At 35.9% G+C, this 56,026-nt stretch carries 73 protein-coding genes and 1 pseudogene (1 of these 74 cut by a window edge); 15 read left to right on the forward strand and 59 right to left on the reverse strand.

Translation table 11 applies throughout. The features are described 5' to 3' along the window. Nucleotides 1–85: 85 nt before the first annotated feature. The 10 genes from LS65_RS05765 (at nucleotide 86) to LS65_RS05815 (ending at nucleotide 7,621) form a co-directional block, all read left to right on the forward strand. Nucleotides 86–1,279: a glycosyltransferase family 9 protein gene (locus tag LS65_RS05765; protein WP_052061097.1), complete on the forward strand. Its 1,194-nt coding sequence runs from the start codon at nucleotides 86–88 to the stop codon at nucleotides 1,277–1,279. Continuing rightward, nucleotides 1,272–2,003, forward strand: a complete 732-nt coding sequence (locus LS65_RS05770) for a class I SAM-dependent methyltransferase (protein WP_138129789.1) — start codon at nucleotides 1,272–1,274, stop codon at nucleotides 2,001–2,003. The genes LS65_RS05765 and LS65_RS05770 overlap by 8 nt, the downstream gene beginning before the upstream one ends. After that, nucleotides 2,004–2,942: a hypothetical protein gene (locus LS65_RS05775; protein WP_236096655.1), complete on the forward strand. Its 939-nt coding sequence runs from the start codon at nucleotides 2,004–2,006 to the stop codon at nucleotides 2,940–2,942. It begins immediately after the preceding gene. 34 nt (nucleotides 2,943–2,976) lie between these two features. Continuing rightward, nucleotides 2,977–3,951 (forward strand): FkbM family methyltransferase, encoded by a 975-nt coding sequence (locus LS65_RS05780; RefSeq protein ID WP_236096656.1) that lies wholly within the window; start codon nucleotides 2,977–2,979, stop codon nucleotides 3,949–3,951. Continuing rightward, nucleotides 3,952–4,218: a hypothetical protein gene (locus LS65_RS05785; protein WP_034360924.1), complete on the forward strand. Its 267-nt coding sequence runs from the start codon at nucleotides 3,952–3,954 to the stop codon at nucleotides 4,216–4,218. After that, entirely contained in the window at nucleotides 4,187–4,780 is a 594-nt protein-coding gene (locus LS65_RS05790) for a class I SAM-dependent methyltransferase (RefSeq protein WP_052061078.1), read from the forward strand. The genes LS65_RS05785 and LS65_RS05790 overlap by 32 nt, the downstream gene beginning before the upstream one ends. Before the next feature lie 34 nt (nucleotides 4,781–4,814). Continuing rightward, nucleotides 4,815–5,708, forward strand: a complete 894-nt coding sequence (locus LS65_RS10165) for a class I SAM-dependent methyltransferase (protein WP_236096657.1) — start codon at nucleotides 4,815–4,817, stop codon at nucleotides 5,706–5,708. Nucleotides 5,709–5,813: 105 nt separating this feature from the next. Next, on the forward strand, nucleotides 5,814–6,641 hold the full coding sequence (locus tag LS65_RS05805; protein ID WP_236096658.1) for a class I SAM-dependent methyltransferase: 828 nt from the start codon (nucleotides 5,814–5,816) through the stop codon (nucleotides 6,639–6,641). A gap of 30 nt (nucleotides 6,642–6,671) precedes the next feature. After that, nucleotides 6,672–7,277: a class I SAM-dependent methyltransferase gene (locus LS65_RS05810; protein WP_034360922.1), complete on the forward strand. Its 606-nt coding sequence runs from the start codon at nucleotides 6,672–6,674 to the stop codon at nucleotides 7,275–7,277. Further along, complete coding sequence (locus tag LS65_RS05815; protein WP_138129790.1) at nucleotides 7,220–7,621, forward strand: hypothetical protein; 402 nt, start codon at nucleotides 7,220–7,222, stop codon at nucleotides 7,619–7,621. Before LS65_RS05810 ends, LS65_RS05815 begins: the two co-directional genes overlap by 58 nt. Before the next feature lie 4 nt (nucleotides 7,622–7,625). Here the strand turns inward: LS65_RS05815 and LS65_RS05820 are convergent, their stop codons facing one another. Next, the gene (locus tag LS65_RS05820; protein WP_034360918.1) at nucleotides 7,626–8,450 is read right to left on the reverse strand and encodes a purine nucleoside phosphorylase YfiH/LACC1 family protein; all 825 of its coding nucleotides are present in this window, start codon (nucleotides 8,448–8,450) and stop codon (nucleotides 7,626–7,628) included. Between the two features lie 122 nt (nucleotides 8,451–8,572). Here LS65_RS05820 and nrfH point away from each other — a divergent pair, with 122 nt between their 5' ends. From nrfH to LS65_RS05840, 4 genes are all read left to right on the forward strand, one after another. Further along, entirely contained in the window at nucleotides 8,573–9,082 is a 510-nt protein-coding gene (nrfH, locus tag LS65_RS05825; RefSeq protein ID WP_034360916.1) for a cytochrome c nitrite reductase small subunit, read from the forward strand. Between the two features lie 26 nt (nucleotides 9,083–9,108). Further along, on the forward strand, nucleotides 9,109–10,959 hold the full coding sequence (locus tag LS65_RS05830) for an ammonia-forming cytochrome c nitrite reductase subunit c552 (protein WP_034360914.1): 1,851 nt from the start codon (nucleotides 9,109–9,111) through the stop codon (nucleotides 10,957–10,959). A gap of 173 nt (nucleotides 10,960–11,132) precedes the next feature. Beyond that, nucleotides 11,133–12,125 carry a hypothetical protein gene (locus LS65_RS05835; protein WP_034360912.1) on the forward strand — a complete coding sequence of 331 codons (993 nt, stop codon included), beginning with the start codon at nucleotides 11,133–11,135 and terminating at the stop codon, nucleotides 12,123–12,125. A gap of 9 nt (nucleotides 12,126–12,134) precedes the next feature. After that, nucleotides 12,135–12,536: a diacylglycerol kinase gene (locus LS65_RS05840; protein ID WP_034360910.1), complete on the forward strand. Its 402-nt coding sequence runs from the start codon at nucleotides 12,135–12,137 to the stop codon at nucleotides 12,534–12,536. Between the two features lie 6 nt (nucleotides 12,537–12,542). On the opposite strand, the gene LS65_RS05845 is transcribed toward LS65_RS05840, so the two are convergent. The 56 genes and pseudogenes from LS65_RS05845 to rpsJ form a co-directional block, all read right to left on the reverse strand. After that, nucleotides 12,543–13,313 carry a M15 family metallopeptidase gene (locus LS65_RS05845; protein WP_084707880.1) on the reverse strand — a complete coding sequence of 257 codons (771 nt, stop codon included), beginning with the start codon at nucleotides 13,311–13,313 and terminating at the stop codon, nucleotides 12,543–12,545. Nucleotides 13,314–13,357: 44 nt separating this feature from the next. After that, entirely contained in the window at nucleotides 13,358–16,432 is a 3,075-nt protein-coding gene (locus LS65_RS05850; protein ID WP_034360908.1) for an efflux RND transporter permease subunit, read from the reverse strand. Then, the gene (locus tag LS65_RS05855; RefSeq protein WP_034360906.1) at nucleotides 16,432–17,133 is read right to left on the reverse strand and encodes an efflux RND transporter periplasmic adaptor subunit; all 702 of its coding nucleotides are present in this window, start codon (nucleotides 17,131–17,133) and stop codon (nucleotides 16,432–16,434) included. Before LS65_RS05855 ends, LS65_RS05850 begins: the two co-directional genes overlap by 1 nt. A 19-nt stretch (nucleotides 17,134–17,152) precedes the next feature. Continuing rightward, nucleotides 17,153–18,511: a TolC family protein gene (locus LS65_RS05860; RefSeq protein ID WP_034360904.1), complete on the reverse strand. Its 1,359-nt coding sequence runs from the start codon at nucleotides 18,509–18,511 to the stop codon at nucleotides 17,153–17,155. A gap of 95 nt (nucleotides 18,512–18,606) precedes the next feature. Continuing rightward, on the reverse strand, nucleotides 18,607–19,386 hold the full coding sequence (gene fdhD, locus LS65_RS05865) for a formate dehydrogenase accessory sulfurtransferase FdhD (RefSeq protein ID WP_094777054.1): 780 nt from the start codon (nucleotides 19,384–19,386) through the stop codon (nucleotides 18,607–18,609). An 8-nt stretch (nucleotides 19,387–19,394) separates the two neighbouring features. Further along, nucleotides 19,395–20,372: a formate dehydrogenase subunit gamma gene (locus LS65_RS05870; RefSeq protein WP_034360902.1), complete on the reverse strand. Its 978-nt coding sequence runs from the start codon at nucleotides 20,370–20,372 to the stop codon at nucleotides 19,395–19,397. A gap of 9 nt (nucleotides 20,373–20,381) precedes the next feature. Then, entirely contained in the window at nucleotides 20,382–21,011 is a 630-nt protein-coding gene (gene fdh3B, locus LS65_RS05875) for a formate dehydrogenase FDH3 subunit beta (protein ID WP_034360900.1), read from the reverse strand. 11 nt (nucleotides 21,012–21,022) lie between these two features. Next, nucleotides 21,023–23,857, reverse strand: coding sequence for a molybdopterin-dependent oxidoreductase (locus LS65_RS05880; protein ID WP_138129791.1), 2,835 nt, complete (start codon nucleotides 23,855–23,857; stop codon nucleotides 21,023–21,025). A gap of 20 nt (nucleotides 23,858–23,877) precedes the next feature. Beyond that, nucleotides 23,878–24,093, reverse strand: a complete 216-nt coding sequence (locus LS65_RS05885) for a twin-arginine translocation signal domain-containing protein (RefSeq protein ID WP_034360894.1) — start codon at nucleotides 24,091–24,093, stop codon at nucleotides 23,878–23,880. Nucleotides 24,094–24,170: 77 nt separating this feature from the next. Then, a complete protein-coding gene (locus LS65_RS05890) occupies nucleotides 24,171–24,842 on the reverse strand; it encodes a TorD/DmsD family molecular chaperone (protein ID WP_034360892.1) in 672 nt (223 codons plus the stop codon). Next, nucleotides 24,839–26,371: a 4Fe-4S dicluster domain-containing protein gene (locus tag LS65_RS05895; protein WP_034360890.1), complete on the reverse strand. Its 1,533-nt coding sequence runs from the start codon at nucleotides 26,369–26,371 to the stop codon at nucleotides 24,839–24,841. The genes LS65_RS05890 and LS65_RS05895 overlap by 4 nt, the downstream gene beginning before the upstream one ends. A gap of 194 nt (nucleotides 26,372–26,565) precedes the next feature. Beyond that, nucleotides 26,566–26,718 carry a hypothetical protein gene (locus LS65_RS09935; RefSeq protein ID WP_162549574.1) on the reverse strand — a complete coding sequence of 51 codons (153 nt, stop codon included), beginning with the start codon at nucleotides 26,716–26,718 and terminating at the stop codon, nucleotides 26,566–26,568. A 4-nt stretch (nucleotides 26,719–26,722) separates the two neighbouring features. Further along, on the reverse strand, nucleotides 26,723–27,313 hold the full coding sequence (locus tag LS65_RS05900; protein WP_034363202.1) for a hypothetical protein: 591 nt from the start codon (nucleotides 27,311–27,313) through the stop codon (nucleotides 26,723–26,725). Between the two features lie 95 nt (nucleotides 27,314–27,408). After that, on the reverse strand, nucleotides 27,409–28,125 hold the full coding sequence (locus LS65_RS10170; RefSeq protein WP_236096659.1) for a hypothetical protein: 717 nt from the start codon (nucleotides 28,123–28,125) through the stop codon (nucleotides 27,409–27,411). Between the two features lie 154 nt (nucleotides 28,126–28,279). Continuing rightward, complete coding sequence (locus tag LS65_RS10370; protein WP_268903704.1) at nucleotides 28,280–28,411, reverse strand: hypothetical protein; 132 nt, start codon at nucleotides 28,409–28,411, stop codon at nucleotides 28,280–28,282. Continuing rightward, nucleotides 28,408–29,187 carry a hypothetical protein gene (locus tag LS65_RS05910; protein WP_034363208.1) on the reverse strand — a complete coding sequence of 260 codons (780 nt, stop codon included), beginning with the start codon at nucleotides 29,185–29,187 and terminating at the stop codon, nucleotides 28,408–28,410. The genes LS65_RS10370 and LS65_RS05910 overlap by 4 nt, the downstream gene beginning before the upstream one ends. After that, nucleotides 29,187–29,354 carry a hypothetical protein gene (locus LS65_RS09785; protein ID WP_161976257.1) on the reverse strand — a complete coding sequence of 56 codons (168 nt, stop codon included), beginning with the start codon at nucleotides 29,352–29,354 and terminating at the stop codon, nucleotides 29,187–29,189. The genes LS65_RS05910 and LS65_RS09785 overlap by 1 nt, the downstream gene beginning before the upstream one ends. After that, complete coding sequence (locus tag LS65_RS05915) at nucleotides 29,347–29,784, reverse strand: hypothetical protein (RefSeq protein ID WP_034363210.1); 438 nt, start codon at nucleotides 29,782–29,784, stop codon at nucleotides 29,347–29,349. Before LS65_RS05915 ends, LS65_RS09785 begins: the two co-directional genes overlap by 8 nt. Next, nucleotides 29,771–30,172, reverse strand: a complete 402-nt coding sequence (locus LS65_RS05920) for a hypothetical protein (RefSeq protein WP_236096660.1) — start codon at nucleotides 30,170–30,172, stop codon at nucleotides 29,771–29,773. Before LS65_RS05920 ends, LS65_RS05915 begins: the two co-directional genes overlap by 14 nt. Continuing rightward, nucleotides 30,172–30,360, reverse strand: coding sequence for a hypothetical protein (locus LS65_RS10175; protein WP_236096661.1), 189 nt, complete (start codon nucleotides 30,358–30,360; stop codon nucleotides 30,172–30,174). Before LS65_RS10175 ends, LS65_RS05920 begins: the two co-directional genes overlap by 1 nt. A gap of 12 nt (nucleotides 30,361–30,372) precedes the next feature. Further along, nucleotides 30,373–31,011: a hypothetical protein gene (locus LS65_RS05925; protein WP_052061003.1), complete on the reverse strand. Its 639-nt coding sequence runs from the start codon at nucleotides 31,009–31,011 to the stop codon at nucleotides 30,373–30,375. A gap of 96 nt (nucleotides 31,012–31,107) precedes the next feature. Continuing rightward, the gene (locus LS65_RS05930; protein WP_034360888.1) at nucleotides 31,108–31,698 is read right to left on the reverse strand and encodes an anthranilate synthase component II; all 591 of its coding nucleotides are present in this window, start codon (nucleotides 31,696–31,698) and stop codon (nucleotides 31,108–31,110) included. Next, complete coding sequence (locus LS65_RS05935; RefSeq protein ID WP_034360886.1) at nucleotides 31,695–33,554, reverse strand: bifunctional chorismate-binding protein/class IV aminotransferase; 1,860 nt, start codon at nucleotides 33,552–33,554, stop codon at nucleotides 31,695–31,697. The genes LS65_RS05930 and LS65_RS05935 overlap by 4 nt, the downstream gene beginning before the upstream one ends. A gap of 14 nt (nucleotides 33,555–33,568) precedes the next feature. After that, a complete protein-coding gene (locus LS65_RS09790) occupies nucleotides 33,569–33,712 on the reverse strand; it encodes a hypothetical protein (RefSeq protein ID WP_161976258.1) in 144 nt (47 codons plus the stop codon). Next, nucleotides 33,699–33,842 (reverse strand): hypothetical protein, encoded by a 144-nt coding sequence (locus LS65_RS09795; protein ID WP_161976259.1) that lies wholly within the window; start codon nucleotides 33,840–33,842, stop codon nucleotides 33,699–33,701. The genes LS65_RS09790 and LS65_RS09795 overlap by 14 nt, the downstream gene beginning before the upstream one ends. 12 nt (nucleotides 33,843–33,854) lie before the next feature. Next, nucleotides 33,855–35,126, reverse strand: coding sequence for a hypothetical protein (locus LS65_RS05940; RefSeq protein WP_052061002.1), 1,272 nt, complete (start codon nucleotides 35,124–35,126; stop codon nucleotides 33,855–33,857). A gap of 227 nt (nucleotides 35,127–35,353) precedes the next feature. Beyond that, nucleotides 35,354–35,470 (reverse strand): annotated as a pseudogene (locus LS65_RS10180) (molybdopterin adenylyltransferase); the annotation flags it as partial. Between the two features lie 44 nt (nucleotides 35,471–35,514). Next, nucleotides 35,515–35,865, reverse strand: coding sequence for a 50S ribosomal protein L17 (gene rplQ / locus LS65_RS05950; RefSeq protein ID WP_034361525.1), 351 nt, complete (start codon nucleotides 35,863–35,865; stop codon nucleotides 35,515–35,517). Nucleotides 35,866–35,877: 12 nt separating this feature from the next. Next, complete coding sequence (locus LS65_RS05955) at nucleotides 35,878–36,885, reverse strand: DNA-directed RNA polymerase subunit alpha (RefSeq protein ID WP_034361522.1); 1,008 nt, start codon at nucleotides 36,883–36,885, stop codon at nucleotides 35,878–35,880. Between the two features lie 19 nt (nucleotides 36,886–36,904). Continuing rightward, on the reverse strand, nucleotides 36,905–37,531 hold the full coding sequence (gene rpsD, locus LS65_RS05960; RefSeq protein WP_034361521.1) for a 30S ribosomal protein S4: 627 nt from the start codon (nucleotides 37,529–37,531) through the stop codon (nucleotides 36,905–36,907). 11 nt (nucleotides 37,532–37,542) lie between these two features. Then, nucleotides 37,543–37,932: a 30S ribosomal protein S11 gene (gene rpsK / locus LS65_RS05965; RefSeq protein ID WP_034361519.1), complete on the reverse strand. Its 390-nt coding sequence runs from the start codon at nucleotides 37,930–37,932 to the stop codon at nucleotides 37,543–37,545. An 11-nt stretch (nucleotides 37,933–37,943) separates the two neighbouring features. Then, on the reverse strand, nucleotides 37,944–38,306 hold the full coding sequence (gene rpsM, locus LS65_RS05970) for a 30S ribosomal protein S13 (protein ID WP_002956267.1): 363 nt from the start codon (nucleotides 38,304–38,306) through the stop codon (nucleotides 37,944–37,946). Nucleotides 38,307–38,309: 3 nt separating this feature from the next. Continuing rightward, nucleotides 38,310–38,423, reverse strand: a complete 114-nt coding sequence (gene rpmJ / locus LS65_RS05975) for a 50S ribosomal protein L36 (RefSeq protein ID WP_002956266.1) — start codon at nucleotides 38,421–38,423, stop codon at nucleotides 38,310–38,312. 89 nt (nucleotides 38,424–38,512) lie between these two features. Beyond that, complete coding sequence (gene infA, locus LS65_RS05980; protein ID WP_011116239.1) at nucleotides 38,513–38,731, reverse strand: translation initiation factor IF-1; 219 nt, start codon at nucleotides 38,729–38,731, stop codon at nucleotides 38,513–38,515. Then, nucleotides 38,732–39,493 carry a type I methionyl aminopeptidase gene (gene map, locus LS65_RS05985; protein ID WP_034361517.1) on the reverse strand — a complete coding sequence of 254 codons (762 nt, stop codon included), beginning with the start codon at nucleotides 39,491–39,493 and terminating at the stop codon, nucleotides 38,732–38,734. It abuts the gene before it with no gap. Between the two features lies 1 nt (nucleotide 39,494). Further along, nucleotides 39,495–40,745, reverse strand: coding sequence for a preprotein translocase subunit SecY (gene secY, locus LS65_RS05990; protein ID WP_034361515.1), 1,251 nt, complete (start codon nucleotides 40,743–40,745; stop codon nucleotides 39,495–39,497). Then, on the reverse strand, nucleotides 40,745–41,143 hold the full coding sequence (rplO, locus tag LS65_RS05995; RefSeq protein ID WP_034361513.1) for a 50S ribosomal protein L15: 399 nt from the start codon (nucleotides 41,141–41,143) through the stop codon (nucleotides 40,745–40,747). The genes secY and rplO overlap by 1 nt, the downstream gene beginning before the upstream one ends. A gap of 10 nt (nucleotides 41,144–41,153) precedes the next feature. Further along, a complete protein-coding gene (gene rpsE / locus LS65_RS06000) occupies nucleotides 41,154–41,594 on the reverse strand; it encodes a 30S ribosomal protein S5 (protein ID WP_034361511.1) in 441 nt (146 codons plus the stop codon). Nucleotides 41,595–41,607: 13 nt separating this feature from the next. Then, nucleotides 41,608–41,964 (reverse strand): 50S ribosomal protein L18, encoded by a 357-nt coding sequence (gene rplR / locus LS65_RS06005; protein WP_034361509.1) that lies wholly within the window; start codon nucleotides 41,962–41,964, stop codon nucleotides 41,608–41,610. Nucleotides 41,965–41,978: 14 nt separating this feature from the next. Next, on the reverse strand, nucleotides 41,979–42,515 hold the full coding sequence (rplF, locus tag LS65_RS06010) for a 50S ribosomal protein L6 (RefSeq protein ID WP_034361507.1): 537 nt from the start codon (nucleotides 42,513–42,515) through the stop codon (nucleotides 41,979–41,981). Nucleotides 42,516–42,524: 9 nt separating this feature from the next. Further along, nucleotides 42,525–42,920 (reverse strand): 30S ribosomal protein S8, encoded by a 396-nt coding sequence (rpsH, locus tag LS65_RS06015; protein ID WP_034361506.1) that lies wholly within the window; start codon nucleotides 42,918–42,920, stop codon nucleotides 42,525–42,527. Nucleotides 42,921–42,929: 9 nt separating this feature from the next. Next, the gene (locus tag LS65_RS06020) at nucleotides 42,930–43,115 is read right to left on the reverse strand and encodes a type Z 30S ribosomal protein S14 (protein WP_034361504.1); all 186 of its coding nucleotides are present in this window, start codon (nucleotides 43,113–43,115) and stop codon (nucleotides 42,930–42,932) included. 1 nt (nucleotide 43,116) lies between these two features. Continuing rightward, nucleotides 43,117–43,662 (reverse strand): 50S ribosomal protein L5, encoded by a 546-nt coding sequence (rplE, locus tag LS65_RS06025; RefSeq protein ID WP_034361502.1) that lies wholly within the window; start codon nucleotides 43,660–43,662, stop codon nucleotides 43,117–43,119. Further along, entirely contained in the window at nucleotides 43,662–43,898 is a 237-nt protein-coding gene (rplX, locus tag LS65_RS06030) for a 50S ribosomal protein L24 (protein ID WP_034361500.1), read from the reverse strand. Before rplX ends, rplE begins: the two co-directional genes overlap by 1 nt. Then, a complete protein-coding gene (gene rplN, locus LS65_RS06035) occupies nucleotides 43,898–44,266 on the reverse strand; it encodes a 50S ribosomal protein L14 (protein ID WP_034361499.1) in 369 nt (122 codons plus the stop codon). Before rplN ends, rplX begins: the two co-directional genes overlap by 1 nt. Continuing rightward, a complete protein-coding gene (gene rpsQ, locus LS65_RS06040; protein WP_034361498.1) occupies nucleotides 44,263–44,529 on the reverse strand; it encodes a 30S ribosomal protein S17 in 267 nt (88 codons plus the stop codon). Before rpsQ ends, rplN begins: the two co-directional genes overlap by 4 nt. A gap of 2 nt (nucleotides 44,530–44,531) precedes the next feature. Then, on the reverse strand, nucleotides 44,532–44,720 hold the full coding sequence (rpmC, locus tag LS65_RS06045) for a 50S ribosomal protein L29 (RefSeq protein WP_011116226.1): 189 nt from the start codon (nucleotides 44,718–44,720) through the stop codon (nucleotides 44,532–44,534). Next, a complete protein-coding gene (rplP, locus tag LS65_RS06050) occupies nucleotides 44,707–45,132 on the reverse strand; it encodes a 50S ribosomal protein L16 (RefSeq protein WP_034361497.1) in 426 nt (141 codons plus the stop codon). Before rplP ends, rpmC begins: the two co-directional genes overlap by 14 nt. A gap of 3 nt (nucleotides 45,133–45,135) precedes the next feature. Continuing rightward, nucleotides 45,136–45,846, reverse strand: a complete 711-nt coding sequence (gene rpsC / locus LS65_RS06055; RefSeq protein WP_034361496.1) for a 30S ribosomal protein S3 — start codon at nucleotides 45,844–45,846, stop codon at nucleotides 45,136–45,138. A 2-nt stretch (nucleotides 45,847–45,848) separates the two neighbouring features. Beyond that, nucleotides 45,849–46,376 (reverse strand): 50S ribosomal protein L22, encoded by a 528-nt coding sequence (gene rplV / locus LS65_RS06060; RefSeq protein ID WP_034361495.1) that lies wholly within the window; start codon nucleotides 46,374–46,376, stop codon nucleotides 45,849–45,851. 13 nt (nucleotides 46,377–46,389) lie between these two features. After that, nucleotides 46,390–46,671, reverse strand: a complete 282-nt coding sequence (rpsS, locus tag LS65_RS06065) for a 30S ribosomal protein S19 (RefSeq protein WP_034361494.1) — start codon at nucleotides 46,669–46,671, stop codon at nucleotides 46,390–46,392. A gap of 10 nt (nucleotides 46,672–46,681) precedes the next feature. After that, nucleotides 46,682–47,509 (reverse strand): 50S ribosomal protein L2, encoded by an 828-nt coding sequence (rplB, locus tag LS65_RS06070; protein ID WP_034361493.1) that lies wholly within the window; start codon nucleotides 47,507–47,509, stop codon nucleotides 46,682–46,684. Nucleotides 47,510–47,518: 9 nt separating this feature from the next. Then, nucleotides 47,519–47,800, reverse strand: coding sequence for a 50S ribosomal protein L23 (locus LS65_RS06075; protein WP_034361491.1), 282 nt, complete (start codon nucleotides 47,798–47,800; stop codon nucleotides 47,519–47,521). Between the two features lies 1 nt (nucleotide 47,801). Then, complete coding sequence (gene rplD, locus LS65_RS06080) at nucleotides 47,802–48,425, reverse strand: 50S ribosomal protein L4 (RefSeq protein ID WP_034361490.1); 624 nt, start codon at nucleotides 48,423–48,425, stop codon at nucleotides 47,802–47,804. Nucleotides 48,426–48,434: 9 nt separating this feature from the next. After that, nucleotides 48,435–49,013, reverse strand: a complete 579-nt coding sequence (gene rplC / locus LS65_RS06085; protein WP_034361488.1) for a 50S ribosomal protein L3 — start codon at nucleotides 49,011–49,013, stop codon at nucleotides 48,435–48,437. Nucleotides 49,014–49,037: 24 nt separating this feature from the next. After that, on the reverse strand, nucleotides 49,038–49,349 hold the full coding sequence (rpsJ, locus tag LS65_RS06090; RefSeq protein ID WP_034361487.1) for a 30S ribosomal protein S10: 312 nt from the start codon (nucleotides 49,347–49,349) through the stop codon (nucleotides 49,038–49,040). 226 nt (nucleotides 49,350–49,575) lie between these two features. On the opposite strand from rpsJ, the gene LS65_RS06095 reads away from it, so the two are divergent. After that, nucleotides 49,576–51,813, forward strand: coding sequence for a BspA family leucine-rich repeat surface protein (locus tag LS65_RS06095; RefSeq protein WP_052061052.1), 2,238 nt, complete (start codon nucleotides 49,576–49,578; stop codon nucleotides 51,811–51,813). Between the two features lie 15 nt (nucleotides 51,814–51,828). Here the strand turns inward: LS65_RS06095 and LS65_RS06100 are convergent, their stop codons facing one another. Next, the gene (locus tag LS65_RS06100) at nucleotides 51,829–55,326 is read right to left on the reverse strand and encodes an acyl-[ACP]--phospholipid O-acyltransferase (RefSeq protein ID WP_420536998.1); all 3,498 of its coding nucleotides are present in this window, start codon (nucleotides 55,324–55,326) and stop codon (nucleotides 51,829–51,831) included. 67 nt (nucleotides 55,327–55,393) lie between these two features. Next, nucleotides 55,394–56,026 carry the 3' portion of a L,D-transpeptidase Cds6 family protein gene (locus tag LS65_RS06105; RefSeq protein WP_034361483.1) on the reverse strand. Its footprint extends 378 nt past the window's final position, so the window shows 633 of its 1,011 coding nt (coding positions 379–1,011); the start codon falls outside the window, past its right edge; it ends in the stop codon at nucleotides 55,394–55,396.

Raw genomic sequence — 56,026 nt, forward strand, 5'->3', positions numbered from 1 at the left:
TAATATACATATCTACACCCTCACTTTACCCCTCCTCTATTTATTCATCACAGATTCATAACTCATCTTACTTAGGTGGCAATATATGCGTAGCCTAAGCATCTTACATATCTCCTTTACCGCAAAGGCTATACTCAAAAAACCTATTTATTTTATTATAGATTCAATCATCAACTTACTTTATCCCACAAAAAAAGCACGACAAAACAAATCCTTAGTGATACTGCGAAACGATGCTATTGGCGATTATTTGTTATTCAGAGATTTTTTGCGCGTGATAAGAAAAGAATATAGCAACTACCACGTTACCTTAATTGGAAACATTGTGTTTCAAGATATTGCACTTTGTCTTGATAAAACCTACATCGATAAATTCATTTGGATTGACAACAAAAAATTTAGAAAAAACATTGTGTATAGCATTCTTTTTTTAGCAAAAATACAAAAAAATAAATTTGATATATTTATTAACCCCATACATTCAAGAGATATAAACAATATCATCATATCAAACAAAATCAATGCCATTTATAAATTTGCTCCAAGCGGTGATAATATAAATATAGACCCAAATATTAAAGCACAAAATGACAGAATCTACACACAACTCTTTAAAAGTAGTGAAAAGATTATGTTCGAGTTTTATAGGAACAATGAATTCATTAATCATCTTTTTCAAAAACAAATCCATATTGAGCCTTACATCAATGGCACGTTATTTACAAAATTTGAAGCAATATCAAATTATAGCGTGCTTTTTATTGGAGCGAGTGCTGAATACAGAAAATGGAGTATTGAAAATTTTGCAATAATTGGTCAGTATCTCATAGAAAACTATCACCAAAATATCGTTATTTGTGGCGGTAAAGAAGATATGGAAAAAGCAGAAATTTTAGAATCTAAAATCAATGCAAAACATAAGGTTTTTAATATGGTAGGCAAAACAAGCCTAAATGCACTAGGTGGAATCGTGTATAATGGCAACCTACTTGTTTCGAATGAAACAAGTGCCGCACATTTGGCAACCATATTAGACACGACGATAGTTATCGTCGTGTCTAATGGCAACCACCTAGGTAGGTTTATCCCTTATCCAAAAAGGCTAAGGGATAAATACTACCCGGTGTTTCACCCTTTTATCGAAGAAAACTTCGATAAATATGAAGAGCTAAGTAATACTTATGCTTACCAAAGCACACTCGATATTAATGAAATAACAGCCAAACAAGTTATCGGTGTTATTGATAAAATTATGACAAAAGGAGCCGCAAATGAATGATTATTTTCAAGCTAGAGGTGTTAATCCTCAAATGTATAAAAATACTAAACTTCCTGCATATTTTAAGGAAGTTATAGAATCTCTGCCTTCTCAAAGTAAAGTTCTAGATTTTGGCTGCGGATTTGGACAAAATCTCCTTGCTCTAAAAGAAAAAAATTTTGATTTTAGCGGGGGGGGGGGTGATAAGAACTTTCATCTCTTTGGTATTGATATTAATAAAAATGCTGTTGCGTATGTGCAGAGTTTAGGAATAGAAGCAATGGTATGTGAAAATATTTTTGATTTTATTCCTAGCCAAAAATTTGATTTGATTATTACAACACACACACTGGAGCATTTGCCAAAGGATAAAATTATCCCCTTACTTTCTCATTTTAAAGATTATTTTTTAAATGAAAGTGGCAAAATCTTTATCGCCGTGCCAAATGCTCAAAGTCATACAGGCTGTTATTGGGCTTATGAAGATTTTACTCATAATACCCTTTTCACTGCTGGAAGCTTGATATATGTTTTACAAATGGCTGGCTTTAACGATATAAAAATAATCGATAAAGATGCAATAACTGGAACAAAAGGCATTAAAAAACTGATTCGTAAATTTTTCCTTAAACTTTATAGGTATAATATCGCTTTTTGGAATCGTATTACAGGAAGTGCATTTCACGCACCAAGCCCACAAATTTTTAGTTACGAAATAAAAATTCTTGCCACAAAGGAATCTTAGATGAAAAAATACATTCGCTCATTACTTCACCGCGTAAAAAGACACTTCACCTACACATTAGATTCTAAAATAGACAAACTCACTATGCTCAATGCTGACTTACTTTCGCAGCAACATTTGCAAGCTTATAAGCAAGAATTAATGGGGGGGGGGGTGAGTATAGAATCTATGGAGTTCAGTGCGTATTCCCAAAATGGAGAAGATGGAATCTTAGATTTTCTCATTGAAATATTAGAGCTTGATTGCGAACATAGCCCCTACCCTAAAGCCTTTGTAGAATTTGGTGTGCAAGATTATACAGAATCTAATACGCGCTATCTGCTCAAAAAACGTCATTGGCAGGGCTTAGTTATTGACGGTAGAGCAGACTATATCGATTTTATCAAAAATGATGAAATCTATTGGCGATATGATTTAGAAGCAACTTGCGCCTTTATCACAAAAGATAATATTAATACTCTTATACATAACTACCTCATTTCACGTAATCTCACAAACATTGCCCTATTAAGTATTGATATTGATGGTGTAGATTATTATGTATGGGAGGCTATTGAATGTGTTGCTCCTGCTATTGTAGTGATAGAATATAATGCAATTTTTGGTGAACAAATCGTAAGTGTTCCATATAGAGAAGATTTTAACCGCTTTAGCGCACATTATAGTGGTTTATATTTTGGTGCAAGTCTGGGTGCGCTTATAAAGCTTGGCACAGCAAAGGATTATATTTTTATAGGCTGCGATAAGAGTCAGACAAACGCATTTTTCGTGCATAATACACTCTCTTACAAGATTTCCACCCTCAAGGTGCAACATCTTTCATATTATTGCCATTCTCATTATGCAAGGCAGAGTCGTGATGAGAATGGCACACTCAATTATCTCTATGGAGACAAACGGCTTGAAAACATTGCTCATTTGCCTTTATCTATGATATAATAACTCTGCTTATAAGATACACAAGGAGATGAAAATGGCACTCTTAGCTCAAATAATTTATCAAAGCTACCTCAATTCTCAATCCAAACTTTTAGCTTATCTCCTACTCAAAGCAAGGAACTTGCTCCTTAAAGTGTGTAATCCTACAATTAAATGCCATTTTAGAGGTTTCACATTCTATATGCCACTTTCTCATACAATATTTATTGTTCAAAAACGTTACCCCTCCTATGATATGCAGCTTCGCAATATAGCACAATACATTTATAACAAAAAAAGTGCATTTTCTATGGTAGATGTAGGAAGCAACATCGGTGATACTTGTTGTTTTGTGGGATTAAATGATGCGTCATATCTTCTATGTGAAGGTGAAAAAAGCTATGCCAATCTTATTGCAAAAAATATAGAATTAAATTTTGGCAAAAAAGTAATGGGGGGGGGGTATAATGAAAATACAAAACCACAATTTCTCCTCTATGAATGTTTTTTAGGTGATAAAATGGGGCATTATACAATCTCTCTACGAGATGGAAGTGGCACCCTCCAGTCTATTGAAGACAAAGGAAATACTTTACAAGATTTTGAATCTGTTAAGATTCGCACACTTGATAGTGTTATTGCTGAAACACATTTTGCACCGCATTTTATTAAAATTGATACTGATGGCTTTGATTTCAAAGTGCTAAGAGGCGCAAAACAAACACTCACAGAAAATCAAAGTGTCTTATTTTTTGAATGGGACAAAAATCACCTTGTAGCGCAAGATGAAAACCCTCTCTCTATTTTCTCTTTACTCAATGAGCTAGGTTATAAAGAATTATTAATTTTTGATAATTTTGGCACTTTGCTTTGCAAAATAGCAAGTGATGATAGTACTAACCTTGCCTTGCTCATAGACTACACCCTAAAATCAAGGCAAAATATCTATTATTATGATGTGCTTACCTTTCATAAAGACAGCCTATTTAATGCAAAAGATTATATTAATTTTACTACCAAAGGAAAATAAATGTTATGTAAGATATGTCATAATCCTGCCTTTCCAGCTTTTAATACACTTATACTTGACCGATTTGATGAAACATTGTATAAATGTCCTCATTGTGGATTTTTGAGTGTAGATAACGCTCATTGGCTCAATTTAGCCTATGAAAAGGCTATTAATGAAAGCGATACAGGCATAGTATCACGCAACCTTTACTTATACAAAATCGTTACTTGTATGGCTACCCTCATTTTTGGATTTGGCAAAAAGGCAATGGGGGGGGGGGTATAATGAAAATAATGAATATACACTTATTGACTTTGGTGGTGGCACAGGACTTTTAGTGCGCCTTCTGCGTGATGTAGGGATAGAATCTCTATGGAGTGATGAATATTGTGAAAATCTCTTTGCGCGTGGGTTTGAATATAATGAAAGAAAAAAATACAACCTCGCACTTGGCACATCTTTTGAAGTATTTGAACATCTCCCAAACCCAAAAGAAAGTATTGATGCTATGCTTAGAATCTGTCCAAATCTACTTTTTTCTACCAAACTCCTTCCCCTAGATATACCAATATTTTCTGGTAAAAATAAATGGTGGTATTATGGATTTGAACACGGACAACACATTAGCTTTTATACACAAAAATCCTTAGAAATTATTGCCAAATCTCACAATTTATATTTTGTATCTTATGGCAATATTCATTGTATGAGTGAGCAAAAAATAAATCCTTTTTTGTTTGCTTGGATTATAAGATTAAGTCATAAAGGCTTATTTTCTTTGGCAAAAAGAAAACTCAAAAGCAAAACTATAAATGATTCTCAAATCTTAAGTGGAGAAAGATTATAATCACTCTTTTTTAGCTTATTAAAAAAGGATTATTATGTCAAATAACACATTCAAAATGCTTAATTTTGCTTGCGGAAGTAGAATCCACCCTGATTGGGTAAATATTGACTTTAGCCCCATTGACAATCGTGTCAAAAAAGTCAATCTCCTCTCCACCCTACCATTCAAAAATGATAGCTTTGATGTGGCATATAGTAGCCATTTTTTAGAACATTTACACCCAAATAAAGCTGTGCAAATCCTCAAAGAAATAAAGCGGATTCTAAAGCCAAATGGGATTGTGCGTATTGTCGTGCCAGATTTACAAAATATGGTGCAAGTCTATTTAGATACACTCAAAAAGATTGAATCTTATATGCAAAATAATATGCTAGATTCTAGCAAAAAATCAATGGGGGGGGGGTATAATGAAGCTTATGCTACCCTCACTTCACAATATGATTGGCTTATGCTTGAAATATTCGACCAAATGGTTAGAATACAAAGTGGCGGCGATATGAAAATTTGTTTTGAATCTGTAATAGCTAATGATGACAAAATACTTGGGGCATTTATCAAAGAACGTGTAGGTGTTGATATTTTTACCAACAATACACAATATATCCCCCTTATCTCTAAAATCACCCTTGATAAAATAGCAAATAAATTTCTCAATATCTATTTAAAGATTCTCTATTTTCTCACACCTGCCTCTATCCGTAATGAAATTTTTATCCGCACAAGTATTGGAGAACGACACAAATGGGCATACGATAATTTTTCGCTTACGCGTCTCTTACAAGAAGCAGGTTTTAGAGAAATAGAGCAAATGAGATATAATACCTCTGCCATTGCTCACTTCAATGAATACTACCTTGATATAAATAGTGATGGCTCTCCATATAAAGGTGTCTCTAGCCTCTATATTGAAGCAATAAATAAAATTTAGATTTTAAAAATTAAAATCTATTTTCTCACATTGCCCTTAGTATTGCTTTAAGCTATTTATAAAATTTTGTGATAAAATAAAAAGGCACAAAAGCAAAGGAAGAAAATGAATATTAACTTAGAAAACAAAAATTTAGAGCCGAGTGAGAGGCAAGAGATTCTCACCTTGCTCCATATGCAAAATCCCAACATTAGCGATGATTTAGAGCAAATGTGGTATCTACTCAATCAAGTGTGGCATAATATGGGTTGTGATAACAAGCATTTAGATTGGGAAAAAATAGGCAAATTTTATGCACACCCTGTGTGGATTCTCAATGGGCTTTTTATAGAATCTCACGAGCTGTCTCTTCATATACGCAAGGCGATAGCGCAATATATCGCTTCACTCAATCCAAAGCGCGTATGTGATTATGGTGGTGGATTTGGTAGCCTAGCCAAAGAGATAGCAAAGCTTTGCCCACATACGCAAATTGATATTTATGAACCATTCCCTAGTTCTTATGGCAAAAAATGCGTTGAAGAATTTAGTAATGTTGCCTTTGTTTCTACGCTTAAAGAAAACTATTATGATTGTCTTGTATCCACTGATGTTTTAGAACACGTTGATGATGTGCTACACACTTTTGAATCTATGCTTGTGAGCCTTACAATCGGGGGAAAGGCACTCATTGGTAACTGCTTTTACCCTGTTATTGAATGCCATCTGCCTAAACATTTTCATTATCGCTATACTTTTAGATATATTGCTACAATGATGGGTGTTTCTTATAATGGCAGTGTAGAGGGCACGGAATATGTAGAAATCTACACAAAACACAAAAAGTCACGCGTCAATTTTACAACGAAATTAGCGGGGGGGGGGGAGCAAATGTTTATTTGCAATAATGCCTATTCTCAAACCCATACTCAAGCCACTTCTCAAAGTGCTTAAACATTTCGCATCTCACACAAAGGATTCAAAATGACAAACTGTATTCTCTGTCATAGTAACAACACTGAAATTACCCAAGAAGTAAAGCAAGATGATATAAATGCACTGTGTAGAAAAGTGTATGGTATGGATACAAGCTACCTTATTACGAATGATTTACTCTATCATCACTGCAAAAGCTGTGATTTGCGTTTTTTTACTACCAAAGATGGCACTATCCCCACAGGTGATAATAACTTCTACAACACACTTACCGAACTTGATTGGTATTATTTTAGTGAAAAACACGAATATAGCTTTGCCAAACAATTTATAAATAAAGATTCTAAAGTATTAGAAGTAGGTTGTGGCAAGGCTGCATTTGCACATTTCCTACCTCAAGAAGCAAAAGCACATTATGTTGGATTAGAATTTAACACACAAGCGAAAGAATTAGCAGCAAAAAATGGAATTTTAATTGAAAATATACCCATTGAAGAATATGCCAAAAGCCATGCACATAGCTTTGATATTGCTTGTAGCTTCCAAGTGTTAGAACACGTAAGTAATCCTCATGGCTTTATCTCTGCACAAATTCAATGCCTAAAAGATTCACAACTAAGTATGGGGGGGGGGGGCATAACTCATCTTTATTAATAATCGCTGTGCCAAGCGAAGATAGCTTCATTCAATATTGTGTCAATGGTATTCTCAATATGCCTCCTCATCACATCTCTCGCTTTAGTGATAACACCCTGCATAATATCGCTGATATTTTTAATCTCAAGCTCATTAACTTGCATCACGAGAATGTCCAAAACGAGCACATCGAGTTTTACAAAAGCACAATGTGGGCAAAACTTTTTCTCCCTACCCCACTTGTGGATAGAGGATTTTTTAGAAAAATAATCAATAGACTAGGAAGAATAGGCAAACACTGCATAAAAATCCCACCAAATGCTTACGGACACACAGCAGTAGCCATTTATAAGATAAAATAATATTTTACACCAGCATTGCCAAAAGCCCAAAGCGTCCTGTAATGCCATCTCTGCGATAGGAATAGAGATTGTCATTGCAGCAGCTACAATGAGGGCTTATCTCAATATGTTCTTGCTTGATACCTATATTCTCACATTGTGCGTGAATACAATGAATTAAATCAAGCTTATTGCCTTTCATTGCACTTGATTCAAAGCCTAGCCTCAAAAGCTCATCGCGCACTTCTTGCCCTACTTCATAACAACACGAGCGGATAGAAGCCCCAACATAAAGCAGACATTCTTCTGCCTTTGTGCCATAAAGAGTGGTCATTTTTGCAAAAGTTTGTGGCAAGATTCTATCAAATATACCTCTGCGCCCTGCATGTATTACCGCCATTGCGTGGTGCTTTGTATCATAGAGCAAAAGAGGATTGCAATCTGCCACCACCACGAGACAGATTCTATAAGGTAAGCGTGTAATAATTGCATCTGCTCTACCAACGCATACAGAATCTTGCTTATTTTTTAATTCTTTTGCCATTAGAGACTGCTCTAATAAAAAAGAAGATTCTAAAGTATTATCAAGCATAATACTACACGTGCTATGAAACTGCTCCATATAATAGATAGGTTTTCTGTGATTTTGCTTAATATGAAACTCATCATAAAATCGTGTTGCAACAATACGATAATTATATGTTAGATTCTGTAATGTATCGCCCACATAATGACCAAGATTTAGCTCATTAAATGCTCCTGTGCTTGCTCCATCAAAGCGATTGGTGAGGGCAAAACATATATTTTGTTTTTGAAAAAGCGAACTTTGCAAACTTGTATATAAAAACATTCTTTTCCTTTTTATACTCATATTTGATACAAACCAAATCATTTTCCAAGTAATAATAGTAACATTCTATTGAGTGTTTTCTTAAAAGATTCTCACTCGGTAACACAAATAAGGAGGGTTTCTTGAGACGAGGCATACAGAAAAAGTCGTCCTCTCTTATATCAAGTGCTTTTATTATACTTCTTGTTATTATAGGTATCCTTGCGTGCTATACTTTTTATCACGCTAAAGGAGTATCTTACTTTAGCAACGAGCCTGAAGCGTGTAATAACTGCCATATTATGAATGAGGTTTTTAACGACTATCTTAGTGCTCCACATTCCCAAAGAATTGCCGGACAACCAAGAGCTACCTGTAATGACTGCCACCTACCACACGGATTTGTCTCAAAATGGATTGCTAAAGCGCAAAGCGGTGTAGGACACGCTTATGCCTTTACATTCAAACTTGATTCATTGCCTACAAATCTTAGTGCAAATGAATCAAGCAAACAAATTGTGCAAGATAATTGTGTGCGTTGTCATATTGAATATGCCCAAAATGCGGTCAATCCTACGACCATACCCGGACATAACAATGCTCTAAGTTGTGTTTCGTGCCACGAGAGTGTAGGACACAAAAGAGGATTCTAATTCTAATATCCATGAAGGAGGAATAAATGCAAAAAAATAAAGGAATGTTGCCTATACTTATTATTATAGGCGTTATTGTGATTGTTGGACTTTTATGGCTCAATCAAGATATTTCATCAAAACAAGCAGGAAATACAGGAGTTGTGTCAAAACAGCTTGTAGAACTTACAGATAAAAATCCAACTTTTGATTTTTGGGGTAAAAACTTCCCTGAATATCTTGATATGTATCTCAAAGTAGAAACTGAGACACCAAAATATACAAACTTTGGTGGGAATCTTGCATATTCAAAACTTATCCGCTATCCACAACTTACTATATTGTGGGCTGGATATCCTTTTAGCCTTGATGCAAACGAAGAAAGAGGGCATTTTTGGATTCAAGTCGATCAAATGGAAACAGCACGAAATAATAAAGATTTTCTCAATGCACACGGCTTTGCTAAATTTGGCGGACAACCAGCAGCGTGTATGAATTGCCATAGTGGTTGGACTCCTTGGCTTATTAATAATGTAGCAAAAGGCGATTTCACCGCTTTTAACAGCACAAAGTATTGGACAATGATTAAAAATGTCCCTACACGTAATGGCATCAAAGAAGGATCTGAAGAGCACGGCGGACCTCACGGAGGAAAAAGAATGGGTGTAACTTGTGCAGATTGCCACAATCCTGATGATATGAGTCTAAGAGTGGTGCGTCCTGCGCTTATCAATGCACTTATTGATAGAGGTTACCAAAAAGACGCAGCACAAGGTATTAAAGCAGATAGAAAAGAAATGCGAACACTCGTATGCGCTCAATGCCACGTAGAATATTACTTTAAGCCAACAGGTGAAAAAGTCAAAGTTATGGGTGAAACTATTGCTAGCGATCCGAATCAAAAATGGTGGAATGGCACACAAAAAACGTATGATGAATTTGAGCATTGGAGAGATGGTAATAAGGCAACTGAGATTGAAGTCGATGGTATTAACCTTACATTCCCTTGGAGCGCGTGGAAAAAAGGTGAAAAATTTAGAATCGAGATGTTCGATGAACACTATGATGCAGTCCGTCCTATTTTCCCACAAGATTGGGCACATAAAGAAACTAAAGCACCTATGATTAAGATTCAACACCCTGAATATGAACTCTTTAGCGGAGGTGTCCATGCTGCAAATGATGTAAGCTGTGCCGATTGTCATATGCCTTATATTAAGGGTGCAGGTGGCAAGAAAATCACACAACACAATATCACTTCTCCACTCTTTGATGTGAATTCTGCGTGTAAAACTTGCCACACACAACCAGAGGATTATCTCAAAAATCAAATTGCGGATATTCAAAAATCAGTAGCATTTGATTTAAGAAGCGCAGAATATGCAACTGTAAGCCTTATCTTTGATATTAAAAAATTACGAGAAGAACTTGGTAAGCTTCCCGCATACCAAACTGAAGGCAAACCTGATGATACAAAAATCTCTAAAGCTCTTGCTGAGCCATTAGAACTTCATCGCCGCGGACAGATGAGAGGAGATTTTGTTGGAGCAGAAAACTCCACAGGATTCCATAATCCACGCGAAGCGAGCCGTATGCTTCTTCAGGCTGTTGAAATGGCAAGAATGGGACAAACAAAACTCGTTGAAATTGCAAGTGCAAATGGTATCAAAGGCTTTAAAACTTCTAATCTTGGATTTGATGAGATTCAGAAATTTAATCCTGGTGAAATTGTGTATAAAATTGACCTTAATGGACATACTGCAGGTGAACGCTACTATGAAGATCCTAGGGTAAATGGTGAAGCACCACAAGAACTCTTAGAGCTTGATAAAAATACTAAGCCCTATAACTTTGAAGCAATTGATAAAATCTCTGCAAGTGCTACAAGCACAAAATAATTTCTTAAAGCCCTCATACAGAGGGTTTTTTTTATTACTTCTTTTTAGATTCTAAATCCACTCCCAAAATCTATTTAAGCTTAAAGTTTTACTCTTAATACTTTTGGCTCTTTATAGTTTCTCATTACGATACTGTGCTATAATTTTTTTAATTAAACCTCAAAGGAATATGAATGAGTAAAAAGTTGATTGGCATTATTCTAGGTGCTGGTGCGATTATAGCAATAGGCTTAGGCATTTTTCTTTCTTTTAAAAGCAAAGAAATTAAATCGCATATGCAACAAACATTGAATGAAAAATTTGAAACCTTTGTCAAAGAAAGTGGATTTATTTCAGAATGGGAACCTTTTTCTTGTGGCGGACTTATAAGCATAAGGTGTTATAGTCCAAAAATTGTAATAGCAAGTGATGATGAAAGTGCTTTTGTTCTCAAAAATACAGGGTTTGATATTGATTCTATGGACAATACTTCGCTCCAGTTATCATTAAATATCAAGGAATTGCAATTTAAAGTCGAAAACCTTGATGAAACTGATACGAATACTATGGAAAGTCTTACTTTGCTTTCACATTTTATCCCCAATAAAATAAATTGTAATGTTTCGCTCAAACAAAACGAAAATAAACTCTTTGAAAATTTCCAATGTGCTTTCACAGCAAACAATGCAGATTACCAAATGCAAGGCAATGACGCATATCAGCACGAAAGTTTTACAACACAAAATATTGCACAAATTCTAGAAAGTTTCTATTTTGATTTTTTCTTGAGCGAAGATAATTTTACCAACCAATATAAATACGCACTTGAAAAAGTTTTATTTAAAGTCAAAGAAAATGGCTTTAGTAAAGATATGTATAAATTTTACGAATTACAAAGTAAAGCGCAAGGCACAACTGCAAATGAAGAAGGTTTCAGGCAATATGCTCAAAATACCAGCATATTAATGAAGATTGCTACAAGTTTTATACTAGGAAAAACCTATGATAATGAAATTATATCTCTTGGTGATGCCCTAGAATCTTTTATATTGGGCGATAGTAAAGAAATTGGATTCTCCTTTCAACGCAAACAAGGTAAAGAAGAGGAATTTGTTTTATTTGAAGAATTAGATTATTATTCTCCATATTTTAGAGATAATTTCACCTTTGAAATTATCTCACACTAGGCTTTAATTATGGATAATCAAGAGAACTATCAGCGCAATGAAAAAAAAGGTAAAAAAGGCTTAAGGCGTCTCTACAATGCATTTTTTTTTTCATTAGATGGCATTAAGGCTGCGTGGAAAGATGAAGAAGGTTTCAGGCAAGTGCTAAGCATAGGCATTGTCTTAAGCATTGTAGCATTTTTTATAGCACAAAATTGGGTAGAGCTTATATTGCTTATATTACCCTGTGTTCTTTCTGTGATTGTTGAGCTTATCAATTCCGCTATTGAAAATGCTATTGATTTTACAAGCCTTGATATTCACCCACTTGCTAAAAAAGCTAAAGATATGGGAAGCGCAATACAGCTCATTGCTTGTCTTTTTGTCGCTTTTGTATGGGGAAGTTATCTTTTAAATCGCTTTGTATTGTAAAAGATTCTAATATTTATGTAAGTTTCTTGCATAGCAAATAATCTCTGGGCGATATTCAAAGTGCATTGTATCATAATGCCACCACCGACCACCCCATACAAAACCCTCATCTTCAAAAGCACTGATTATCTCTGGAGGAATTTGATTTTCATATTGATATTCATTGCGCTCTTTTTTATCCCATAGCCAATACTTGGAAAATTGCGTATTGATATCAAGTGCAATACCAAAGCTATGAGGACTAAGGTTAGGAGAATCTGCGATATTACGCCAATAAAAAGCATCTTGGTCGCTCAAAAATTGATAATATGCTTGTGGAATATTCTCAAGTCTTTGTATTACACGTTCAAAAGCCTTATCTACACCATTTGCAGTCGTTACTACAATAAAACTTTTATCAAACCGCTGTTGAAACCAAGGTAATCTTACAAGATGGGCATTAACTTCCTCTTCTGAATGCCCATAAATTGCCCTATAAAATCCTAAATGCCGTATGCGTGAAGTATCCTCATTGCGATTAAGCACATAACCCTTGAATGGATAGGGATAAGTAAAGGCATCGTTCATATCGGGTTTTAAAAGCATTTCATCATAACTCTTTTCTAAACCATCGTCCCATACAAAACTGCTTCCATCATCAAGAACTACTTGATTATCAGCTATTTTCACTACTTGCGGATAATATCGTTTCACACATTCTTGTGCAAGTTCATCATCAACTTGTCCTGCAACTAAACATATACAGACTATATACAAACATATTGCTACTCTTATCATTTCTTTACCTGTTTAATAGCTTGAAATGATAAGATTATACTATTCTAAAATTTATCCTCCGCTTTAGGTTTATAGAATTTTTGCAACCAATCATCTATCGGTGCAATAAAACGATAAATAGCAGGAACAATCAAAAGACTTAAAAACATTGAAAAAAGCAATCCACCAATGATACAAATCCCCATAGGCGATTTCATACCAGCCCCAGAACCAGAAGAAATTGCGAGCGGTATCATACCAAAAACCATAGCAATTGTTGTCATAAGAATCGGACGCAAACGCGATTCTCCAGCTAAGATAAGAGCCTCATCAGTGCTATATCCTTCTTTGCGCTTTTCATTTGCTACATCAATAAGCAAGGTAGCATTCTTACCTACTAATCCCATTAGAATCATAAGTCCCATAAGCGAAAACATACTAAAAGGTTGTTGCACGACAAAAAGGGCAATAAATGCTCCAGAGAAACTAAATGGTAAAGTCATCATAATAACAACAGGTTGTAAGAAAGATTCATAAAGGGCTGCAAGAATAAGATAAATCAACACAATCGCTGTTAAAACTGCTACAAGAAAGGCTATCATCATTTCTTGTGCGTTTTCTGCCTCACCTTGAAGCCTAAAAGTGGCACCCGGTTCAAGCCACTCGCTTTGCTTTTGGGCTGTTACGCTCATCATATCACCCAAAGAAATACCAGACCCTTTAAGAGGATATGCATACACAGTTACGCTTCTTTGCCTATCAAAACGAGAAATAACTGAAGGGGCAGAGGTATGCTCTATTTCTACAAGCCCCTCTACAAACATCAATTCACCTTTAGAATTTCTCACTTGTAATTTTTTAATGTCATTGAGTGAGATTCTGTCATTATCAGGCACACGAATGGTAATATCATACTCCTTGCCTCTATCTTTAAAGTATCCAATAATTGCCTCACCAGAAAACGCTCCCCGCACTACATTCCCAATATCTTGAGCACTTACTCCATATCTATCAGCATTAGCACGAAGCACTTTGAGACGATATTCAGGCAAATCTTCTGAAGTGTTAAGATGAATATTAGTAACCTTACCTGCTAGTATTGGATCATTATTTAAAAGATTGATGAGATTATCCTTTGTTTTCTTCAGGGTTTGACCATCAGGTGCAAGAATTGCTACTTGATAAGGCGAATTATCCCCCCCACCAAAATCCGATACTTCAGATGTAGAAATTACAAATTCCTTCCCAACCACACTTGATTTTAGTTTTTCACCCACATCAGCCATAATTTTAAACTGCGATTCTTTATTTGCGCGCTCTTTTTTTGGCTTCAATTTCACATAAATCTGTGCTTTAAAGATTGTTTTTTGCGCGTCATACCCAATTTGCAAAGTCGTAAAATCAACATCTTGATGAGCCATTACGATATTTTGCAACTCATTTGTTTTTTCTTTCATTGCATTCATACTCGTGCCAGGTGCAGTCTCCATAAATACTTGAAACTCACTCTTATCATCGGGAATAATAAATTCCATACCAAGCTTAGCCAAAAGTGTAAGGGAGAGAAAAAACACACCTATAATGCCTATAATCACCTTGATTCTATTACGCAACACAAAGGCTAGAGTCTTTACATAATACGCATCAAGTGCCTTAAAAAAAGGTTCTGTGCGATAATAAAACCTTGAATGTTGGGGATTTACCACAATAGATGAAATCATTGGAATGATTGTAATCACAACAATATAAGAGATTCCAATAGCCGCAGCCACTGTTATACCAAAGCTTTGAAAGAATCTCCCCACGATTCCGCTCATACTTCCTACAGGAATAAACACAGATAAAAGCATAGCAGAAATTGCAATAAGTGCAAAACCTATCTCACGCACACCCTCATATGCTGCCTCACGCTTACGCATTCCGTGTTCAAGCTTTTTATGGATATTTTCAATAACAACAATCGCATCATCAATGATAATCCCAATAGCAAGTGCGACAGCAAGAAGTGTAAGCATATTTAATGAAAAACCAAAAAAGTTCATCAATGCAAAAGTCCCAAAAATAGAAATAGGAATACTAATAGCTGACACAAGAGTAATAGTCGCGCTTCGTAAGAAGATAAAGACCACAGATACTGCCAAGAATACACCAAGAAGCACATCAAATTCAACTGAAGAAATTGCTGAACGCACATTTTGTGTCGTATCTTTAAAGACTTTAATTTCATACTCTGGACTTATAGCTTCTATTTGTGGAAGCACTTTCATCACTGCATCAGCAATAGCAATATCATTTGCACCCGAGATTTTTTGCACTTCAAAAATCACTCCGGGTGTTTTATCAAATGATGCAAAAGTCTTATCTTCCTCGATACCATCTTCAATTGTAGCAATATCTGCTAACCTAATCCCCTCTGCAATACGAATATTTCCTATATCACTTATGTTTGAGCTTTGAGCATCTGTTGTTATAGCCCATTCTTGTAATGTTCCAATGAGTTTTCCACCATCAATTTCTAGATTCTCTAAACCTACTTTGCTAGAAATATCCGCATAGGTTATGCCATATTTATTTAATAATGATGGGCTAGCAAAGATTCTTATCTGTCGCTCTCTGTGTCCGCGTAACTCAACACCACCAACACCAGAAATTTTTTGTAGCAATGGCTTTACATTATCTTTAGCGTGTCTCATCATTTCAGATGAAGGCACTTTATCACTTGTGAGAAATAAAGATATGATAGGGGCAGAAGAGCTATCAAACTTATAAACTGCTGGGCTTTTCACTCCAGAATCAAGCTGCACTGTCCCCACTTTATCACGCACATCATTGACTGCATCACTTAAAGGCTTTTCAAGCTCAAATTGCACAACCACAACACTTGAATTGCGTGCTGAACTTGAGGTTACTTTTTTGAGTCCATCAATCCCCATAATAGCTTCTTCAATTTTATCTGTTACTTTTGTCTCTACAATCTCTGCACTTGCGCCCGGATAAGCCGTAATAACCACTGCCACAGGAAAATCAATATCAGGAAAAAGTGAAGTTGGCATTTTAAAAACACCTAAGAATCCAAAAAATAAGATTGCAAAGGCAAACATCAAAGTCGATATTGGACGAGTAATTGCAAACTTATACATTATTTTGTCCTTATATAACCATCACCAAATGTGCCCGGAATTATGCCTTGCACGAGTGCTTCAGCCTTTACTTTACGATTACTTGTGCTAGCGGTAGGATAGATTTTATTAATCGTTGTGGTAAAATTTTCTTTACGCCCATCAATGCGAAACTCAAAAGTATCGCCAACCTTTACTTTACTTATATACTTAAAGTCAAATTCTAAGACAAGCTTTACATCTTTGCTAATAATTCTAAAAAGCTTTGTGCTATGAGCACTAACCCCATCACCAAGCTCAATATCTTTAGAAGCTATTATGCCATCAAATGGTGCTCTTAATTGCGTTTTACTTAACATTGCCCTTTGGTAATTAAAATCTGCCTCAAGTTTTTTAAATTCTGAAAAATATCTATCAAGTGTATTTCTGTCTACCGCCCCAGCTGAACGTTTATAACGCTCATATTGTCTTTTAGCAAAAATATATTGCTGCTCTGTGGATTGCATTTGAGATTCTACATCTTGATTAAAAAGTGTGAGAAGTAAATCACCCTGCTTCACTTCTGAATCTACATCAACAAGAATACTTGATACAATCCCACTTGCAGCAAGATTCAAATTGGCATCTTTGACTGCTTCGGCATTAAAAATAGCATATACATCTTCTGCCCACATTGACGAAGCGAGAAAAATCCCCGCTACTATACCTAAAACCTTTTTCATTGCTCCTCCTTATTTATTGCTACTTGATATGCTCTTGTAAATCTTGTCCGCTATAATAAATATAATACGCCTTTTGCATCTCATAATTATTGAGTGCTTGATTATAGGTTGATTCAGCCTCAAATTTCTTTGTCAAAGATTGCAGATAATCCACAAAGTTTAGAATCTGTGCATCGTATTTTTTTGCCACATTTTCAAATGCAATAGTAGCTGAACGCAATGCCGCCTCTGAAGCCTTAATCTTTGCTACTGCAATTTCAAGACTTTTGCGATACATTCTTTCATCTTTTTTTTGCTCTTCTTTTTTATAAGCAAGTTCTTTAAGAGATTTTAAATAACCAAGCCTTGCAGATTCATATTGTCGATAGGTTGTAAGTGCGTCAAGATGAATAGTTGCATTAATCATAATTTGATTTTGATTGAGTGGAAATTGACGGCTCAAAAATGGAAGCATCTGGTCTAAACTACCCATAGAAGTATCTTTAAGGGTAATTGCTCCAGCCTTTTTAATATCACTATTCACCACATAAGTATCACTAATACTTACGATGGGCAAATAATTGATTTGTCTTGCTTGATATTTTGCACTTAGGGCTTGGAAATTGAGCATATTTAAATCGTGGCGATTTTCATCAAGTTTAAAAATTGGTGCTTTAATTTCCTTTCGTTCAAGCTCCTGCACCTCTGTATTTGCTAAAAGAGAAAGCATAAGCTTATTTCTTTCAATCTCCATATTGATATTTTCAATATCGTGTTGAGTAGCAAGCAATTCCGCACGCAGAGATTCTACATCATCAATAGTTGTAAGCCCTGAACTAAAAAGTCGCTCCACACGTCTAATATTAGATTCTAATTGAGTGCGCTTTTGGTCTAAACTTAAAAGCTGAGCACGATTTGTAAAATAACCATAATATTGCTCAATAACATTTAAAAAGAGTTGGTCTTTAGTATGCTCTCTATCCTCAATACTTGCACGATAAAGTGAGCCTTTTTCACGCACTTTATTGTAAGTTTTGAATCCGCTAAAAATTTCCCAATTTCCTTTTATACTTCCTGTATATGTTTTAAGACGCATACTTGGATTATCAGTATCTTGATATTGATAAGCTCCATCAAGTGTGGGTAAAAACTCACCATAAGCAGCTCTACTTGTCGCCTTAGCTTGCAAAATAGCTAAATCTTTAGCTTCAAGATTATAATTTTTCTTTGCGCCATCAAGAAGTTCCACAAGAGTAAAAACTCTACCAACAGATTGATTTGTAGATTCTTTATCCTGTGTTTCATTTTGCATCTCAATATTGTAATACTGATTTTGCATAGTGTATTCTTGGGCATTTAAAAGAGAGAAAAATCCTAGTAGAAGGACAATCCTTTTCATAAGCTATACTCCTTTATGGATTATAAAATAATATTTTTAGGGCGGTATTTTAACTCAACTTTGTAAATATATGTTGCATATGCAACTATTTTATATTAATTTACAACGCGTGAAGAATGAGTATAAATATTAAGTGTATCGCCACGAGCAAAACCAATAAGCGTAATGCCTAATAATTGTGCAGCTTCTATACCTAAATATGTTGTAGCAGAACGTGAAATAACTATAGGAATATCGCTCATTGCTGCTTTAATAACCATTTCCATTGATAAACGCCCACTTACAATAAGCACAGATTCACGCATATCAAGCGAAGAAAGCCTTGCTCTACCAATAACTTTATCAATAGCATTATGTCGCCCAACATCTTCACATATAAGTGTCTTCTCACATACAAGCATTGCTTTATGCACACAACCTGTTTGTGTAAAAAGCACACTTGGTTGATTAAATTCATCAAGGAGTTGAAAAATTTTTTGTAGAGTAATACGCATATTTGAAGCAATAAATTTTCGAGTAATTTCTCCATCAAAGTTTGCGCTCACCCCTACACAACAACCTGTTGTCAAAGTCTTTTCTTTGTGGAGATGATTTAATTTTTCCTCGTTAATACGAGCTTGCATATGCACACTTAAACCATCTTGTGCAACTTCAAGAGAGAGAATGTTATTTATACTTTCTAATACACCCTCATTCATCAAAAAGCCCACTAAATGGGCATCTTGATGATAGGGCAAACTCATTACAGAGAGGAGTTTTGTGTCATTAAGATAAAATGCAATGCGTTGCTCCTCGACAATATTGTCCTCACACACCTGAGACGAACCACTGCGAGAGAGTCTCGTCATACGCATTTGATGCACAAAATTGCTCAAATCTGCTCCTAATGTTTAACGCGCATAGAATCTAATTTACCTTGAGCCTTTAAATCCTTATAATAAAGACTATGGAGCATAGAAAGCTCTTCTTCACCCATTTTACCATTAAGGATAGATTCTATTGCACCTTCAATAGCAAAAACTGCCATATAAATATGAGTAATCAAAAGTGCAATGACCAAAAAGCCTACAAAATTATGCACAAGAGCCATAAGACGTAAAGTATCAATGCCTGCTGCTTGGAAAAACATAATGCCACCTGTAATAACCATTATGCCGCCACCAAGTGTCGCTACCCAAAACCACATCTTTTGACCTGCATTAAATTTATGAGCCGGAATCTCGCGATTAACCTTATCAAGATAACCGCCAAGCATCATCATCCACTTAATATCACAAGTTCTAAAAAGACAATCTTTGACCCACATTAAAAACATCAATGTGCCAAATACTGCAAAAAAGAGTGTAGCGAAACCATGCACATCACGCGCAAATCGTATAAGTGTGCCACCACCTAGTTTATCGCCAAAAACCATCATAAGCCCACTTAGGCAGAGCATTACAAAAGGCACAGCTGCACACCAATGCACAATAATATTGTATTTGGTAAAGACAATCAAAAAACTATTATGTGCATAGTGTCGCTTACCTACAAGCTTATAATGCCCATAAAATGCCATAGGCACAAAAATAACAATCAATAAGAAAATAAGAGCAAAATACTTCCCTTGCAAAATAGTAAAAAGCTCACCAAAACCAAAAGAATGGGGAGAATCTAAACCCCACCCCTTGATTGCAGCTACCTCTGGACCACCATAGAGGAGTGGATTTGCTCTATCACTTGGTGTAATGAGCGCATTATTACCACTAATGACTTCAGCATATTGCTTACCCCCTTCTTGTGGCACGCTTGGATTTGCACCAAAGGCAAGGGCGGAGCAAAAGGACAAAAGGGCGAAGATTCTAAAACATATCGCTTTCATAGAATCCTCCTAGTCATTATATGCCGTTTTCCACACATTAGGCACAGCGTGGGGGATATTTTCACCCCTTGTTTGCGCACGATGTGTAATGATATTTGAAACTTCCTCGCTGCTCCCTGCTAAGAGTGCTTTTGTAGAACACATACTCGCACACATTGGCACTTTACCTTCTGCGATTCTATTTTGCCCATAGAGATGATACTCTTCTTCACTATTTGTTTCTTCAGGACCACCCGCACAGAATGTGCATTTATCCATTGCACCACGTGAGCCAAATACATTAGATTTAGGGAATTGTGGCGCACCAAAAGGACAAGCATACAAACAATAACCACAACCTATGCAAGTTTTTTTATCGTGAAGCACGATTCCATCAGCACGGATATAGAAGCAATCCACAGGACATACTTGCGCACAAGGTGCATCAGAGCAGTGCATACAAGCAATAGAAACTGCACTCTCTTTACCAACAACACCTTCATTCAAAACAACAACGCGTCTGCGATTCACGCCAACAGGCAAATGATGTGCTTCTTTACAAGCTACATCGCAGCCGTGGCATTCAATGCAGCGATTTGTATCGCAATAAAACTTGATTCTTGAAAAATTTTCAAGATTAGTAGGAATTGCATTACTCATTTTTCACCTCCCTACGCTTTCTCAATGCGGCACAAGCCACATTTAGTTTCTGGACAAGCAGAGTTGTAATCAAAGCCATAACTTGCAATCATACACGCAGATTCACCAATCGCATAGGGCTTTGTGCCTTCTGGATATTTATCAAGTCTTGATACACCTTGATCCATTCCCGAGAAATTTTGTGGTAGCCAAATACTATTGTAATCCACGCGCAAAGAAATCTTCGCTGGGACTAAGATTCTCGTATCCATTGTGCCATATACCCATACCATATCACCATTTTTAATATTAAGCTCTGCCGCTTTATCAGGGTGAATCTCCATAAACATCTCACCCTCAACTTCGGCAAGATATTTTGCACTTCTTGTCTCTGCACCTGTCCCCATATGTGCCACAAGTCGCCCTGTGAGCATATTGATAGGAAATTCATCAACCCAATTTTTAGAATCCCCTAATTCTTTTTGACGCGAGCGATATTTAATATTTGCACGGAAATGATTTGGCTTATCAGGAAAATTAGGATATTTATCCACCAAATCTCCTCTCACAGAATGCAATGGTTCTCTATGTAATGGAATCTTATCATACCAATTCCACACATTTGCCCTTGCTTTGCCATTTCCATAAGGGCAAAGCCCCTCTTCTAGTGCTTTTTCTACTAAAATATTATTGCCAATTCCAAGCGCAAAGGTGCTTCCCTCAATCGCCGCCTTTTCTGAATCTGTGAGCTTAATGCCTAAAGATTCTGCATTTGCAGCTGTAATGGGTGCGTGTCCGCCAATATGTTTTGCATTCGGCAATGTTCTATTTGTGAGCATACTTTGTCCATCTGGATTTGTAACACCCCAATTCACGCGGAATCCCATACCTCCACGCATAACAGGAATAGTATCATTATACATTACAGGAGTTCCCGGGTGCTTATCACTCCAACAAGGCCAAGGCAATCCATAATAATCACCCTTAAACTCTCCTGTTCCCTCTAATGTAACCTTATCAAATTTATGCCAATTTTCTTGGTGCGCTTTTAATCTTTCTGGACTCATACCCTGCAAACCAATGCTACGAATACTTTGAGTAAGCTCTGTAGTCGCATCTTCAGGCCAAATAAATTGCTCTCGTCCTTTTGATTTTGCTATGTCATAAAGTCGCCATTGCAATTCTTTTAAGAACCCTAATCGTTCAGCCAAACCAAAGAGAAACTCCTCGTCAGGACGACATTCAAAGAGTGGTTCCATTACCTTAGAACGCCATTGATAACTACGATTTGTCGCTGCCACAGAACCACTTGTTTCCATTTGAGAAGCCGCTGGAAGCATAAAGAGATTATCACTTCTATCGCTATAAATAGCCAAATCATTGACATAAGGATCAACAAACACGACTAAATCAAGCTTATCCATTGCTTTTTTCTGCAAATCAAGCAAAGAAACAGTCGTCATACCCGAGCCAATCACCACAAGTGCGCGTAGTTTTGTGCCACCATTGTTTGCAGCATTTTCTTCATCTAAAACACCAAATTTCCAAGTTGAATGTGCAAAACCGGTCTTGCCCATCATCTCTTTATCTTTGAATCTTGAAACCATCCAATCATATTCAACACCCCAATGCTTACAGAAATGTCTCCAAGCAGGCTCACCAAGTCCATAATAACCTGGAAGTGAATCAGCTAGGTTATTCATATCACTTGCCCCTTGCACATTATCGTGCCCACGCAAGATATTTACACCTCCACCATTTTTGCCTATATTTCCTAAAAACATCTGCAATATTGGCATAATTCTTGTATTGCTTGTGCCAACCGTGTGTTGGGTTAGCCCTTGATTCCATATCAGGCTTGCAGGTTTTGCAGCCGCCATTTCTTCAGCAATATGTCGAATTTCATCAGCTGGGATTCCACACACATCGGCAGCCACCTCTGGTGGGAATTTTTTTGCTTCTTCCATAATTTTTTCATATCCATCTACTCTTTCTTTGAGAAACTGCTCATCATAGAGCTTTTTAGCAATGATATGATTCAAAAGCCCATAGGCAAAGGCAATGTCTGTCCCACTGCGGATTCTATGAAATTCATCACATTTTGCTGCAGTTTTTGTAAATCGTGGGTCAATACATACAAGTTTTGCCCCCTTTTCTTTTGCGCGTAAAATATGCACCATAGAAACAGGGTGATTTACTGCTGGATTCGCACCAATTACCAAAATATATTTAGAAAATTGCATATCGCCAAGATGATTTGTCATACCACCATACCCGAATGTATTCGCCACACCGGCGACTGTTGGGCTGTGTCAAACTCTAGCGCAATGGTCTATATTGTTTGTCCCAAAAAATGCTGCAAATTTGCGGATATAATAGCTTTGCTCATTAGAACATTTTGCACTTCCTAAAAACATTACCGCATCAGGTCCGCTTTCTTCTCTAATTTGCTTTAGTTGTGAAGCGATTTTATCCATCACATCATCATATTTATGGCGCACCCATTTGCCTCCCTCTTTCACAAGAGGATAGCGCAATCTTGTTTCACTTCTTGCTCTATCAATTAAATCTGCCCCTTTGCAGCAATGCCCACCTTGAGAGATAGGGTGGTCTTGTGCTACCTCTTGTCGCACCCACACACCATCAACCACTTCAGCAATTACGCCACAACCCACAGAACAATGGGTGCAGATTGTTTTAATCTTTTGTGATTTTGGATATCTTTCTTTTAGCTCTGCCTCACTTGCTTTTCTCACAACACTTTCTTTTTCATTTCCCAAAGCACTAGTTACACCAGCCACAGAAGCCAATGCAGAAAGCTTGAGAAATGAACGTCGAGCGTTGCGTCTATTGTTTGCCTCACTCATTTTTCACTCCTTATTTATTGTTATTTAGCAACTGAAAAATAACTTTGCCAATATTGTGTATCATCTCGATACAACACCTCTTGCTTTTTGCTCTTACCTTTAATGACTTCTTTTTGTGTGCGTTCTCCAGAACAACCTGCCAAACTAAGAGAGCCTATTGCAACCACAGCACCGCCTACCCCAGCAGTTTTCAAAAACTTACGCCGAGATTGATTGCTTTCTTGCACTTTAGCCATATAGCCTCCTTACTTTTGACTTTGGGATAAACCCATTTTGACTTTCTCGATTCTAGAAAAAGCCAAAATCAATTTACCTATAACACACGCTCTACATTTAAAAAACTCCGTAAAAGTGAAGCAATATGTGCATAATACATAAGTCCCTCCCTTTTTTGCAACACATCAGTTACAAAGTCTCCTAAGGGTATCACAAGTTCTTTTAAAATCTCCTTGCTTAATGCCCTATCATCACTATTTTCAGAAGAGACAAGATAACGCATAAGCAACAATAAAAATCCTAAATGCTCCTCACTTTCTTTACAAAATTTTGTATTAAGCCTAAAAGTGCTTTGTTTAATGAGTTTGCGTGCCTTGAGTAATGCCTCACCATTAAGGCAACCCTGTGTATAGTGCGATAAGTAAAGCATAACTTGAGGATTATTATAAAACACCTCGCCTTTTTTCCTGCGTTTTGGTGATTCACCCTCCTCTTTTGATGTGCTAAAGGGCAAAATAAAAGTTTGTGTGTATTCATCAATAATGCGCTTTAAACCATATTGCTTCATCTCATTTTCTAGCACCTCAAAATGCGCACTATCACTTTCCTCTAAAACATTTTCTTTCAAAATAAGAATCTGCTTTAAAATCACATCTTCTCGCACACAAAGCAACTCATACAAAAACAATCCCGCAAAAAAATCATAATATAATGCACGAGCACTTGCCAAAGATTCTAAAGTGTTATTTGCTTGTGTATTTTGTGTCATACAGATACTCCATTAAACATTACTTTCACCTTACAATCCGCGCAACATTCTAAACTTCTAAGTTTAGAAGAATCATAAGAAAAAGCAGGAGATAGAATATGTTTAATTTTCTCAATACTTTTGCGTGTGGCAAAAATTTTATTACATTCTACACACCTAAAAGGTTCATCAGAGGCGATAGAAGTATATTCAAAACTTTGTTGATTAAGATTCAAAGTGTGCGAAAAAAGCCCTAGCACATTTTCTGCACAACTTGCCACACAATAACCACAATCTGTGCAAAGTGAAGATTTATAGAGCAGTTCAAATGATGTTGAATTATTAATTAAAGCATTTGTATTACACGCTTCCACGCAGCTTAAACACAAGGTGCAATTTTTGGAATCTATACTTAAAAGTGCGCAATTATCAATCTTTACTTTGCCATATTCTTCTTGCTTTACCCAAAAACGCAGACGTTCAGAAAAAATATCTTTACTGCTTTCATTGCTTGTAGGCGTATAAACATAATGTGTTTGTGCAAGCGGTTGTAGCATATCTAAATCTTGCGAATCTGCAAAAATATGGATTGCTTTTTTTGCAAAAATGCGCTCATAAATAGTATTTAAAGATTCTATATCACTAGAAATATGCTCACCCAATGGGCGATAAAGCACAAGGGGCGCACTTGATTCTTGCAAAAGTGTAAGAAAGTAAGTGCCATTAAGCATATCAGGAACTTCTAGCACAAAAGGCAAAAATAAGGAATTATGTTCTTTGAGGGTGCGAAAGTCTTTGGCAAAATTTGGTGATTCAAAGTCTGCTTTTGCCACTATAAGCGGTATGCGTCCTTTATAAAGTCGTGCTTTGTGAGTAAAAGCCTCCAATCCATCACCTTCGCGTTGCAAACTGCCCGTAGGACATACGCTCACACATTTACCACAAGAAATACAATCAATGGGCGAAAGCTGTAATATTTTCAAAGAATCATCACTGCTTACGCCCATAGTAGGACATATATCAACACAGAAATGACACACGCTCTCTCCATTGGCTAAAGGGCGTCTTTCTTGATATTGACAATATTTTGGATTAAATACAATAGTATGGCTATAACTTTGCTCTCCACACAAGGCAAGCAACCCCTCAAGCATAGAATCTGCGCTATCATAAGTATCTGGCGTATGCACCCCTTTATAAGCAGGTAAATTTTGCAATGGTGCAAAGGACACGACTTGTGCGGTTTTTATAGATTCAATATCACCATTAGCATTTTTAAAAAAGAGGGTAAAATCGCCCAAATGCCCCTTAAGTCCCACAAAATCTTGAGGTAAAAGATGAGCTATTTCAAGCGTAAAGCTATGTTGTTTATCAATACAGAGGGTTAAAAATTCATCAGTTAGCTCTCCATAGCCTATCACCACACAATGTGGTGCAACTATGCTTAAAGCATCTTTACTCAAAGATGTAAAATCAAGCGTGAGTTCATCACATTCTTGTAAAATGCCTAATTCCTCATCATTTAAAAGCTGATTTAATATATTTTTCATCTTTGCCTTGCTTTGTTAAAATATCATAAAAAGATTCACAAAATTTATGTAATATACTCCACTTCGCCAAAATTATATAAATATTTTTTAACTCAAATATTTATATAATTTTAAATATATAGACTTTTGTAACATTCTAAATAAAGAAATAGAATTAATGTGTAAAACATTGAACCATTTGTAACCTCAAATATCTATGTATTTGAAGTTACATTATTGGGATTATAGGGAGCATTGGGGTTAGAATCTATCATACCCGCTTTAACATCAAAGCCTTTATTGCTAGAGTTGGGTAAGCCTATGGTGATTCCCGCTGTGTTGGGTTGGTTAGGATTGTTGGGATTCATAAGGTCATCTCCCAAGGGTAAGTAAAATTTTTTCATCTAAATTATAGTGATTAATACCTTGAGATTCTAAAGTTTTTTTGGTTTTTTGTTTAAAGATTTCAAGGAATTTATCTACATTTTCTGCTATTTTCTTGTCAAATAAAGGATAATAAAAATTACCTTTTATCTTTGCGTCAAACCAACCAAAAGGCAATTTTTGTTTTTTCATATCATAAAATATAAACACATAAAAAAGAGGAGGTCTAAATCTTACCACCAATCCATATTCTCCATAATGGAGATACATTGTCTTTTTGAAGAAAAACTGATAGGTTTGCACAATAAAATAATCATTATAGAGAACTATTTTACGTTGATTGTTGAAAATAACCTCATTCAGACAAAAAATAAATCCCCATATCATTAATATTGTAAATGGAAAAATAAGTATGGTAGCCCACTCTTTCTTGATAGCTTCAATCAACTCCATTAGAGAAGTCGTCATATATAAACTATATAATATACCAAAACTAAAAAGTATCACAATGATATTGATGAATTTGTGTAATATGCCCATTTTAGATTTTATCTCAAAGATAGGTTGTATATTGTTCATTGTCCTGTCCTCCCATACCTATTTAATACAAAATACACATCTGAATTAGTCATCTTAGAGCTGACATAAGCATTATGAAATTCTATAAAGCCATTTTAATCACTTTTAGCCCTATCTACAAAAGAATAAAAGCTTGGAGAATACACATAAATCTCTCTATTACTTAAAGCTTCTTTTTTATGATTAAAGCATTGGGCTTTGATGTGTATGGGGAGAGCATCTTTTGGAGTAGAGAGAGCAAGAGAAGAGTTTGTGGAATCTTTAGTGGAATGAGTAGGGTGAGAGAGATAATTAGGAAAAGTATGGAGAAGTGTATCTATATCTAGGGCATTGGAGTTTTTGTTTAAGAGAAGTTCTATAAGGGATTGGTAGTCTTTGGAGGATAAATTTCTTTGAGGATTGGCATAAGGGTGAGCAGGATTATATTCTTTTTCTCCACTTGAATGATTGCCTTGTATAATTAAATTATTCACATCAAATTCATCTACCCAAGAAGAAACTTTATTAATGATATGAGAAGTGAAATCTTGCAAAGATGAAACATTTTTTTCTATGAGCAATGCAATAGAAGCAGTTGTGCTATCAAATTCTGTTTTTATCTTTTCCCAAAGTTCTATGGATTTGTCTTTAAGGTAGAGATAAATCTTTGCAAGAATAGTATTAAGTAAAACACCTATTAATATAGATATAAATACTGCTAAAATCCCTTCTCCAGCAATTACTCCTACAATAACACTTATTGTGATTGCAACTCCTCCCAATATAATATTTTCTGTTGCATTTAAGTCGTCATTGTTAATATTAAGAGCCATACTTTTAGTTCCATCTTTTATATTTAACAACATTTTAACAGAGTTTCCCATACCTCTTGTTGCTATACTTGTTATAATAATGTCCATAGCATTTAACGCTTGAAATAAGTAATTTGTTAATTTTTCTTTATCAAGTATAGTATCTGTATCTATACTAGGGCAGAGTAGCTTCTTCTACCTTGTGCTGTTTGTCCATATCTGTATCTTGCAAACAAACTGCTTCATCTGTGTGTTTGTCAATAAAACAAGTTATTGAAATATCAAACTCTATTGCATTTTCTTTCATACTCTTTTCCTTTTTAAACCCAAAAGGCTCATTCTAGTGTGATGTATCATATCAAATCCGCTCTGCTCGTTGATTGTTTCTATAAGGAGTTTTTTATGAGTTAATCCAACTAGATTAAGTCCAACAAGATGATAACATAATATGAAATCTTTATGTTTTATAACATAAAAAAGCCCTGCAAAAATATTATGTCCTATTCCCAAACCTGAAGCAATGCCAATGTTTTGCATATCAATACATATATTGCCATAAAACCTGTATTGCAAAACAAGTTTGTCCTTATACACAAGGATTTTTCTTAATAAATATGGCTTACTCATTATAAAATAATAAAGTGGCAAAGCCAATATGCTTATATTTTGTGAAAAGTAGGCAAAAAGAATTAAAGATACACAAAAAAGAAAAGAAACTACTGCCCCATAGAGAAATAATATCCTCTGATACCATTTTTGTTGGTATGCACATTCACAGACAAACAATAACTTATCTTGTATGATAGGTTCTTGTCCAGCTTTATAAAATATAAACATATAGGCTAAAAGATATATACATATTATCATAAATATAAAATTTGCAAAATCCACACAATAGAGTTTAAAGAATAAACCAATTCCAAAAGCATTAAGAGTGGATTCTGCCGCTATAAAACATATCACAACCGCCAAAAATTGCACTACAATAAAAGAACGATTGTATATTCTTGCACATTTTGCATTCAAACTCGTTGTGCCTAATCCATTAAAAAGAAATGTGTTATAAGGAGCGTTAGCGTTCATTATTCCTCCCTCATTGCTCTATTTAATCCAAATTGACTTGCATAAGAGATGCTATCCACATTAAAGCCAAGTTTTTGATAAAGTGCTTCTTTGAGCTGTGTTTTGTTCTCCAATCTGCCTCGCATATCATTATCAATATTGCCTAAAATCTGATAAGTTTCAATCACTTTCTTTTTTTAATGGTTTTGCAAAATATAAATACCAAAGCCACAGACTAAAAATAACAAGAGACAAGTTTAAGCTAATTAATAACCCAACAAGATAAAATAAAATCAAAAATACAAGCATAAGATAGTCATAAGATTTTATATGTTTTCTGCAAATAAGTAAAGCTTTTGTTTCATCTGCTTTTACTTGAGTGTGTCCATTTTGATATAAAAGTATATTTACATATAATAAAATTGCACAATATAGTGCAAAACCAATATTTAAAAGTGTCAAAAAAATGAGAGAAAATGGATATTTAAAGCTATGAGTTAATCCTAAAATGCCTAAAACAAGAGGAGCATAATTTAAAATAATAAATATATAGCGATGAGTTATCCGTTCTTTTTGAGTGCCAAAACCATTAAGTAATAATGGGTCAAAGTGTTTCATAGAATCCTCGTGCTTGAAATAATACACTAGCTAAGATTCTGCCTTTAGTTCCAAGTCCTTTAGTTGATTCTTTGAGTGATTTATCTACCCCATATTTCTCTGCTAATGTTGCCATTGAAGCAAACATTGCACTTATTCCTGTCATTAGCGAATCAGTGGTATTACCTTGATATTCTAGCAAATTTGTCTTAGATTCTATAACTAAAGTTGAAGTATTATCCTTATTGATAATTTCTTTAGCTGTGATATTAGAATCTTGGTAAGTAAAGGGTTGGTTTGTAGATTCTATATCTCTTTGAGATTCTATGCTAGTTTTAGATTCTGTATTATCTTGTGTATTGAATGTTGTGGCATTTTTTAAAAACTCTTGACAATCAATATTACACATTATAACTTCTGCAAAGGAATACGATTATATGTATCTTTAGAATCATAAAGTTTAATATTATTATTTGGATTATAGGGAGCATTGGGGTTAGAATCTATCATACCAAAATCTACATTTGTTCCTTGTTGATTCCCAAATTTAAAAGTAAAGCCTAATTTGCCATTTTCATTATTATTATCTTGATTCACTTTTTGTCCTTACTACATATGAAATTGTTTTTCTAAATCATAGGGCAAAGAATTTGTATCTATACCTTGAGATTCTAAAGCTTCTTTGGTCTTTTTGATAAGAAAATCGTGCAAATAACATTGTTCGGTTATTTCGTTGTAGAGTTTGGGTGATACATAACCGTTCCAAAATGTTAAAAAAATATGACAATATGACTTTAATTGCCAAAAAGGCACATATTTACTTTTAATGTTTCCTAAAGGAAATATTGTAATCATACTAGGAGGACTCACAGGACATAATCCCGTAGATAGCAAAACAAGCCTAAATCCCACTTCCCCAAACTTAAAGAATCCCTTTTGCATTCTAAACCAATTCCTTCTCTCAAAGCCTATGCCTTGATTGGTAATGTAGATTCTGTTTTTGTGTGCGTAAAGAAGTTGAAAAAGACTTAAAAATACGAAGGGAATACCAAAAAGCATTAATGTTATAAAAAACACAATATCTATTCTCTCTAATACAAAATCCTCAATACCTGCATATACTATTATAATTCCAAACAAAAACATTGTTCCAAATACCAAAGAATCCCACCAACTTAAATTATGCCTTATCTCATACAGAATCTCCTCTCCAAATTCATCATATCTTATATCTTGCTTTTTATTCATATTCTTACTCCATTTTTATATGACAATCTTTGCAGAAGCAATGGGTCAAATGCTCTTAGAATCTTTCCTTACTCCGCCTTTATCTCCCCACCAAAACTATAATGCAAGAAAATTTTGCATTATGCGTTTGCCCTGCTCTTGCAAAATAGATTCGGGGTGAAATTGCACCCCATAGCTTTGATAACCCTTTGCTTTAAGAGCCATAAGCACCCCATTTTCACTATATCCTAATGCCTCACATTGTCCTAATTGACTTACATAAAGTGAATGGTATAACGCTATTTTGACACCTTGCTTTACTCCCTTAAATAAAGGGTTTGGCGTGAAATGAAAATGCGCTGTCTTGCCGTGAGTAGGATTTGCAAGAGAAATCACTTCTCCTCCAAACGCTTGAGCGATACACTGATGTCCCAAACAGATTCCTAGAATCTTTTTATGCGGCGCAAAATGCCTAATCGCCTCCAAACACACACCAGATTCTAAAGGGTGGCTTGGACCGGGAGAGATGATAAGATGAGTGATAGAATGCTTTTTGCAAAGCTGTTTTAGCTCCAATAAAGATGTATCATTTGGCACAACAAACGACTTTGTGCCACATTCTTTAAGCAAATAAAGCACATTATATGTAAATGAATCATAATTATCAATAAGGAGCACTTTGGGCGTTTTTTTCAATTTCTTACTCATTTACAAATCCCTTTACAATCAAGCTGCACTTCTACCACTCCGCGCACAGAGTTTATGCAGTAGATTCTCTGTGCTTTTGCAAGATGTTTGCGTTTTAAAGTTTTTTCTTTTATCGCTCCACTTTGGAGCAATGCTTGAGCCAAAGTGCCACTAAGCAATCCGCTTTTGCGCTTTGGTGTATAGAATCTCCCCTCTATCTCAAGCACAATATTGCTTCGCGAACCCTCGCATAACTCACCTTTTTGGTTAAAATACAGCACATCAAACACCGCACTAGATTCTATGAGTTTTATAGAATCTGCAAAATGGTTGCGTTGCGTAGATTTATGGTATAAAAATATATTATGTGAATTAAGTGTGTGTTTAGACAATATAACACGAGTGCAAGCACAAGGCACAAAAGGCTTTATCTCAAGAGCATACGCGCCATTTGGCATAAGACTTAAGCGCAATATTGCCTTCTCTTTTGGCATTTGTTGTTTGCAAAGTTGAAAAAATGCCTGTGTTTGCTTGATACAATCTCGCGTGTGTAGTGCTTCAATGTGTGGAAACTCAATCTTTGGATAAGATAAATGCGAGTGTGCAAAAGAAGCAGTAAATGCACTCAATTTGGTGCAAGTAAAGCCAAACTTACGTGCAGAGTGCAAAAGTCGCTCTAAATGCTCTTGGAGTAAAAAAATGCGTCCATTTTCAAAAAGCATTGTTTCAAAGAGTGCAAAAGATTCTAAAGGGGTAGGTTGCAAGAAACTTGCTTTAAGCTTTAATTCGGCAAACTCACTCTCACATACAGAATCCCACACTACCCCACTTCCCACACCATAGCGATAAAAGTCCTCATCTGCACCTTTAAAAAGTGTGCGAATAGGCACACAAAAGGAAGTATATTGATTAGAAATCACACCTAATGCGCCACAATATACACCTCTTTGGCGAGATTCTAAACTATGGATAATTTCCATTGTTTTAAGCTTTGGCGCACCTGTGATAGAACCACAAGGGAAAAGAGCGCACAAAATCTCACGCAATGAAGTCTGTTTGGATAATCTGCCCGTCAAGGTAGAGACCATTTGATGAAGTGTGGGATAAGTCTTTATCTTGCATAGATTCTTTACTCGCAAGGAACGGGGCTTGATAATTTTGCTCAAATCATTGCGCAATAAATCTACAATCATCATATTTTCGCTACGATTTTTGCTATCTTGCTGCAATGTGCGCTTTTGTATAAAATCTAGCTTATGTGTTTTGGCTCTTTTTATTGTGCCTTTCATTGGTTGAGTGGTAATTGTGCGATTTTTTACTTCAAAGAAAAGCTCGGGTGAAAAACATAGAATCTCACCAAATGCGTTTTTAATGTAGGCTTTGTATGCGGTGTTTTGATGAGAAAGAATCTGCTTAAAAAGCTGCTTGGACTGCGCTTGAGAACAAAGCTTTAGCTCGTGAGTATAGTTGATTTGATAACTCTCACCTTTTAAAATATGCGTTTTTATGCGTGTAAAGCCACTCTTGTAGTCCTCATAGTCAAGCCCTTGCAAAAGAAATAGCGGTAATTGAGTGTGATGTGTCTTGTTAAAAAAACTTTTAAGCTTACGCCTTTTGGCAAAAAATACAAAATAAAGCAAGGGTTGCCTATATAAAGACATTGTAGCGCATATACGCTCATAAAAATAATGATATGCTTTTGCTTGATAGGCTTGGAGAGCCACGCCTGCTTCATAAGTCATATACCCGACAAAATAGCCTTTTTGCTTTGATTTAAGAGTAGATTCTATGCACTCTAGCGCATTCAAAACGCCTTGCACATCAAAAGCGGTGATCTTTCTTAAAGGATTGCTATAATAAAAGTTACCATAAATCATTGCATAATGCTATCTTAAAGCATTAAATATTTAAAACCTAAAACTTCCATATCTCTTGTTTCTAAGATGGATTCTAATCTATCTTTTGCTTTAAAATCCGCTTTACTTTCATCAGGATTCAAAGCCTTAAGTGTGTTTAGAATCTCATAGGAAGTCAAACTCCTCTGCTTGTTCCTCACTCACTACACCGCTTATATTTGCTCCCTCTTGTAAAGCTGCTTTAAAAAGTTCTACATCACTTTCATAAATCGCTTCTAAAAGTTTGTCATCTGCTTTATTGTTTGGCATTGTTTTTCTCCTTTAATTTATTTTTTTAACTTCCACGCGCTCTAAAGCTCCTCTTAAGGAAAGTGGGGCTTCTTTATAGGCTTTATGAAAATCTCTTGCATAGGCTCTAAATCGCCTTTGACATTCTTTTATTTCTTGTTCTCTTGTCAAAAAGCCCTCTTGGTATGCTTTGCGTTTTTGGTCTGTGTCTAGGATTTCTAACACGCTTTTTGCTCCCTTACTTCTCATATATTGCTCTAATTCACCTAAAACTTCACGCAAAAATAAAGAAAATTCTAAGTGTTCTTGTCTGCTTTGTCTTTCCCATTTTGCTAGCCCTAAAATAACGCTGGATTTATTTTTAATATCTTCTTCATTTTTATTAATATTTAACATCAATCTATCCAAAGGCGTTTCAAGTTCAAAACCAACAAGAGCATTATCCATTCTAGCGATCGCATTGATATGATGTCCTTGTTCGATAAGAGCTTTAACACACTGAGCAAAAGCTCGTGTTATTTCAAGACGCTCTTCGCCATCAAATTTTCTTATCGAGATAAGATTTATTGCGATATGCAAACCCGTAGTGGCTCCTTTATCAAAATAGTCGAATTTGGTTATTCCCACACGAATTTCGCCATCTATCATTTTCATCTTGCCTCTTTCTAATAAAGTTCTTATAATACCCATAGACTTAAGCTCACGACCTATTGCTGCCATTGTAAGATTGCTGGCATACTCATAAGATTCTTCAAGAAAATTTTCTCCCCAAACATTGGTGATATTAGGATCTGCCCCAAGCTCTAATAAAGTTTCGCAAAATTCTACATAATAACCCCAATATAGAAATTTTGCCGCCAAGGATTGAAAAGTTCCCATTTTGGCGTTATTAGGATTACTATAAAACACAGCATTGATATTTGCACCCTTGCTGATAAAGAGTTTGAGCAGATCTAAAGCCCTTAAGTAATGTTTTTCAATGCAGTCTTTTTGAGATATCCAAGGACTATACGCAGCCAAATAATACAATAAAGCATTGAGCTGTCTTTGGTCGCTGATATATGCAAGGATTTGAGTGAAAAACTCACGGGAAAATAAAGAAAATTGAAGTGCAAGATATTGTGGCATAGTCAGGGGCTGAAAGGCTTTTCTATCAAATTTCTCGCCAAAATTGATATGAGCTTTTGTTTTCGTATAAATATAGAGTGTGGAATCTAAATCTATCGCTTTGATGTATTCTATCCACTGCGAGTAATACTCATCATTTTCGCTATGGTCTCTCTCATCAAAAAACCATCGCAGCATAGGATTTGCTTGGATTTCCTCATAAGTTACTATCTTTTCTTGTGTGTTTTGCCTTTGTTCTCCTTAAAGATATTCTTAGAATCTTTAATCATTGATTCCATAAATTTTGATATAAAACATTTGTATTCTAACAAAAAAAAAAATAAGTTTAGGTTATGAAATAAGTTTTTTTGTTCAGTATTGAAGTAACATTTTTAATTAAAATTTGCATTTACTATTTAAATAATTTATGCTTTAGGGCGGAAAATATGGATATTAGCAGTATTAGCGTGGATATAGCCTCCTTCAATCAAATCAATGCAATAAGGCACAGCAGGAAATACTGCCTCTAAGCATTCTCTAATGCCTAGAGAATGGCTTTATCTTTAGTGTATTCCAAGTTGTTTTATTACACAAACTCAATAATTGCCATTTGTGAAGCATCGCCCTTTCGTAAGCGTGTGCGTTGGATTCTCGTGTATCCACCATTGCGAGAGGCATATTTAGGAGCTATTTCTGCTACGAGCTTTTTAGTAGCTCCTTTATCTTGCAAATAAGCAAAAACATAGCGATGTGCATTTAAATCTCCGCTACGCGCTGCTGTAATAAGCTTTTCAATATAGCTTTGTAATTCTTTTGCCTTAAAAACACCTGTTTCAATCTTGCCATATTCAATAAGAGCAATAGCAAGATTCTTAAGTAACGCCTTGCGATGTGCTGAAGTGCGCCCTAATTTCCTATATCCATGTCTATGTCTCATTTTGCGTCCCTTTTATTGGTTATTTTTTATTTTTGCTAACTTACGATTAAGAAGTTGTAAAATATCTTCAGCGATTTCTCCACCCACAGGGTATCCAAGCTCATAAAGCTTATCGGCAATTTCATCATAAGATTTTTTACCCATATTTTTAATATTTTTGAGCTCATTTTCACTCATAATTACGAGCTCACCTACATATTTTAAGCCTGACCTATCAAGGCAATTAAAGCAACGCGCACTAAGATTGAGTGTATCAATCTTAATCATCAATGTTTTAAGTTCTCCAGAATTTTCAGCAATATTTTTTGTGCTACTTGATGTTGCACTTAAATCTATACCAAAAATACTCATTTGCTTATGCATAATTGCTACTGCTTCTTTAAAAGCAGTAAGAGGGTCAATCTGCCCATCTGTTTCAATATCAAAAATGATTTTCTCATAATTTGGATTATCTTCAACAAGCACATTTTCAATTTCATATACTGCTTTTTTCACAGGTGTAAAATATGCATCAAGCGGGATATAATCCTCTGCAATTTTGCCACGAATATGCTCACTTGGCACATATCCTATACCCTTTTGGATAATCAGCGAAAAGCTAATATCCGCATTTTCATTAATTGTAGCCAAGTAAGCGTCAGGATTCACAATCTCTACTACATCATTAGCAAGCTCATTTGCATTAAGCACCATCGGTCCCTTAAAATCATACTGCAGTTGCACACTATCAAGTGTCTTATCTTTGATAAGAAACCGAATATTTTTCAGGTTACTAATGAAATGTGATACATCTTCGACAATCCCTCGAATAGAATCAAATTCGTGCAAAACACCTTGAATCTTTAAAGCAGTGGGCGCATAACCTACTGAGCTTGAAAGAAGCAAACGACGAATCGGATGAGCTAGGGTAATAGCGTAGCCAGATTCAAAAGGATAGATACTAATTTTAGTCCTATTGGCTGAAACTGGGTCAGCCTTTATTTCTGTGGGGATATAAGGTTCAGTTTTAATCATATTCATTTTATAGCCATCCTTTATGTTATTTAGAATAAAGCTCAACTATCAATCTTTCTTCAATAGGTATCACTACTTCTTCTCTTTGTGGAAAACGAGTAAAAATACCAAACTTCTTTTCTTTATCTACATCAACCCAAGGAACAATACCTGTTTGCGCAGTCAAATCAATCGCACGCAATATTTGAGGATTATTTTTACTTTTCTCTTTTATCTCAATTTTCTGTCCGGGCTTTACCATATATGAAGGAATATCCACACGCTTACCATTGATAAGAATATGTCCGTGTGTAACAAGCTGTCTTGCAAATCTTCTTGTTGTTGCAAAACCCATTCTATATACAACATTATCAAGCCGCTGCTCAATAATACGCACAAGATTCTCACCTGTATTACCTTCTTGACGATTTGCTTCTTTAAAAAGCGCACGGAATTGTTTTTCACTTACGCCATACATCATTTTAGCTTTTTGTTTCTCACGAAGTTGCAAACCATATTCTGAAATCTTACCACGTTTTTGTCCGTGTTGTCCTGGTCCATAAGGTCGCTTATCTAGCGCACTTTTACCTGCTAATCTTCTCTCACCTTTTAACGCAAGAGATACACCAAATCGTCTTTCTAATTTTTCAACTGGTCCTCTATATCGTGCCATATATTACTCCCTTACACTCTTCTTCTTTTTGGTGGTCTGCAACCATTATGTGGCAATGGCGTAATGTCTTTAAGCCATAAAACCTTGATACCTTCAACTGCTCCTACACTCTTCACAGCTGTTTCTCTTCCGCTACCTGGTCCTTGCACTTTAATGCCTACCTCTTTTATACCGTGTTCTTTTGCTTTTTCCATTGCAGACTCCACAGCTTGTTGTGCTGCATAAGGAGTAGATTTTTTACTTCCTTTAAAGCCTAATCCACCAGCAGTAGCCCAGCACAATACATTGCCCATTTCATCAGTAACAGTTACATTTGTATTATTAAATGATGCAGAAATACATACTATGCCTCGTGCAATATTCTTTTTTACTTTTTTCTTCGTTACAGCTTTTTTTGCCATCTGCTCACTCCTTACTTGCTACCAACAGTTTTTTTCTTGCCCTTGCGTGTGCGAGCATTATTTTTTGTAGTCTGTCCTCGAACAGGCAATCCTTTTCTATGTCTTAAGCCTCTATAACTTCCTAAGTCCATTAAAGCTTTAATGTCCATTGTTACTTTCTTTCTAAGGTCACCCTCTACCATATAGCTTTCTTGAATCTTTTTTGCAATAGACGAAACTTCATCTTCGCTGAGATCAAAAACTCGCTTATCAAAAGAAATATTTACAGCCTTGAGGATATCTCTTGAGCTTTTGAGCCCAATACCATAAATATAAGTGAGAGCATATTCTACTCTTTTCTTTTTTGGCAAATCTACACCAGCAATTCTAGCCATTGTTTATCCTTGTCTTTGTTTGTGTTTTGGGGTTGAGCAAATCACTCGAACCACGCCCTTACGCTTGATAACTTTACATTTATCACACATTTTTTTGACCGAAGGTCGAACTTTCATACCTACTCCTTTGTATTTTCTAACTTTTTTGAGTTAAAACTGCGGATTCTACACAAAAAATATTTAAAAACTACTTACACGACACAATTTTATTTATGCCTATAAGTAATTCTTCCCTTATCTAGGCTATAAGGAGTAAGCTCGATTTTTACCATATCACCAGGTAAAATTTTAATATAATGCATACGCATCTTACCAGCTATATGGCAAAGCACTATATGTCCATTTTCAAGTTGCACACGAAAAGTTGCATTCGGCAAAGCCTCAATAACTTTCCCATCAACTTCAATCACATCATCTTTTGCCATCTATTTTACCTCCGTTAAAATCTCTGCTTGACCGCCAATAATTGCAATTGTATGTTCATAATGACTGCCATTTAAACCATCTTTTGCAACAACTGACCATTTATCATTGAGTATAGTTGGTTCTCCATCAAGTTGAGCAATCATTGGCTCAATGCAAAATACCATACCCTCTTTAATTTTTGGACCTTGTTTTGGATTTGGAGATTCTAAATAATTTGGAATCTCGGGTTCTTCGTGTGGAGACCTTCCTATACCGTGCCCACAAAACCCACGCAATGGCTCAAATCCTCGCCTTATAATTGAATCTTCTAAGATAGAGCTTAATTCTTTAAAACGCATACCTTCTTTTATTTGAGAAATAGCCTCATATAAAGTATCCTTGGCACAATCAATCAAAAGCTTATCTTTCTCTTCAATCTCACCAATACCAATAGTAATTGCAGCATCACCATACCAACCGTTATATTCTACACCTATATCAATCCCCACAATATCACCATTTTTTAGCCTATATTCTGTAGGAATGCCGTGAATAATCACTTCATTAACAGAAGCACAAATAGAATTTGGGAATCCATAAAGCTGATAAAAAGCCGCCCTGCCACCTTGAGAAGAGATAAATTCCCTTGCTAAAGTATCAAGTTCAAGAAGAGAAACTCCCTCCTTTGCACGAGTAGCAAGGAGCTGTAAGGTTTGAGCGACAATTCTATTTGGTATGCGTAAAGATTCTATATCTTTTTTACTCTTAATACTAATTGCCATATCAAAGCCCTACGGCACTTAGAGTTTGATATTTATTCATATAAATTTGAGCCTCTATACGTCTCATTGTATCAATAGCAACTTGCACTACAATCAACACTGCTGTTCCACCAAAATAAAAAGGCACACCTGTAAATTTCACAAGTATCCACGGGAGGGTTGAAACAAGCGCAAGATATAATGCTCCCCAAAAAGTAAGGTTACTTGCTACATTATTGAGAAAATTTGCCGTTCCCTCTCCCGGACGCAAACCGGGGATAAAGCCACCTTGTCTTTTGAGATTATCTGCTATATCTTTTGCATTAAAGACAATAGAAGCATAAAAATAAGCAAAGAAAACCACTAAAACAAACATCAGCGCATTGTATGTGTAGCCATCAGGTCTTAAAATATCTGCGATACTTTGAATAATTGTATTTGATGAAGCTTGTAGTATAGTAGAAGGAAACACAAGCAATGCAGAGGCAAAAATTGGAGGAATGACACCACTTAAATTCATTTTTACAGGAATATAATTCATAATACGCTTATTTTGATTCTGCATAATTACTTTACGTGCATAAGAAACAGGTATGCGTCTTTCAGCTAATTCAATAAAAATAATAACGCCAACGGTAAGAATAATTACTGCAAGAAGGATAAGAAGCACAAAGACATTAAGTTGTCCTGTATTCACAAGATTAAATGTTTGACCTATGCTTGAAGGAATACCAGAGACAATGCCTCCAAAGATAATGAGGCTAATTCCATTACCTACACCTCTTTGCGTAATTTGCTCACCAATCCACATAAGTAGCATTGTGCCTGTAAGCATAGAGAAAACTGATACAACAATGAAAAGATTCAAATCAATTTTAATCGCTCCAGTGCTCATACTATTAAGCCCAATACTCACGCTCACAGCCTGGATAATAGTAATGCCTATTGTTACATAACGCACAATTTGCATATATTTTTGCATACCATCACGTTCTTTTTTCATTTTTGCAAGATTAGGAAAAGTCGCTGCCAGAAGTTCCATAATGATAGAGGCTGTAATGTATGGCATAATACCGAGTGAAATAATACTAAAACGCTCTACTGCATTACCGCTAAACATATTAAACAATCCGAGTGCATTGTTTGCATTATCATCAATAAATGATTTAATAATACTTACATCTACACCGGGGACAGGCACATACGCTAAGATTCTATACGCAAATAAAAAAGCAAGTGTGATAAGAATCTTATTTACAATGCTTTTTGTCATTATTTATTTCCACTAGTCATAATAGAAGTGTCTTTAATTTTAGAAGCCAAACCTTTTGCCTTTGTGCCGATAAGTTTTACTCGAGTTGCATTCTTTGGGATACTAAAATGAGTGCGCAAAACTTCCATATTGATTTCAGAAAGAGTTTCAAGGATTTGTGCTTTATCAACATTAATCACAATAGGCTTTTCTACGCGTGAAGTAAAGCCTACCTTAGGCAAACGTCTTTGGAGTGGCTGTTGCCCGCCCTCAAAACCTCTTTTTGCCTTATAACCTGTGCGAGCAGTTTGTCCTTTGCCACCACGAGTAGATGTTTTACCCATACCACTACCTTGTCCTCTTCCTACACGTTTAATATCCTTTGTGCTGCCTTCTGCTGGTTTAATCTTTTCTAGCATAGCCTACTCCTCAAGCTTTAATTCGTGCAAGCGCATCAATAGTTGCACGCACTACATTGTAAGGATTGTTAGAACCAAGCGATTTGGTCAAGATGTCCTTAATCCCTGCAAGCTCAATTACAGGACGAGTAGAACCACCTGCAATAACACCTGTCCCCTCACTTGCTGGTTTTAATAAAATCTTACTTGCATTATATTTATGCTCAATATCGTGTGCGATCGTTGTGCCTTTGATATTGACCTTAATAACATTTTTAAAAGCATCATCAATAGCTTTCTTAATTGCATCAGGAACTTCTTTTGCTTTACCAAGCCCAAAGCCAACGAGTCCATTTTTATTACCCACAACAACAAGTGCATTAAAACGGAATCTACGACCACCTTTTACAACTTTTGTAACCCTACCAATATTTACAACAACTTCGCTAAATTCTTCTCTATTGATTTCCATAAGTATCCTTATATTATAACTTTATGCCATTTTCACGTAAAGTATCAGCAAATGCTGCGACAACGCCGTGATAAAGGTATCCATTTCTATCAAACACCACTTCTGTAACTTTAGCTTTTTTAAGGGCATTAACAAATTCGTTTGCGATCTTTTTTGCATCTTCTTTGTTATTGCCTAAGCCCAATTTTTTACCATCAACACTTGCAAGTGTTACACCTCGCTCATCATCAATTGCTTGTGCATAAAAATACTTATTAGATTTAAATACACTCACACGCGGCTTACTTGCTACGCCATAGATTTTTCCTCTTGTGCGTAACTTTCTCTTTATTTTAAGAAGCTGTTTTTGCTTTAATACTTTCTCTGTCATATTGCACCCTTACTCTATTTTTTAGAAGTCTTACCTGCTTTACGCATAATGGTTTCATCGCTATATTTAATCCCTTTACCCTTATATGGTTCTGGTGGTCTAAACTCACGAATTTCAGCCGCAATCTGCCCTACTTGCTGTTTATCAGCACCTTTAATTGTAATCACATTCTTTTCTACACTCATCTCAATACCCGCAGGAATAGGATAAATCACAGGATGAGAGAATCCTAATGCCATTTCAAGATTCTTGCCACTTACACTTGCTTTATAACCCACACCATTGATTTCAAGTGCCTTTGTGAATCCTTGAGATAAACCAATAATGATATTATTTGCTAATGCACGATAAGTGCCCCAATATGCACGAGACTGCGCTTGAGAATCTACACTAGTAAAACTTAATGCTCCATCTTTCAATTCAATTTGGACACGTCCATATGTTTCAAGTTCTTTTTGCTCTTTTGCACTCTTAAAAAAAATCTTGCTTCCTTGAATTGATACCTCTACGCCTTTTGGAATACTAATAGGTTTTTTACCGACTCTTGACATAATTTTCTCCTACCATATACTACAAAGTGCTTCGCCACCGACATTTTCACGATAAGCTTCATCATTAGCAATTACACCCTTGCTTGTGCTTACTACTATTGTGCCATAGCCATTCTTAAAACGTTTTAGCTCACTTCTCCCTTTATACACACGTCTTCCAGGCTTGCTAATACGTTTAATCTCATTAATCACACTTTTCCCTCGTTCATCATAGGCAAGCTGCACCATAATAGATTGCTTACCATCTTTATCATTAACCTTATAATCTTTAATAAAACCTTTTGTCTTAAAGACTTCTAAAACAGATACAACAATCTTTGCATAATACAATGTTGTAACCTCTAATCGCCTCATAGAAGCATTACGAATTCTCGTTAAAGAATCTGCAATAATATCATTTACCATATTTTCTCCTTACCAGCTTGCTTTACGAAGTCCGGGTATCAAACCTTCATTACCCATTTTACGCAAACATACTCTACATAAGCCAAAATCTCTATAAACAGAATGTGGTCGCCCACACACTTGACATCTTGTATAAGCTCGCACACTAAATTTTGCCTTTCTTTTTGCCTTTGCAATAATTGATTTTTTTGCCATTTTATCGTCCTTTCGCAAAAGGCATACCAAGAAGCTCAAGCAACTTAAACGCCTCTTTATCACTTTGAGTAGAGGTTACAAATGTAATATTCATACCATGAGTTACCATAATATCATCATAAACCACTTCTGGAAACATAAGCTGTTCATTCAAGCCAAAACTATAATTTCCTCTTCCATCAAATCCATTACGTTTAACACCTCTAAAGTCTTTCACGCGTGGCAATGCAATAACAATAAGTTTTTCAAGGAAATTATACATCATCTTACCGCGAAGAGTTACTTTCACACCCATAGGCATACCTTCACGCATCTTAAATCCTGCAACAGATTTTTTTGCAAGAGTAATAACTGCCTTTTGTCCAGCAATAAGCGAAATAGTATCCGCGATATTTTGCATAATTTTAGAATCTTTTGCATAATCTCCTGCACCAACACTAATTACAATTTTCTCTAATCGAGGTAAAAGCATAGGATTGCTAATATTCAATTCACTTTTAAGTTGAGGGATAATCTCATTTTTATATTTTTCTCTTAGAGCAAACATTAATTATCTCCTTCCACTTTTTTTACATTTGAAATACTCATTGGCATTTCCTTAGATACAAATCCGCCCTTAGGATTTTTTTCACTTGCCTTGATTGCTTTTTTGACAAGCTTACAACCCTCTACCACAACTTGTGCTGTTTTTGGTAAAACTTGCAATACTTTTGCCTTTTTACCTTTGTCATCACCAGTGATGACAAGCACCATATCACCCTTTTTAATTTTAAACTTTGCCACTATAACACCTCCGGAGCTAACGATACTATTTTCATAAAGTTTGCGTATCGCACTTCTCTACTTACTGGTCCAAAAATTCTCGTGCCAATAGGTTCTCTCTTGGCATCAAGAATTACTGCTGCATTATCATCAAAACGCACAAGAGAACCATTTTCTCGATGAATCTCTTTTTTTGTTCTCACAACAACCGCTTTAACAACTTGCCCTTTCTTTACTTTTCCATTAGGAATAGCTTTTTTAACAGATGCAACTATCACATCACCTACACGTGCATATCTTCTATGACTACCGCCTAGAATCTTAATACACATAATTTCCTTTGCACCGCTATTGTCTGCGACATTTAATCTTGTAAAACTTTGTATCATAGCTCTACTCCTGCGGTAATAATTTCTTTAAACCTAAAAGCTTTTGTTTTAGAAATAGGCTTACACTCAATCGCACTAATCACATCACCAATTTTCACACTATTGCTTTCATCGTGAATAGTATATTTTTTAAAACGTTTAACAATTTTGCGATATTTTTCATGAACCACTTTGCGCTCTACCAAAATGACTACACTTTTATCGCCTGCCTTGCTGACAACTCTGCCCTGAATCACTCTCTTATGTGCTTGCTTCTCACTCATACTCAATCCTTTTTAGCACTTAAGGCTGTATTAATTCTTGCAATGTCCTTACGAATCACTTTAATTTCGCTCGGATTAGTAAGCTGCATTGTTTTGAGTTGCAATCTTTTTTCAAAAAGCAACGACTTTTTTTCCTTTAACATCTTTTGCAATTCTGCAATATCTTTATCTTTCAAATCAATAAATTTCATTTTCACTCTCACTGGTTATGATTTTGGTTTTAAAAGGAAGCTTACTTTGAGCTAAAGCTAAAGCTTCTCTTGCTAAAGCTTCATCAATCCCTGCCATTTCATAAATCATACGACCGGGCTTGATATTCATCACCCATTTTTCTACACCACCCTTACCTTTACCCATTCTTGTTTCAAGAGGTTTTGCAGTCAATGGCTTATCAGGAAACACACGAATCCACACCTTACCTGCTCTTTTAATATGTCTTGTCATTGCAATACGCGCAGATTCTATTTGGCGAGAATCAATTCTCCCGTGTTCTACTGCCTTAATCCCAATATCTCCAAAAGCCAAGTTTGCACCGCGGAAAGATTTACCACGATTGCGCCCTTTCATCTGCTTTCTATATTTCGTTCTCTTTGGCATTAACATAATTTATTGCCTCCCTTTTCGTGATTTAGAGCGCACTTCTTTATCGCCACTTCTACTCTCTTCCTTTTTCTCTGGCACAATACCTTTATGGAGCACCTCACCCTTAAAAATCCATACTTTTACACCAATGATTCCATATGTTGTCATTGCTTCTGCAAAACCATAATCAATTTTTGCACGCAAAGTATGCAAAGGCACACGTCCTTCCATATACCATTCTGTTCGAGCCATTTCAGCTCCAGCCAAACGCCCTGAAACTTTCACCTTGATACCTTTTGCTCCAGCTTTCATTGCAGCTTGCATAACTTTTTTCATAGCTCGTCTAAAGGCTACACGTTTTTCAAGCTGTGTCGCAATATTTTCTGCTGCAAGTTGTGCATTAGCTTGAGGACGTTTTGCCTCTTTAATATTAATAAAGACTTCTTTGTTAAGAATCTTCTTCAAAGATTCTTTATGCTTATCAATATCTACACCTTTTTTCCCGATAATTAAACCCGGACGAGAAGCCACAACAGTTACGCGAATCTTATTAGCTGCGCGTTCAATGAGTATTTCACTCACACCCGCATAATACATTTCGCGTTTTAAAAATTTACGAATTTTATGATCTTCTAGAATATTGGAAGGTGTCGTTTGTGAAACAGAAAACCATCGAGAAGACCAATTACGATTAATACCTAATCTCAAACCTATTGGATTAACTTTTTGACCCATTGTTATTTTTCCTCGCCTTCAGTTTTTTTTGCCTTTGTCGTTTTAGCAGTTGCTGCTTTACTTGCTGTTTTTGTCTTAGTTTCAGTTTTTGGAGTAGATTTTGATTTTGAAACTGATTGAGTTGCTTTTGTTTCTGTGCTCTCTGCTTTTTTAACTGCCACTTCTTTTGGAGATTTTGAATCTACTTTCTTTTTTGAATCTTGTGTGCTTGATTTTTGTGTGCCTACTTCTACCAAGATATGTGCTGTTGGCTTACGAATAGGTGTTGCCCGCCCTTTAGCACGTGGCATAAAGCGTCTAAGCACAGGACCAGCATCAACACGACAAGAAGTAACAATCACATCTTGAGCATCATATCCACCATTTGCTACTGCTGAAGCAATCACTTTAGAAATTACTTGAGCTGCTTTGTTGGGAGTAAATTCTAAACTTGCAATAGCAACCTCTGCATTCATTCCTTGCACTTCTTTTGCGATAAGTCGTGCTTTTGTTGGAGATAGTCGAATATATCTTAATAATGCTTTACTCATCTACTTATTCCCCCTACTTACCAATCTTCTTTTGAACACTACCTTTGTGTCCTTTAAAAGTGCGTGTAGGAGCAAACTCACCGAGTTTGTAACCAACGTGATTTTCTGTGATATAAACAGGCACAAACGCTCGTCCATTATGGACATTAAAAGTAAGCCCTATCATATCTGGTAAAATTGTGCTTCGTCTTGACCAAGTCTTAATAGGCTTATTATCTTTGCTTTGCTTTGCTTTCTCAACCTTTTTGACGAGATAATCATCAATAAATGGACCTTTTTTAATTGATCTTGCCATATTTCCTACCTTATTTTTTCTTTCTTGAAATAATTAATCTATCACTCGCTTTTTTCTTACGAGTTTTAAAGCCTTTTGCTGGAGTTCCCCAAGGAGATACAGGGTGCCCACTAGAACCTGTTTTACCTTCACCACCACCGTGTGGGTGATCGACAGGATTCATTGCGCTACCACGAGTTTGAGGACGGATACCACGATGACGATTGCGTCCAGCCTTACCAATAGAAATATTTGCAAAATCTTCATTTCCCACTACACCTATGGTAGCCATACATTCTTCTAAAATATATCTCATCTCTCCACTTGGCATTCTAAGGATAATATACTTACCTTCACGTCCCATAATTTGCGCACTTGCCCCTGCACTTCTTGCAAGTTGCCCACCTGCACCCGGATGCATTTCAATATTATGCACAATTGTTCCAATAGGTATGCTTTTAAGCTTCATTGCAAAACCTGTTTTGATATCAAGCCCAGATTCTGCAGAAAACACAATATCACCCACCTTTAAACCACTTGGTTGAATAATATAACGTTTTTCACCATCAACATAATGAATAAGTGCTATACGACAATTTCTATATGGGTCATACTCTATTGCTGCTACTTTGCCTTGCACATTGAATTTATTGCGTTTAAAATCAATGATTCTATATAGCTTTTTTGCCCCACCTTCTTTATGACGGCTTGTAATGCGCCCATTATTATTTCTTCCTGCGCTTACAGGTAATTTAGTAAGCAAACTTCTCACATTTGCCTTACCCGTAATATCATTAGAGCTTAAATTGCTCATAAATCTACGACTTGGGGTATAAGGCTTATAAGTTTTAACTGCCATATTTTCTCCTTACACTGATAGCGCATCAAGTTTTGCGCCCTCTGGAATCTTCACATAAAATTTTTTAAATGAAGCTCTTTGTCCAATTTTACCTCTAAATCTTTTTACTTTACCCTCTTGGCGTAAAGAATTAATTCTAAGAGGAGTAATACCAAAATACTCTCTAAAAATCTCTTTGAGTTGGTTTTTACTCACATTAGTTGCTGTTTGCACCACTAACACACCGCTCTCTTGAAGTGAAAGAGATTTTTCAGTATAGAGGATTGACTTAATATCTGTAATATCTGCCATTTTATTTCCCCTCCTTTTCTGCAATAATTTCATCAAAAACAGCTTTTTCAATCACAACAGAGCGAAAAGTTGCTACTAAATACGCATTGAGTTCATTTGCATCAGCCAAATAGCATTGCTGCAAATTTCTAAAAGCAAGAAAAGTTGATTCATCACTTAATTGTGTTACAAAGAGTGTATTTCGCTTATTTATTGCTTTAAACATAGCATAAGCATCTTTTGTTTTGCCACTTGGCATCGTGATAGAATCCACCACAAAAAGCGCACCTTCTTGCGCTTTTTGATACAGCGCACATTCAAGTGCCAAACGTTTTTGTTTCTTGTTAATCTTGAGTTGATAGTTTTTGTCATTACTTGGTCCGTGTGCAACACCACCACCCACAAACACGGGAGAAGTTATACTTCCTGCACGCGCACGACCGCCACCTTTTTGATTCCACGGCTTCTTACCACCGCCACTCACTTCGCCTCGCTTTTTTGCATAGGCATTATTTGCCCTCATTAATGCAAGATAAGATTTCACATACAAATACAAATTATGCTCTTTGATTTGTGCGTATCTCTCGGGTAATGCAAGCTCACCGCTTTGTGCAAACTTTTTATCCAATACAATTGCTTTACTCATATTGCTACCTTATTTTATAATATGTATTCTGCCAAATGCGCCGTTATGTCCAGCTACTGAACCTTTAAGCACCAAAATCGCACTTTGCTTATCAAATGACATAATATCATTTTTTACACTTACAAGCTCATTCCCATAATGTCCAGCCATTTTTTTACCCGGCTGAACACGTCCAGGCCATTCACGATTCCCAATAGAACCTACACGTCTATGGAATCTGCTTCCGTGCGCACCTGGACCACCTTGAAAATTCCATCGCTTCATAGCACCACTAAAGCCACGCCCTTTAGTTTTAAAACTCACTTGAACGCGTTTAGCTTCACCCAAAAGACTTGTATCAAGCTCACCAACCTCTTTATTGCTCACCTTAAGTGTAGCAAAACGATTAAATTCTTTGCTTAGGCTATATTTTTTTTGTTGCCCCGCAATAGCCTTATTAATAGCCTTACCTTGAGAGTAAGCCACCAATGCTTTACCATTATCATATATCTCGCATACTTTCGCACCAAGCACACGCAAAAGAGTTACCGCTTCACTTTTTGTGCCTATGGTGCGACTCATACCAATTTTCTCAACTATAAATTCCATATCCTTTATTCCTTACTCTAGTATTTACTTACTCATAGACATTACTTCAACATCTACTTCTGGTGCTAAATCAAGCTTCATAAGGCTATCTACGGTATCGGGAGTAGCAGAAATAATATCAATAATGCGATGATGCACCCTGATTTCAAATTGTTCGCGAGAATCCTTATTGATATGTGGCGAACGAAGAACGGTGTATCGCTTCTTTTTTGTAGGAAGTGGCACGGGACCCCTTATCTCTGAACCTGTCCTTTTGACTGCTTCTATAATAGATGCAACTGACCTATCAAGAACCCTATGGTCATAAGCTTTTAGCCTAAGTCGTATTCTTTCCATATTTTTTCCTTTTATCTAAAGAACTCATCAGTAATTTTGATGTTTTTAGCGCGTGATTATATTCAATTTTATAAAAAAAAGTCAAGCATTTTGCCTATTTTTGCCTACTTTTTTATTTTTTAACTTCCTTAATGTAAGGAAAATAAAATATCGCTCTTTATCTTTTTCAATAAACCAACTGATTATGTTATAATCTTGAAAAACTTAACTTAATTAAGAGGCTAGAATGAAAAAACAAGACACAACACAAACGCTAAAATCTCTCGTGCTGCAGGAGAATATTAGCGAGGAAGCCATAATTGCATATCTTAAAGCCAATATCAAAAATGCTAAAAAAGAAATTGAGGCTGCACTCAAGCATATAGAAGATTGTGCTTATGAAATGACAATGCAGGCTGATTACGAAGAGTATGAGCTAGAGTATGAAGATGAGACAGGTATTCCCGCATCTGAATGCGATAGCAATGACTTTCAAAGGTGGTTTGAAGATAAATTGCTTGGAAAAGAGTTAGCCAAAATCCGCACACTTTTAGAAGAGCTAATGAATGAAAAAGATTTGCAGCTAAGGCTCAATTCTCAAGTCAAGGCAAATAGCGCACAAAGCCCAAAAGAGCTTATAGAGGCAATACAAAACTATGAAGTGCTAAAGGCTTTACATATCTTGCAAAGTGGGCAGATAGAGAAAAAGCACATTGGCAAAGATCTCTTAAAAGTGTGTGATAAAGCCATAGATGCTCTTATTGATGTTATCGTAGAAGATTCAAAAGGCGGCAAAGACATTGGGAAAGGCATTAAAGGCGCATTTTCAAGATTTATTGAGGTAGATTACAATAAACAAGGATATAAGGATTATAGCGGCGAAGCACGAAAGCAGCTCAAAAAAAGCAGTGTCTATAAGCTAAAAGAAATTTTAGAATCTATCACAAAAGGCGAGAGTATAGAATCTGCCCTCCACAACTCTGTCTTTTATGACAAAAAAGGCAACTTTAAGCCAAAGCATAAAGAGTTATCATTTATCCCGCTTAACACTTTTGAGCTAAAGATTCTCGTAGAGATTGAGGAAGTGCATCTTGGGCAAATTGATTTAAGCTATATCAAAAGCCTTGCTGCACTCTTTGCTGATTGTGCTTGGTGGCGGACAAATAGAAAAGATTTTAGCGGTATAGAGCAATGGGATACAAGCAAAATCAATGATATGTGTAAGCTTTTTGTGGGGCTTAAAGATTTTAAGGCGGATTTAAGCAAATGGAATGTCTCAAGTGTGAAAAACTTTGAGAGTATGTTTGAAGATTGTGAATCTTTTGAGAGTGATTTAAGCAAATGGAATCCCAAAAAAGCAGAGGATATTGCCTTTATGTTTAGCGGGGCAAAGTCTTTCACAAGCAATTTAGATGCTTGGAATCTTAGTCAAGGAGTGGTAGAAAATGCAAAATATCTTTTTGAAAACTGCCCGTTATCACAAACTCCGCCATCGTGGTATAAAGCCGTCTTTGATATGGATAATCCAAGTGTGGCATTGCTCTATAAACTTGTAAAGATAAGAGACTATACCCGTGCAAAAGAATGCCTTTTAAAACTACAAACCCTAAGCAAAGAGGAATACATAGAATGTGCGAGGCTTTGCTTTTATTTACCACGCGGAGTAGTAGGCACAGCACTCCCTGATAAAGATTTTTTCACTGCCCTTGTCAATCAAGCAAAATCACAAAATATAGTCATTCCTATCAGCAATGAGGTAATGCAAAAATGTCTGCGATATGGGAAATTAGAATATGCGAAGTATTTAGTAACGCTTGGCTATAAGGTTACTATTGATAAAGAGAATAATTTTGGCGTATATGTAGCACTTAAATCAAACCCAAAACAAGAAGTGCGGGATATTCTGCATTTCTTTGTAGAAAACTTAGGCAATGAAATCAATGAGGAGTTTTTTGAAGCACTATTTGGCGACTCACCCGGCTTTGTGCGTGACTTTAAGCAAGAAACACTCGATATATTTTTTAAGGAGCTTTTGAGCTACTATCCTAGAGAGACATTCACCAATAAAAAAGTATTGAGCTGCCTTATTAATGTTGGTTTAATTCGCATACTCTTTAAGAATGGTATAGAGGTGGATTTACAAGGGGTAGCATATAACCCTAGAGTTATTAAGCATTACCTTGATGAAGATTTGCAAACATTTTTGAAGCTTTTAGAGCTTCATCTTTTGCAAGCAGATTCTATAATTGAGTATTATATTTATCACCCAAGAGATACTTTCGTGAAAGTAAGCGTTCTGCTTGTATTTGTCGATGAATTCAAAAATAAGCTTATGAGAATGCCTATGCAAGCAATCTTAAAGCAGTTTGCAAAAAATGGCATAGATGTGGAGAAGCTTGGCACTTATGAGGGGAAAAACCTTTATGAAATATTAGAGGATAGTGAGCATAAAGAGGAGATTTTATCCTTACTCAAGATAAAATGATGTAATCTTTTACATTCACACATTGAGGAGCCTTTGTGCTAAATCTTTCGCACCTTTGAAATCCACCTTACCCGAGCCAAGCACGGGGATAGATTCCACTCTTAGAATCTTAGATGGCTTAAAAAGTGCTGGGATTTGCGCTTCTTTGATAATTCTTTCTATTTTTTCACATTCTGTCTTTTCACCGCTCACAAGAAGAATGACACTCTCGCCCTTTTTACTATCATCTATGGTAGTGGCTGCATATTTCAGCTCATCATCAATCTCATATTTTTTGATAAGCTTTGCAATCTCCTCCTCAATACCGCCAAGACTTACCATTTCCCCACCAATTTTTGCAAAACGCGAATATCTATCCACAATATGAATGAATCCATCGGCATCTAAATGCCCTTTATCGCCACTTTTATACCACCTAATCCCATCAATTTCTACAATCACTTCTTTGGTTTTTTCCTCATCATTGAGATACCCTACCATTACTTGATGTCCGCCGATAAGTATCAACCCGTCCTCGCCTACAGGCATTTCCTGCATAGTATTTGGCTCAACAATTCTAATGGCACTTCCGGGCAAAGGCATACCTACACTGCCCTCTTTACTTGCTTTATGCAATTCCCAATTATCTACATCAAATTCACTCGGTAGATTTACACTTGCCACAGGTGTAGTCTCTGTCGCACCATAGCCCTCATAAATTTCTTTATTAAACTTCATCACAAAGGCTTCTTTGACATCTTTTTTGAGTTTTTCAGCTCCCGCTACCACAAGTCGCAAAGAATCAAACATAAGCCTATCTACCTTATTATTACGCGCATAAATACCCAGAAATGTAGAAGTGCCGCACATCACACTCACTTTGTTTTTTGCTATCGCCTTAGCAATACCCACCGCATCGGTTGGGTCTGCGTGTGTAACAGAGAGCATACCCTCAAGCAAAGGCATAAGTGTAGTAACGGTTAAACCAAAAGCGTGAAATGGTGGCAAAGACGAAAGCATAGAATCTCCATTACGCGCGTGAATGACATCAGAAATTTGCAAAATATTGCTCATAATATTTAAATGTGAAAGCATTACACCTTTTGGCTTACCCTCACTCCCACTACTAAAAAGAATCGCGGCTACATCTGTATTTTTCTGCGTTTTTGTATAAAGCCATTTAAGGATAAAAGAGGGCAGTAAAATCGCTTGAGCCATTTTACACACAAAATCAAGCTTATTTGCTTTAATCTCGTCAATCAAATCCTCCATATATAGCACCCTCACATTTTGTGAGAAATTTAAACTCACACCCTTGCCCTCAAGTTTATCCATAAATTTTTGTGAAGTATAAATTGTCTGAATCTGCGCGGATTTAATAGCAGCATCAATCGCCTTTTGTCCAGCCGTGAAATTAAGATTCACAATAGTTTTTGTCGCCATAAGCAAAGAAAGATTACATAATGCACTTGCAAGTGAGGCAGGAAGTATGATTCCTACATTTTGTTGCCCCTTTGTCTGCTCTGCAAAAAGCTTAGAAAGAATAAATGTAAGACTAAGCATTCGCGTATAACTCATAGAGCCACTTAGGCTATCTATAATAGCCACTTCACTTCCCCACTTCTTTGCAGAATCTACCCACGCCTTGCCAAGTGTAGGTAAGACTTCACATTGAGATTTCCACGCACTAAAAGATAACTCAAACACTTTAGCCTTAACTTGCTGTGCGTTAGAGTGAATATCTAAAGATTCTCCAAAAGCAATCGTGATATTGCGTTTAGCAAAGCTTTTGCGTCTTTCTTGGAATCCTTGATGAGAGTGTGAAAATGCACTCCCCCATAAACCGCGTATATAAAAGGGCAATATTACAGCTTGATTTACATTTACATTTCTAGTAGCAAGTTCAAAACCATTTTTAAAGGTATTTAAATGCCCGTGTCGCGATATTGCACCTTCGGGAAAAATACATACCATATGCCCTTGTATGAGTTTTTGTGCAATAGATTCTAAAGCTTTTCTGCTTCCGGCATTTGAGACAGGAATCACACCAAAAAAATCAAGAAAAATGCGTATATACCACCTATCATAATAACTCCGCTCCATTACAAAATACACCTTACGCGGTAATGCCAACTGCACCATAGCCCAATCTATGAAAGATATATGATTGCCAAGTAATAATACGCCGCCTCGTTCAGGGACATTTTCAAAACCCTCTACATTTAAGCGGTATCTTTGAAAAAATGCAAGAGTAACGAGCATTCTTACAAGCGAAAAGGGCAAAAGCCTCACAACATAAATTGCCCCACACAACGCAACAATCATACAAAAATAAAAAAGATACACTACATCAATATTGCCCAAAGATGTAAAAGTGCCAATAAGCAAAAACGAAAGCATAGCAATATTTTGCACGAAATTGTTACCTGCTAGAATCTTGCCTAACTCACCCTCTTTAGCGTGGAATTGTATTAAAGCATTAAGCGGAACTATAAAGAGTGCGCCACCCACACCAAAAAAGAAAAACAGCACAGCATAAGATACAAGAGAGGAAAAACTTAAGATGAGCAAAGTAGTTATGCAAATCAATCCTGCCCCGATAGGAATAAGCCCTGTTTCAATATATTGCTTTGAAAATCGTCCTGCGATAATAGAGCCTATAATAATTCCAAAACCTGAGCAAGCAATAATCATCTGCACTTTAAAGGTATTTAACTCCGCAAAAGTCATCTTCACATAAGTTGGAAAAGTCGCTAAAAGTAATTGAGAGATAGACCAAAATACAGCTATACCTATTACAGATAGCCAAATATTACGATGAGAAGTGAGCAATTTAAGATTTTCTTTTAATAAAGAGCCCTTCAAGTATGCTTCCTTATCAAAAACCTCTTGTGTGCGTTGCGTAAGTGTGGGAAGGGTATAGCATAAATATAATTCTATTAGAGCACATACAATAAGCACAAAACCAAGCGGAGCGACACTTTGCAAAATTTCACCCTTTTGTGCTAGGAATCCTAAATCACTCAAAGCATACAAAGATTCAAACACAAGTGAGAAAACGCTCATACCTGCTAAAATAGCTACAATCGCTACTGCCTGCATCACACCATTTCCCCACGCAAGCAAATCTTTGCCTACCAAATCTTTGATAAAGCCATATTTTGCAGGAGAATAAATCGCGGATTGAGCTGCCATAAATAAAGTAGCTATAAAAGCAAGCCAAAACCAACCCATAAAATAACACAATGCGATAATAATACTAAGTAGCAAGCCAAACCACGCACATATACGCATAACGATATTTTTAGGATATTTATCAGCCAAGAATCCAGAAGGGGAAAACAGCAAAATAAAAGGAAGTAAAATAAGTGCATTAATAATACTTGTTAAGAGTGTAAGTTCGCTTCCATCATAAACTTTATAGATTGTATTTTGAATAGTGATTTTATGCCCTAAATCCATAAAAGCATTGATAAATGCCACGAGAATGAAAAATGTAAAGCCTTTAATCTTCCATATTTTATTCACTCGTATCTCCTATTTTATAGTTTTAGGAGAAGCTATGTATTTTAACTTACTCCCTTACTTTTATTAATCTATCCTATCGCTCACTTAGAATCTTCATTTTACCATTTTCTATAACTACATACATATCTTTTCTACCGCTAGAGCTAAAGCTTGGTTTGCCATTAAGTGAGGCTTTGTAGTCTTGGAAAAAATTAATGCGATACATATTGCGATGTGCCTCATTTGGATATATAGAGACATTAATATGGGAAATGCGTATCACTTTATTTTCATTTTTGGCAAATATATTTTTTTTATGTTCCTTAAAAGATTTAAAACTCATACCATCAGGACGATAAAAATCCTTTTCATCATAAAAATCAAGATAGGCTGCTAGATTGCTTTTTTGCCATACATCTTTCCACTCATAGAGACTAGAAAGCAAAAGAGCAAGGTCATCTATACTTGCTGCTTTATACTTATCCTCATAAGTGATAAGTAAAGTTTTTCTCCAATCAATAAGACTATCATATTTTTTTAGAATCTCATTATCAATAGCAATACAACCACGCGTATTTAACTCTTCCCTATCGCCATTAAGAGGCAATCCGTGAATCCAAATTCCTCCGCCTGTCTTTTTCAAAGATTTATCATATACATTAGGATAACTTGTCGAAAAAGCAAGTGGTCCATAATATTGATCTAAGCCTGTTAAACGCGCATTTAA

This window comes from Helicobacter japonicus, assembly GCF_000762845.2.
GTDB lineage: Bacteria > Campylobacterota > Campylobacteria > Campylobacterales > Helicobacteraceae > Helicobacter_C > Helicobacter_C japonicus.

Bases quoted from the DNA above. Each gene is read 5' to 3' on its own strand.
- rplV (WP_034361495.1), bottom strand. From the start codon at position 46,376: ATGAGTAAAGCATTATTAAGATATATTCGACTATCTCCAACAAAAGCA.
- rpsD (WP_034361521.1), bottom strand. From the start codon at position 37,531: ATGGCACGATATAGAGGACCAGTTGAAAAATTAGAAAGACGATTTGGT.
- LS65_RS05900 (WP_034363202.1), bottom strand. From the start codon at position 27,313: ATGAACAATATACAACCTATCTTTGAGATAAAATCTAAAATGGGCATA.
- rplD (WP_034361490.1), bottom strand. From the start codon at position 48,425: ATGAGTAAAGCAATTGTATTGGATAAAAAGTTTGCACAAAGCGGTGAG.
- LS65_RS10170 (WP_236096659.1), bottom strand. From the start codon at position 28,125: ATGGCTCTTAATATTAACAATGACGACTTAAATGCAACAGAAAATATT.
- LS65_RS05925 (WP_052061003.1), bottom strand. From the start codon at position 31,011: ATGAATAAAAAGCAAGATATAAGATATGATGAATTTGGAGAGGAGATT.
- rpsH (WP_034361506.1), bottom strand. From the start codon at position 42,920: ATGGTAAATGATATTATTGCAGATTCTTTAACGAGAATTCGTAATGCT.
- LS65_RS05860 (WP_034360904.1), bottom strand. From the start codon at position 18,511: ATGAAAAGGATTGTCCTTCTACTAGGATTTTTCTCTCTTTTAAATGCC.
- LS65_RS05835 (WP_034360912.1), top strand. From the start codon at position 11,133: ATGAGTAAAAAGTTGATTGGCATTATTCTAGGTGCTGGTGCGATTATA.
- LS65_RS05955 (WP_034361522.1), bottom strand. From the start codon at position 36,885: ATGAATATGATTAAAACTGAACCTTATATCCCCACAGAAATAAAGGCT.
- rpmC (WP_011116226.1), bottom strand. From the start codon at position 44,720: ATGAAATTTATTGATTTGAAAGATAAAGATATTGCAGAATTGCAAAAG.
- LS65_RS05805 (WP_236096658.1), top strand. From the start codon at position 5,814: ATGAATATTAACTTAGAAAACAAAAATTTAGAGCCGAGTGAGAGGCAA.
- LS65_RS06020 (WP_034361504.1), bottom strand. From the start codon at position 43,115: ATGGCAAAAAAATCAATTATTGCAAAGGCAAAAAGAAAGGCAAAATTT.
- LS65_RS09795 (WP_161976259.1), bottom strand. From the start codon at position 33,842: ATGCCAAACAATAAAGCAGATGACAAACTTTTAGAAGCGATTTATGAA.
- rpsC (WP_034361496.1), bottom strand. From the start codon at position 45,846: ATGGGTCAAAAAGTTAATCCAATAGGTTTGAGATTAGGTATTAATCGT.
- LS65_RS05815 (WP_138129790.1), top strand. From the start codon at position 7,220: ATGCCTAAAAGATTCACAACTAAGTATGGGGGGGGGGGGCATAACTCA.
- rplQ (WP_034361525.1), bottom strand. From the start codon at position 35,865: ATGAGACATAGACATGGATATAGGAAATTAGGGCGCACTTCAGCACAT.
- LS65_RS05895 (WP_034360890.1), bottom strand. From the start codon at position 26,371: ATGAAAAATATATTAAATCAGCTTTTAAATGATGAGGAATTAGGCATT.
- LS65_RS05885 (WP_034360894.1), bottom strand. From the start codon at position 24,093: ATGGCTAAAGTGCAAGAAAGCAATCAATCTCGGCGTAAGTTTTTGAAA.
- LS65_RS05915 (WP_034363210.1), bottom strand. From the start codon at position 29,784: ATGAAACACTTTGACCCATTATTACTTAATGGTTTTGGCACTCAAAAA.
- LS65_RS05830 (WP_034360914.1), top strand. From the start codon at position 9,109: ATGCAAAAAAATAAAGGAATGTTGCCTATACTTATTATTATAGGCGTT.
- rpmJ (WP_002956266.1), bottom strand. From the start codon at position 38,423: ATGAAAGTTCGACCTTCGGTCAAAAAAATGTGTGATAAATGTAAAGTT.
- LS65_RS06095 (WP_052061052.1), top strand. From the start codon at position 49,576: ATGAAAAAACAAGACACAACACAAACGCTAAAATCTCTCGTGCTGCAG.
- rpsM (WP_002956267.1), bottom strand. From the start codon at position 38,306: ATGGCTAGAATTGCTGGTGTAGATTTGCCAAAAAAGAAAAGAGTAGAA.
- LS65_RS05940 (WP_052061002.1), bottom strand. From the start codon at position 35,126: ATGCTGCGATGGTTTTTTGATGAGAGAGACCATAGCGAAAATGATGAG.
- rplB (WP_034361493.1), bottom strand. From the start codon at position 47,509: ATGGCAGTTAAAACTTATAAGCCTTATACCCCAAGTCGTAGATTTATG.
- rpsE (WP_034361511.1), bottom strand. From the start codon at position 41,594: ATGGAAATCAATAGAGAAGAATTTAGCGAAGTTGTTGTAAATATTGGT.
- LS65_RS05930 (WP_034360888.1), bottom strand. From the start codon at position 31,698: ATGAGTAAGAAATTGAAAAAAACGCCCAAAGTGCTCCTTATTGATAAT.
- rplO (WP_034361513.1), bottom strand. From the start codon at position 41,143: ATGCTAGAAAAGATTAAACCAGCAGAAGGCAGCACAAAGGATATTAAA.
- LS65_RS05770 (WP_138129789.1), top strand. From the start codon at position 1,272: ATGAATGATTATTTTCAAGCTAGAGGTGTTAATCCTCAAATGTATAAA.
- secY (WP_034361515.1), bottom strand. From the start codon at position 40,745: ATGACAAAAAGCATTGTAAATAAGATTCTTATCACACTTGCTTTTTTA.
- rpsK (WP_034361519.1), bottom strand. From the start codon at position 37,932: ATGGCAAAAAAAGCTGTAACGAAGAAAAAAGTAAAAAAGAATATTGCA.
- LS65_RS10165 (WP_236096657.1), top strand. From the start codon at position 4,815: ATGTCAAATAACACATTCAAAATGCTTAATTTTGCTTGCGGAAGTAGA.
- LS65_RS05870 (WP_034360902.1), bottom strand. From the start codon at position 20,372: ATGAAAGCGATATGTTTTAGAATCTTCGCCCTTTTGTCCTTTTGCTCC.
- rplC (WP_034361488.1), bottom strand. From the start codon at position 49,013: ATGGAATTTATAGTTGAGAAAATTGGTATGAGTCGCACCATAGGCACA.
- LS65_RS05845 (WP_084707880.1), bottom strand. From the start codon at position 13,313: ATGATAAGAGTAGCAATATGTTTGTATATAGTCTGTATATGTTTAGTT.
- LS65_RS10370 (WP_268903704.1), bottom strand. From the start codon at position 28,411: ATGAAAGAAAATGCAATAGAGTTTGATATTTCAATAACTTGTTTTATT.
- LS65_RS05775 (WP_236096655.1), top strand. From the start codon at position 2,004: ATGAAAAAATACATTCGCTCATTACTTCACCGCGTAAAAAGACACTTC.
- rpsS (WP_034361494.1), bottom strand. From the start codon at position 46,671: ATGGCAAGATCAATTAAAAAAGGTCCATTTATTGATGATTATCTCGTC.
- LS65_RS05765 (WP_052061097.1), top strand. From the start codon at position 86: ATGCGTAGCCTAAGCATCTTACATATCTCCTTTACCGCAAAGGCTATA.
- LS65_RS05810 (WP_034360922.1), top strand. From the start codon at position 6,672: ATGACAAACTGTATTCTCTGTCATAGTAACAACACTGAAATTACCCAA.
- fdh3B (WP_034360900.1), bottom strand. From the start codon at position 21,011: ATGAGTAATGCAATTCCTACTAATCTTGAAAATTTTTCAAGAATCAAG.
- rplF (WP_034361507.1), bottom strand. From the start codon at position 42,515: ATGTCAAGAGTCGGTAAAAAACCTATTAGTATTCCAAAAGGCGTAGAG.
- LS65_RS05935 (WP_034360886.1), bottom strand. From the start codon at position 33,554: ATGATTTATGGTAACTTTTATTATAGCAATCCTTTAAGAAAGATCACC.
- infA (WP_011116239.1), bottom strand. From the start codon at position 38,731: ATGGCAAAAGATGATGTGATTGAAGTTGATGGGAAAGTTATTGAGGCT.
- rplP (WP_034361497.1), bottom strand. From the start codon at position 45,132: ATGTTAATGCCAAAGAGAACGAAATATAGAAAGCAGATGAAAGGGCGC.
- rplN (WP_034361499.1), bottom strand. From the start codon at position 44,266: ATGATACAAAGTTTTACAAGATTAAATGTCGCAGACAATAGCGGTGCA.
- LS65_RS05780 (WP_236096656.1), top strand. From the start codon at position 2,977: ATGGCACTCTTAGCTCAAATAATTTATCAAAGCTACCTCAATTCTCAA.
- rpsQ (WP_034361498.1), bottom strand. From the start codon at position 44,529: ATGAGTGAGAAGCAAGCACATAAGAGAGTGATTCAGGGCAGAGTTGTC.
- LS65_RS05820 (WP_034360918.1), bottom strand. From the start codon at position 8,450: ATGTTTTTATATACAAGTTTGCAAAGTTCGCTTTTTCAAAAACAAAAT.
- rpsJ (WP_034361487.1), bottom strand. From the start codon at position 49,349: ATGGAAAGAATACGACTTAGGCTAAAAGCTTATGACCATAGGGTTCTT.
- LS65_RS05840 (WP_034360910.1), top strand. From the start codon at position 12,135: ATGGATAATCAAGAGAACTATCAGCGCAATGAAAAAAAAGGTAAAAAA.
- map (WP_034361517.1), bottom strand. From the start codon at position 39,493: ATGGCAATTAGTATTAAGAGTAAAAAAGATATAGAATCTTTACGCATA.
- LS65_RS05785 (WP_034360924.1), top strand. From the start codon at position 3,952: ATGTTATGTAAGATATGTCATAATCCTGCCTTTCCAGCTTTTAATACA.
- LS65_RS06075 (WP_034361491.1), bottom strand. From the start codon at position 47,800: ATGGCAGATATTACAGATATTAAGTCAATCCTCTATACTGAAAAATCT.
- LS65_RS05850 (WP_034360908.1), bottom strand. From the start codon at position 16,432: ATGTATAAGTTTGCAATTACTCGTCCAATATCGACTTTGATGTTTGCC.
- rplR (WP_034361509.1), bottom strand. From the start codon at position 41,964: ATGACAGAGAAAGTATTAAAGCAAAAACAGCTTCTTAAAATAAAGAGA.
- rplE (WP_034361502.1), bottom strand. From the start codon at position 43,662: ATGTTTGCTCTAAGAGAAAAATATAAAAATGAGATTATCCCTCAACTT.
- LS65_RS05920 (WP_236096660.1), bottom strand. From the start codon at position 30,172: ATGTGTAATATTGATTGTCAAGAGTTTTTAAAAAATGCCACAACATTC.
- LS65_RS05890 (WP_034360892.1), bottom strand. From the start codon at position 24,842: ATGACACAAAATACACAAGCAAATAACACTTTAGAATCTTTGGCAAGT.
- LS65_RS09935 (WP_162549574.1), bottom strand. From the start codon at position 26,718: ATGAATCCCAACAATCCTAACCAACCCAACACAGCGGGAATCACCATA.
- LS65_RS05910 (WP_034363208.1), bottom strand. From the start codon at position 29,187: ATGAACGCTAACGCTCCTTATAACACATTTCTTTTTAATGGATTAGGC.
- LS65_RS05855 (WP_034360906.1), bottom strand. From the start codon at position 17,133: ATGAAAAAGGTTTTAGGTATAGTAGCGGGGATTTTTCTCGCTTCGTCA.